General features: G+C 44.7%; 69 protein-coding genes, 2 tRNA genes and 18 pseudogenes (2 of these 89 only partly in view). 35 read left to right on the forward strand and 54 right to left on the reverse strand.

Annotated elements, in window-relative coordinates; all coding sequences use genetic code 11:
• Together JCM11216_RS16705 and JCM11216_RS16710 are read right to left on the reverse strand one after the other, a co-directional pair.
• Positions 1-76: the 5' end (the start) of a hypothetical protein gene (locus JCM11216_RS16705; RefSeq protein WP_243675293.1), read on the reverse strand. Its footprint begins 332 nt before the window's first position; only the first 76 of its 408 coding nucleotides appear in the window; the start codon lies at positions 74-76; the stop codon falls past the left edge of the window.
• Positions 36-480: pseudogene (locus tag JCM11216_RS16710) on the reverse strand (ATP-binding cassette domain-containing protein). The gene JCM11216_RS16705 and the pseudogene JCM11216_RS16710 overlap by 41 nt, the downstream one beginning before the upstream one ends.
• 211 nt (positions 481-691) lie before the next feature.
• Between JCM11216_RS16710 and JCM11216_RS05495 the strand changes: the two are divergent.
• Positions 692-779, forward strand: a tRNA-Leu gene (locus tag JCM11216_RS05495).
• Positions 780-947: 168 nt separating this feature from the next.
• Here JCM11216_RS05495 and JCM11216_RS16715 read toward each other — a convergent pair.
• The 6 genes and pseudogenes from JCM11216_RS16715 to JCM11216_RS16735 all read right to left on the reverse strand — a co-directional run bounded on the left by JCM11216_RS16715 (position 948) and on the right by JCM11216_RS16735 (position 4,533).
• Positions 948-1,313 (reverse strand): hypothetical protein, encoded by a 366-nt coding sequence (locus JCM11216_RS16715; protein ID WP_243675294.1) that lies wholly within the window; start codon positions 1,311-1,313, stop codon positions 948-950.
• Between the two features lie 38 nt (positions 1,314-1,351).
• On the reverse strand, positions 1,352-1,561 hold the full coding sequence (locus JCM11216_RS16720) for a hypothetical protein (RefSeq protein ID WP_243675295.1): 210 nt from the start codon (positions 1,559-1,561) through the stop codon (positions 1,352-1,354).
• 4 nt (positions 1,562-1,565) lie between these two features.
• Positions 1,566-2,555 carry a hypothetical protein gene (locus tag JCM11216_RS16725; RefSeq protein ID WP_243675297.1) on the reverse strand — a complete coding sequence of 330 codons (990 nt, stop codon included), beginning with the start codon at positions 2,553-2,555 and terminating at the stop codon, positions 1,566-1,568.
• Positions 2,536-3,504, reverse strand: coding sequence for a S16 family serine protease (locus JCM11216_RS16730; protein ID WP_243675298.1), 969 nt, complete (start codon positions 3,502-3,504; stop codon positions 2,536-2,538). Before JCM11216_RS16730 ends, JCM11216_RS16725 begins: the two co-directional genes overlap by 20 nt.
• A gap of 84 nt (positions 3,505-3,588) precedes the next feature.
• Positions 3,589-4,369 (reverse strand): annotated as a pseudogene (argF, locus tag JCM11216_RS05510) (ornithine carbamoyltransferase).
• Between the two features lie 17 nt (positions 4,370-4,386).
• Positions 4,387-4,533 (reverse strand): hypothetical protein, encoded by a 147-nt coding sequence (locus tag JCM11216_RS16735; protein WP_243675300.1) that lies wholly within the window; start codon positions 4,531-4,533, stop codon positions 4,387-4,389.
• A 79-nt stretch (positions 4,534-4,612) separates the two neighbouring features.
• Here JCM11216_RS16735 and JCM11216_RS05515 point away from each other — a divergent pair.
• Positions 4,613-5,730, forward strand: a pseudogene (locus JCM11216_RS05515) (DNA topoisomerase IV subunit A).
• Between the two features lie 62 nt (positions 5,731-5,792).
• Positions 5,793-6,766, forward strand: a pseudogene (moaA, locus tag JCM11216_RS05520) (GTP 3',8-cyclase MoaA).
• Here the strand turns inward: moaA and JCM11216_RS05525 are convergent.
• Genes JCM11216_RS05525 through JCM11216_RS05535 form a run of 4 tightly spaced genes read right to left on the reverse strand, consistent with a single transcriptional unit; the run spans position 6,735 to position 8,510 of the window.
• Positions 6,735-7,088 carry a hypothetical protein gene (locus JCM11216_RS05525; protein ID WP_054853566.1) on the reverse strand — a complete coding sequence of 118 codons (354 nt, stop codon included), beginning with the start codon at positions 7,086-7,088 and terminating at the stop codon, positions 6,735-6,737. The pseudogene moaA and the gene JCM11216_RS05525 overlap by 32 nt on opposite strands.
• Complete coding sequence (locus JCM11216_RS16740) at positions 7,088-7,366, reverse strand: hypothetical protein (RefSeq protein ID WP_243675302.1); 279 nt, start codon at positions 7,364-7,366, stop codon at positions 7,088-7,090. The genes JCM11216_RS05525 and JCM11216_RS16740 overlap by 1 nt, the downstream gene beginning before the upstream one ends.
• Positions 7,363-7,605, reverse strand: coding sequence for a hypothetical protein (locus JCM11216_RS16745; protein WP_243675304.1), 243 nt, complete (start codon positions 7,603-7,605; stop codon positions 7,363-7,365). The genes JCM11216_RS16740 and JCM11216_RS16745 overlap by 4 nt, the downstream gene beginning before the upstream one ends.
• 26 nt (positions 7,606-7,631) lie before the next feature.
• A complete protein-coding gene (locus tag JCM11216_RS05535; RefSeq protein WP_054853567.1) occupies positions 7,632-8,510 on the reverse strand; it encodes an NAD+ synthase in 879 nt (292 codons plus the stop codon).
• A gap of 180 nt (positions 8,511-8,690) precedes the next feature.
• Here JCM11216_RS05535 and JCM11216_RS16750 point away from each other — a divergent pair, with 180 nt between their 5' ends.
• Both JCM11216_RS16750 and JCM11216_RS16755 read left to right on the forward strand, forming a co-directional pair.
• Positions 8,691-9,230, forward strand: coding sequence for a carbon-nitrogen hydrolase family protein (locus JCM11216_RS16750; protein ID WP_243675424.1), 540 nt, complete (start codon positions 8,691-8,693; stop codon positions 9,228-9,230).
• Between the two features lie 28 nt (positions 9,231-9,258).
• Entirely contained in the window at positions 9,259-9,504 is a 246-nt protein-coding gene (locus JCM11216_RS16755; protein WP_243675305.1) for a hypothetical protein, read from the forward strand.
• A gap of 59 nt (positions 9,505-9,563) precedes the next feature.
• On the opposite strand, the pseudogene JCM11216_RS05545 reads toward JCM11216_RS16755, so the two are convergent.
• Positions 9,564-10,814: pseudogene (locus JCM11216_RS05545) on the reverse strand (NADP-dependent isocitrate dehydrogenase).
• Between the two features lie 139 nt (positions 10,815-10,953).
• Between JCM11216_RS05545 and dph5 the strand changes: the two are divergent.
• Positions 10,954-11,709, forward strand: coding sequence for a diphthine synthase (dph5, locus tag JCM11216_RS05550; RefSeq protein ID WP_243675306.1), 756 nt, complete (start codon positions 10,954-10,956; stop codon positions 11,707-11,709).
• Between the two features lie 68 nt (positions 11,710-11,777).
• On the opposite strand, the gene JCM11216_RS05555 is transcribed toward dph5, so the two are convergent.
• Positions 11,778-11,972: a DUF504 domain-containing protein gene (locus JCM11216_RS05555; RefSeq protein WP_243675308.1), complete on the reverse strand. Its 195-nt coding sequence runs from the start codon at positions 11,970-11,972 to the stop codon at positions 11,778-11,780.
• Positions 11,973-12,184: 212 nt separating this feature from the next.
• Between JCM11216_RS05555 and JCM11216_RS05560 the strand changes: the two are divergent.
• Positions 12,185-13,115, forward strand: a pseudogene (locus tag JCM11216_RS05560) (D-glycerate dehydrogenase).
• A gap of 71 nt (positions 13,116-13,186) precedes the next feature.
• A complete protein-coding gene (locus tag JCM11216_RS05565) occupies positions 13,187-13,765 on the forward strand; it encodes a CoA pyrophosphatase (protein ID WP_243675310.1) in 579 nt (192 codons plus the stop codon).
• A gap of 8 nt (positions 13,766-13,773) precedes the next feature.
• Here the strand turns inward: JCM11216_RS05565 and JCM11216_RS16760 are convergent, their stop codons facing one another.
• Both JCM11216_RS16760 and JCM11216_RS16765 read right to left on the reverse strand, forming a co-directional pair.
• Positions 13,774-14,040, reverse strand: a complete 267-nt coding sequence (locus tag JCM11216_RS16760; protein WP_243675312.1) for a hypothetical protein — start codon at positions 14,038-14,040, stop codon at positions 13,774-13,776.
• A gap of 58 nt (positions 14,041-14,098) precedes the next feature.
• Positions 14,099-14,527, reverse strand: a complete 429-nt coding sequence (locus JCM11216_RS16765) for a cyclase family protein (RefSeq protein ID WP_243675314.1) — start codon at positions 14,525-14,527, stop codon at positions 14,099-14,101.
• Between the two features lie 170 nt (positions 14,528-14,697).
• Here JCM11216_RS16765 and JCM11216_RS05575 point away from each other — a divergent pair.
• A pseudogene (locus JCM11216_RS05575) lies at positions 14,698-15,758 on the forward strand (glucose 1-dehydrogenase).
• Here the strand turns inward: JCM11216_RS05575 and JCM11216_RS05580 are convergent.
• Positions 15,753-16,207: pseudogene (locus tag JCM11216_RS05580) on the reverse strand (nucleoside-diphosphate kinase). The pseudogenes JCM11216_RS05575 and JCM11216_RS05580 sit on opposite strands and share 6 nt — an antisense overlap.
• Positions 16,208-16,399: 192 nt before the next feature.
• On the opposite strand from JCM11216_RS05580, the pseudogene hemL reads away from it, so the two are divergent.
• A pseudogene (gene hemL / locus JCM11216_RS05585) lies at positions 16,400-17,695 on the forward strand (glutamate-1-semialdehyde 2,1-aminomutase).
• Here hemL and JCM11216_RS16770 read toward each other — a convergent pair.
• From JCM11216_RS16770 to JCM11216_RS16780, 3 genes are read right to left on the reverse strand one after another with little or no spacing between them, the layout of a single operon-like run.
• Positions 17,692-18,240: a hypothetical protein gene (locus JCM11216_RS16770; protein ID WP_243675315.1), complete on the reverse strand. Its 549-nt coding sequence runs from the start codon at positions 18,238-18,240 to the stop codon at positions 17,692-17,694. The pseudogene hemL and the gene JCM11216_RS16770 overlap by 4 nt on opposite strands.
• A complete protein-coding gene (locus tag JCM11216_RS16775; RefSeq protein ID WP_243675317.1) occupies positions 18,240-18,545 on the reverse strand; it encodes a hypothetical protein in 306 nt (101 codons plus the stop codon). The genes JCM11216_RS16770 and JCM11216_RS16775 overlap by 1 nt, the downstream gene beginning before the upstream one ends.
• Positions 18,521-18,877 carry a hypothetical protein gene (locus JCM11216_RS16780; protein WP_243675318.1) on the reverse strand — a complete coding sequence of 119 codons (357 nt, stop codon included), beginning with the start codon at positions 18,875-18,877 and terminating at the stop codon, positions 18,521-18,523. The genes JCM11216_RS16775 and JCM11216_RS16780 overlap by 25 nt, the downstream gene beginning before the upstream one ends.
• Before the next feature lie 129 nt (positions 18,878-19,006).
• Between JCM11216_RS16780 and JCM11216_RS16785 the strand changes: the two genes are divergently transcribed.
• The 11 genes and pseudogenes from JCM11216_RS16785 (at position 19,007) to JCM11216_RS05625 (ending at position 23,759) form a co-directional block, all read left to right on the forward strand.
• Positions 19,007-19,354 carry a hypothetical protein gene (locus JCM11216_RS16785; RefSeq protein WP_243675320.1) on the forward strand — a complete coding sequence of 116 codons (348 nt, stop codon included), beginning with the start codon at positions 19,007-19,009 and terminating at the stop codon, positions 19,352-19,354.
• Positions 19,355-19,615: 261 nt separating this feature from the next.
• Positions 19,616-19,895, forward strand: a pseudogene (locus JCM11216_RS16790) (peptidase dimerization domain-containing protein); the annotation flags it as partial.
• 30 nt (positions 19,896-19,925) lie between these two features.
• A complete protein-coding gene (locus JCM11216_RS16795; RefSeq protein ID WP_243675426.1) occupies positions 19,926-20,255 on the forward strand; it encodes a M20/M25/M40 family metallo-hydrolase in 330 nt (109 codons plus the stop codon).
• Positions 20,256-20,292: 37 nt separating this feature from the next.
• Positions 20,293-21,090 (forward strand): THUMP domain-containing protein, encoded by a 798-nt coding sequence (locus tag JCM11216_RS05600; RefSeq protein WP_243675321.1) that lies wholly within the window; start codon positions 20,293-20,295, stop codon positions 21,088-21,090.
• A complete protein-coding gene (locus tag JCM11216_RS16800; protein ID WP_243675322.1) occupies positions 21,087-21,275 on the forward strand; it encodes a hypothetical protein in 189 nt (62 codons plus the stop codon). Before JCM11216_RS05600 ends, JCM11216_RS16800 begins: the two co-directional genes overlap by 4 nt.
• Entirely contained in the window at positions 21,256-21,549 is a 294-nt protein-coding gene (locus tag JCM11216_RS16805; protein WP_243675324.1) for a hypothetical protein, read from the forward strand. Before JCM11216_RS16800 ends, JCM11216_RS16805 begins: the two co-directional genes overlap by 20 nt.
• Before the next feature lie 8 nt (positions 21,550-21,557).
• Complete coding sequence (locus JCM11216_RS16810; protein ID WP_243675326.1) at positions 21,558-21,791, forward strand: hypothetical protein; 234 nt, start codon at positions 21,558-21,560, stop codon at positions 21,789-21,791.
• Between the two features lie 37 nt (positions 21,792-21,828).
• Positions 21,829-22,406, forward strand: a pseudogene (locus JCM11216_RS05610) (50S ribosomal protein L15e).
• A 17-nt stretch (positions 22,407-22,423) separates the two neighbouring features.
• Entirely contained in the window at positions 22,424-22,831 is a 408-nt protein-coding gene (locus tag JCM11216_RS05615) for an RNA-binding domain-containing protein (protein ID WP_054853569.1), read from the forward strand.
• A 9-nt stretch (positions 22,832-22,840) separates the two neighbouring features.
• Positions 22,841-23,338, forward strand: a complete 498-nt coding sequence (locus tag JCM11216_RS05620) for an RNase P subunit p30 family protein (protein ID WP_243675328.1) — start codon at positions 22,841-22,843, stop codon at positions 23,336-23,338.
• 94 nt (positions 23,339-23,432) lie between these two features.
• Positions 23,433-23,759 (forward strand): hypothetical protein, encoded by a 327-nt coding sequence (locus JCM11216_RS05625; protein WP_054853570.1) that lies wholly within the window; start codon positions 23,433-23,435, stop codon positions 23,757-23,759.
• A 96-nt stretch (positions 23,760-23,855) separates the two neighbouring features.
• Here the strand turns inward: JCM11216_RS05625 and JCM11216_RS05630 are convergent, their stop codons facing one another.
• The 13 genes and pseudogenes from JCM11216_RS05630 to JCM11216_RS16835 form a co-directional block, all read right to left on the reverse strand.
• The gene (locus tag JCM11216_RS05630) at positions 23,856-24,350 is read right to left on the reverse strand and encodes a flavin reductase family protein (protein WP_054853629.1); all 495 of its coding nucleotides are present in this window, start codon (positions 24,348-24,350) and stop codon (positions 23,856-23,858) included.
• 47 nt (positions 24,351-24,397) lie between these two features.
• Positions 24,398-25,416 (reverse strand): annotated as a pseudogene (locus tag JCM11216_RS05635) (ABC transporter ATP-binding protein).
• 75 nt (positions 25,417-25,491) lie between these two features.
• A pseudogene (locus tag JCM11216_RS05640) lies at positions 25,492-26,471 on the reverse strand (ABC transporter ATP-binding protein).
• A gap of 5 nt (positions 26,472-26,476) precedes the next feature.
• Positions 26,477-27,121, reverse strand: coding sequence for an ABC transporter permease (locus JCM11216_RS16815; protein ID WP_243675329.1), 645 nt, complete (start codon positions 27,119-27,121; stop codon positions 26,477-26,479).
• 64 nt (positions 27,122-27,185) lie between these two features.
• Positions 27,186-27,902 carry a hypothetical protein gene (locus tag JCM11216_RS16820; protein WP_243675331.1) on the reverse strand — a complete coding sequence of 239 codons (717 nt, stop codon included), beginning with the start codon at positions 27,900-27,902 and terminating at the stop codon, positions 27,186-27,188.
• Positions 27,903-27,906: 4 nt separating this feature from the next.
• Entirely contained in the window at positions 27,907-29,025 is a 1,119-nt protein-coding gene (locus JCM11216_RS05650) for an ABC transporter permease (RefSeq protein ID WP_054853571.1), read from the reverse strand.
• A gap of 119 nt (positions 29,026-29,144) precedes the next feature.
• A complete protein-coding gene (locus JCM11216_RS16825) occupies positions 29,145-30,641 on the reverse strand; it encodes a hypothetical protein (RefSeq protein WP_243675333.1) in 1,497 nt (498 codons plus the stop codon).
• Between the two features lie 807 nt (positions 30,642-31,448).
• The gene (locus JCM11216_RS16830; RefSeq protein ID WP_243675335.1) at positions 31,449-31,799 is read right to left on the reverse strand and encodes a hypothetical protein; all 351 of its coding nucleotides are present in this window, start codon (positions 31,797-31,799) and stop codon (positions 31,449-31,451) included.
• Positions 31,800-31,855: 56 nt separating this feature from the next.
• Positions 31,856-32,344 carry a hypothetical protein gene (locus JCM11216_RS05660; protein ID WP_054853572.1) on the reverse strand — a complete coding sequence of 163 codons (489 nt, stop codon included), beginning with the start codon at positions 32,342-32,344 and terminating at the stop codon, positions 31,856-31,858.
• A gap of 18 nt (positions 32,345-32,362) precedes the next feature.
• Entirely contained in the window at positions 32,363-32,524 is a 162-nt protein-coding gene (locus JCM11216_RS05665; RefSeq protein ID WP_243675428.1) for a 50S ribosomal protein L39e, read from the reverse strand.
• Positions 32,524-32,844, reverse strand: coding sequence for a DNA-binding protein (locus JCM11216_RS05670; protein WP_054853573.1), 321 nt, complete (start codon positions 32,842-32,844; stop codon positions 32,524-32,526). The genes JCM11216_RS05665 and JCM11216_RS05670 overlap by 1 nt, the downstream gene beginning before the upstream one ends.
• Before the next feature lie 133 nt (positions 32,845-32,977).
• On the reverse strand, positions 32,978-33,442 hold the full coding sequence (locus tag JCM11216_RS05675; protein ID WP_243675337.1) for a 30S ribosomal protein S19e: 465 nt from the start codon (positions 33,440-33,442) through the stop codon (positions 32,978-32,980).
• A gap of 75 nt (positions 33,443-33,517) precedes the next feature.
• Positions 33,518-33,700, reverse strand: coding sequence for a hypothetical protein (locus JCM11216_RS16835; RefSeq protein WP_243675339.1), 183 nt, complete (start codon positions 33,698-33,700; stop codon positions 33,518-33,520).
• Positions 33,701-33,831: 131 nt separating this feature from the next.
• On the opposite strand from JCM11216_RS16835, the pseudogene JCM11216_RS16840 reads away from it, so the two are divergent.
• From JCM11216_RS16840 to JCM11216_RS05715, 10 genes and pseudogenes are all read left to right on the forward strand, one after another.
• Positions 33,832-34,168 (forward strand): annotated as a pseudogene (locus JCM11216_RS16840) (transcription factor S).
• A gap of 74 nt (positions 34,169-34,242) precedes the next feature.
• Positions 34,243-34,997: pseudogene (gene pcn / locus JCM11216_RS05685) on the forward strand (proliferating cell nuclear antigen (pcna)).
• 84 nt (positions 34,998-35,081) lie between these two features.
• Positions 35,082-35,672 (forward strand): DNA primase small subunit, encoded by a 591-nt coding sequence (locus JCM11216_RS05690; RefSeq protein ID WP_054853574.1) that lies wholly within the window; start codon positions 35,082-35,084, stop codon positions 35,670-35,672.
• 141 nt (positions 35,673-35,813) lie between these two features.
• A complete protein-coding gene (locus JCM11216_RS16845; protein WP_243675341.1) occupies positions 35,814-35,957 on the forward strand; it encodes a hypothetical protein in 144 nt (47 codons plus the stop codon).
• 162 nt (positions 35,958-36,119) lie between these two features.
• Positions 36,120-36,653: a hypothetical protein gene (locus JCM11216_RS05695; protein WP_054853631.1), complete on the forward strand. Its 534-nt coding sequence runs from the start codon at positions 36,120-36,122 to the stop codon at positions 36,651-36,653.
• Positions 36,654-36,681: 28 nt separating this feature from the next.
• A complete protein-coding gene (locus JCM11216_RS05700) occupies positions 36,682-36,966 on the forward strand; it encodes a 50S ribosomal protein L44e (RefSeq protein ID WP_054853575.1) in 285 nt (94 codons plus the stop codon).
• Positions 36,967-36,973: 7 nt separating this feature from the next.
• Entirely contained in the window at positions 36,974-37,183 is a 210-nt protein-coding gene (locus JCM11216_RS05705) for a 30S ribosomal protein S27e (protein WP_243675343.1), read from the forward strand.
• A gap of 45 nt (positions 37,184-37,228) precedes the next feature.
• Positions 37,229-37,561, forward strand: coding sequence for a hypothetical protein (locus JCM11216_RS16850; RefSeq protein WP_243675344.1), 333 nt, complete (start codon positions 37,229-37,231; stop codon positions 37,559-37,561).
• Between the two features lie 134 nt (positions 37,562-37,695).
• Positions 37,696-38,078: pseudogene (locus tag JCM11216_RS16855) on the forward strand (hypothetical protein).
• Positions 38,079-38,101: 23 nt separating this feature from the next.
• Entirely contained in the window at positions 38,102-38,332 is a 231-nt protein-coding gene (locus JCM11216_RS05715) for an RNA-protein complex protein Nop10 (RefSeq protein ID WP_054853577.1), read from the forward strand.
• A 1-nt stretch (position 38,333) separates the two neighbouring features.
• Here the strand turns inward: JCM11216_RS05715 and JCM11216_RS16860 are convergent, their stop codons facing one another.
• Together JCM11216_RS16860 and JCM11216_RS05720 are read right to left on the reverse strand one after the other, a co-directional pair.
• Positions 38,334-38,804, reverse strand: a complete 471-nt coding sequence (locus tag JCM11216_RS16860) for a hypothetical protein (RefSeq protein WP_243675346.1) — start codon at positions 38,802-38,804, stop codon at positions 38,334-38,336.
• Complete coding sequence (locus tag JCM11216_RS05720; protein WP_243675347.1) at positions 38,792-40,723, reverse strand: peptide transporter; 1,932 nt, start codon at positions 40,721-40,723, stop codon at positions 38,792-38,794. The genes JCM11216_RS16860 and JCM11216_RS05720 overlap by 13 nt, the downstream gene beginning before the upstream one ends.
• Positions 40,724-40,809: 86 nt before the next feature.
• Between JCM11216_RS05720 and JCM11216_RS05725 the strand changes: the two genes are divergently transcribed.
• The gene (locus JCM11216_RS05725; RefSeq protein ID WP_054853578.1) at positions 40,810-41,622 is read left to right on the forward strand and encodes an aldose 1-epimerase; all 813 of its coding nucleotides are present in this window, start codon (positions 40,810-40,812) and stop codon (positions 41,620-41,622) included.
• Between the two features lie 39 nt (positions 41,623-41,661).
• Positions 41,662-41,742 (forward strand) — tRNA-Arg (locus JCM11216_RS05730).
• A gap of 193 nt (positions 41,743-41,935) precedes the next feature.
• On the opposite strand, the gene JCM11216_RS05735 is transcribed toward JCM11216_RS05730, so the two are convergent.
• The 13 genes and pseudogenes from JCM11216_RS05735 to JCM11216_RS05775 form a co-directional block, all read right to left on the reverse strand.
• On the reverse strand, positions 41,936-42,418 hold the full coding sequence (locus JCM11216_RS05735; RefSeq protein WP_054853579.1) for a PaREP1 family protein: 483 nt from the start codon (positions 42,416-42,418) through the stop codon (positions 41,936-41,938).
• 44 nt (positions 42,419-42,462) lie between these two features.
• On the reverse strand, positions 42,463-42,687 hold the full coding sequence (locus tag JCM11216_RS16865; RefSeq protein ID WP_243675349.1) for a hypothetical protein: 225 nt from the start codon (positions 42,685-42,687) through the stop codon (positions 42,463-42,465).
• Between the two features lie 170 nt (positions 42,688-42,857).
• Positions 42,858-43,331, reverse strand: a pseudogene (locus JCM11216_RS05745) (PaREP1 family protein).
• Between the two features lie 312 nt (positions 43,332-43,643).
• Positions 43,644-44,438 carry a TSUP family transporter gene (locus tag JCM11216_RS05750; RefSeq protein ID WP_243675350.1) on the reverse strand — a complete coding sequence of 265 codons (795 nt, stop codon included), beginning with the start codon at positions 44,436-44,438 and terminating at the stop codon, positions 43,644-43,646.
• The gene (locus JCM11216_RS05755; RefSeq protein ID WP_054853580.1) at positions 44,398-45,822 is read right to left on the reverse strand and encodes a TSUP family transporter; all 1,425 of its coding nucleotides are present in this window, start codon (positions 45,820-45,822) and stop codon (positions 44,398-44,400) included. The genes JCM11216_RS05750 and JCM11216_RS05755 overlap by 41 nt, the downstream gene beginning before the upstream one ends.
• A 213-nt stretch (positions 45,823-46,035) precedes the next feature.
• Positions 46,036-46,212 (reverse strand): hypothetical protein, encoded by a 177-nt coding sequence (locus tag JCM11216_RS16870; RefSeq protein ID WP_243675352.1) that lies wholly within the window; start codon positions 46,210-46,212, stop codon positions 46,036-46,038.
• A gap of 28 nt (positions 46,213-46,240) precedes the next feature.
• Entirely contained in the window at positions 46,241-46,732 is a 492-nt protein-coding gene (locus JCM11216_RS16875) for a hypothetical protein (RefSeq protein WP_243675354.1), read from the reverse strand.
• Between the two features lie 44 nt (positions 46,733-46,776).
• On the reverse strand, positions 46,777-47,301 hold the full coding sequence (locus JCM11216_RS16880) for an HAD family hydrolase (RefSeq protein WP_243675356.1): 525 nt from the start codon (positions 47,299-47,301) through the stop codon (positions 46,777-46,779).
• A gap of 119 nt (positions 47,302-47,420) precedes the next feature.
• Positions 47,421-48,236: an HAD-IC family P-type ATPase gene (locus JCM11216_RS16885; protein ID WP_243675429.1), complete on the reverse strand. Its 816-nt coding sequence runs from the start codon at positions 48,234-48,236 to the stop codon at positions 47,421-47,423.
• Positions 48,237-48,274: 38 nt separating this feature from the next.
• The gene (locus JCM11216_RS16890) at positions 48,275-48,472 is read right to left on the reverse strand and encodes a cation-transporting P-type ATPase (RefSeq protein WP_243675430.1); all 198 of its coding nucleotides are present in this window, start codon (positions 48,470-48,472) and stop codon (positions 48,275-48,277) included.
• Positions 48,473-48,682: 210 nt separating this feature from the next.
• Entirely contained in the window at positions 48,683-49,396 is a 714-nt protein-coding gene (locus JCM11216_RS05765) for a hypothetical protein (protein WP_054853581.1), read from the reverse strand.
• Between the two features lie 72 nt (positions 49,397-49,468).
• The gene (locus JCM11216_RS05770) at positions 49,469-49,870 is read right to left on the reverse strand and encodes a hypothetical protein (protein WP_054853582.1); all 402 of its coding nucleotides are present in this window, start codon (positions 49,868-49,870) and stop codon (positions 49,469-49,471) included.
• Complete coding sequence (locus JCM11216_RS05775; protein WP_054853583.1) at positions 49,867-50,097, reverse strand: hypothetical protein; 231 nt, start codon at positions 50,095-50,097, stop codon at positions 49,867-49,869. Before JCM11216_RS05775 ends, JCM11216_RS05770 begins: the two co-directional genes overlap by 4 nt.
• An 84-nt stretch (positions 50,098-50,181) precedes the next feature.
• Here JCM11216_RS05775 and JCM11216_RS05780 point away from each other — a divergent pair, with 84 nt between their 5' ends.
• Both JCM11216_RS05780 and JCM11216_RS05785 read left to right on the forward strand, forming a co-directional pair.
• Positions 50,182-50,526 carry a hypothetical protein gene (locus tag JCM11216_RS05780; protein WP_054853584.1) on the forward strand — a complete coding sequence of 115 codons (345 nt, stop codon included), beginning with the start codon at positions 50,182-50,184 and terminating at the stop codon, positions 50,524-50,526.
• Positions 50,510-50,869 (forward strand): hypothetical protein, encoded by a 360-nt coding sequence (locus JCM11216_RS05785; RefSeq protein WP_054853585.1) that lies wholly within the window; start codon positions 50,510-50,512, stop codon positions 50,867-50,869. Before JCM11216_RS05780 ends, JCM11216_RS05785 begins: the two co-directional genes overlap by 17 nt.
• 114 nt (positions 50,870-50,983) lie before the next feature.
• Here JCM11216_RS05785 and JCM11216_RS16895 read toward each other — a convergent pair whose 3' ends face one another.
• From JCM11216_RS16895 to JCM11216_RS05815, 6 genes and pseudogenes are all read right to left on the reverse strand, one after another.
• Positions 50,984-51,835: a hypothetical protein gene (locus tag JCM11216_RS16895; protein ID WP_243675357.1), complete on the reverse strand. Its 852-nt coding sequence runs from the start codon at positions 51,833-51,835 to the stop codon at positions 50,984-50,986.
• A complete protein-coding gene (locus JCM11216_RS16900) occupies positions 51,832-52,251 on the reverse strand; it encodes a hypothetical protein (RefSeq protein WP_243675431.1) in 420 nt (139 codons plus the stop codon). Before JCM11216_RS16900 ends, JCM11216_RS16895 begins: the two co-directional genes overlap by 4 nt.
• Before the next feature lie 5 nt (positions 52,252-52,256).
• Positions 52,257-52,828 (reverse strand): annotated as a pseudogene (locus JCM11216_RS05795) (SAM-dependent methyltransferase).
• 129 nt (positions 52,829-52,957) lie between these two features.
• On the reverse strand, positions 52,958-53,752 hold the full coding sequence (locus JCM11216_RS05805; protein WP_054853588.1) for a hypothetical protein: 795 nt from the start codon (positions 53,750-53,752) through the stop codon (positions 52,958-52,960).
• Between the two features lie 94 nt (positions 53,753-53,846).
• Positions 53,847-54,428, reverse strand: coding sequence for a hypothetical protein (locus tag JCM11216_RS05810; protein WP_054853589.1), 582 nt, complete (start codon positions 54,426-54,428; stop codon positions 53,847-53,849).
• 56 nt (positions 54,429-54,484) lie between these two features.
• A protein-coding gene (locus JCM11216_RS05815) for a hypothetical protein (RefSeq protein WP_243675358.1) crosses the window boundary here: on the reverse strand, positions 54,485-54,734 show its 3' portion. It continues 50 nt past the right edge of the window; the window shows 250 of its 300 coding nt (coding positions 51-300); its start codon lies beyond the right edge, outside the window; the stop codon is at positions 54,485-54,487.

Here is a 54,734-nt window from a genome sequence, read left to right on the forward strand (position 1 = left end):
GATCGTGGGATGCGAGGATTACGGTCTTCCTACCCCTAAGACCCCCTAATGAAATTGAGTATGCTGTGCTTCGCATCAATGTCTATGCCGCTTGTTGGTTCATCAAGCAGCAGAACGTCTGGGTCATGCATTAACACCCTGGCGATCTCGAGCCTCCTCATCATGCCCGTGCTATACGTGGCAACCCAATCATTAGCCCTTCCACCAAGCCCCAATTCCTCGAGTAACTCCTTAGCCCTTTCCCTAGCCTCCCCGAGTGATAGGCCGTATAATGTGCCGAAGAAGACCAGGTTATCCATCGCCGTCAATCTCCAGTAAACACCGCGGTCCATGGGTGTCATAAACCCAACCCTCCTCTTAGCCCTGACACTCATTGCGTCATAACCATAAACAAGGACCCTACCACCATCAGGGGGCAAGTATGCCAGCCGCAAGCCTGAGCATTGTCGTCTTACCTGCGCCATTAGGGCCAACAAGCACCACAATCCTGCCCTCGGGAATCTCGAGGTAAACATCCTCAACGGCCACAATACGCCCAAACCTCTTAGTAACGTGGTCGTAAAGAACTGCGGACACGAAGCCGTTATCGGAAACAACATTAATAACACTTTCTCTCCATAACAAAACACCATAATGAAGAAAAACCACAGAAAAACACTTAAAGCCAAAACCGCAAGATGATAATCGGCGGGGGGGTGCCCGAGCCAGGTCAAAGGGGGGGACGGGTTGAGGTCCCGTTGGCGAAGGCCTGCGTGGGTTCAAATCCCACCCCCGCACCAGGAATTGATGAGGTTTTAAGTGCCGTGATGTTGCCTACTTAAAGTTAATATTATATGCCAGGAACATGTATACTAAGTATGGTTGGTCAGAAATGGCTATAATAGATCAGGTTACTTGGAATATTAATGTGGTTGGATTGCTCTTATCTACGTATTTCATTAATAGCATTAATCGTTTATTTTTGGTAATAGATTAATCCTGTTCTGGAGTCTCATGTATATTCTCACCCAATCTATATTAAATATTATGAAGGCTAATGCCGTGAATATTACTGCCATGGTAATTTGGAAAATAGGCAAACCTATGCCTGGTTTTAGTAATTTATACAGTGATGAGAAGAGTATGATTTCTATTGGTATTTCTACGGAGCTCTTTATTAACTTACCAATGAATACATACGTGTTAAGCATAAGTGGGTTTATCGATGCAGCCCCAGTACCTATGTATAGGTAGTCATCAAGGGGGGGTAATCCAGGCAATGCGGCTAATATTATTAGCAATATCCATAGTGGTGCTTTGTCGGCTAAGAGCATTATTAATTTCACGGCGCTGGTCTTCCTTAGGGTCCTCTTTAATGCGTAGCTAGGGCATAGGATACGTTCTTGGAAATTGAGGCACCCAATGCCGTTATAATTATTACCAAGACCGTGTACTGCATTGGTGGTCTAATGCTCAGTAACGTTAATGATGCATATACCGTATAGGCTTCACCGAAGAATGGTAATGCATTGCCTATGAAGCTTATGAGGAAGTCCATCGCTAGTAATGGGATTATGTTCATCTAATCAGGGCTTAGGTGGGGGGGTTATTTTTAGGCTTTTTATCGAGAATATGGCTATGCCCACGGCAAGCACTATTAACGTGATGCCCACTGCTAGGGGTACCACACTATAGCCTACTGATTGATTAAGTGATAGATTCAATGATGTATTGGCGGTATTATTCATTATTTCTATTGGCATTATGCTTGATATCGTGAATGAGGCATTACATGAATTTGTTGATGAGGCGAGTTCATAAAGGGCTTGTGAGTATGAGGCTGCCAGTTCATAGAGTTGAAGTGCGGCTTCTAAATCGTATATATTACCGGTTGAGTTGTACCTTGTTAGGTAGTAATTACCGAAGTCTATGTATGAAATTGCGAGCATTGGGAATAGGTTACAAGTATTCTCTGCCTCATACGTATTAAATATTGCCAACTCCCTCACATAATTCGTGACATTGATTAGATAGCCAGCGTTCATCTCCCCCCCATTTATCACTGGGGGGGTAAATAATAGGTGCAGTATGGCGTCATTGCTCGATATAACATCGAGACTCTGCGCAAGCGTTAATGGATAAAGACCATCTTGGTAATTATTCTGGGCCTCCTGAACCTCCTGCGTTATTGAATTCATGTCCTGAAGAATGCCCGATGCGCCTATGGCATTTGAAAGTGAGAGCGTGTATTCAGTTATTGATTGGGCATACACTAGGTACATGTTTGTTAATTCCTCAAGGTAGTCCCTCGATATTGGTGCTCCACCCTTTACCGCATTCAATACCGCCAACCAATCACTAAGGGTCTCTATCCTAGCCTTTGCATAGGCGAGGTTAGTTATTGCGTCGCCGATGTCATTGCTCATCAGGTCTTGCGACGCGGCATTTAATGACTGTTGGGCGTCAAAGACCCTGTCATAAATGCCGATTATTAGGTCTATGTTTGCGGTTGTCACATTGTATTGCTGCAGTGTGTTTTCGTAGTTTTGCAGTTCATTATTTAATTGATTGAGCAAGTTCTCTAATTGCGGGGGCTGTGTAGTTCTGCATCTCGTCCTGGTAATAATTAATTAGTCCCTGGAATCCAAGGCTTGCGGCTGTGTAGTACATGCCCTGGCTTGCATAATTAATAGCTCTCTTAATGTAGCTACTAACGTTAGGGTCTGTGGAATTTATGGCGCCTGTGCTTATTATCCTGTCGTATATCCTCATCCATAGGAATTTCGTGACGTTGATGTACGCCGTGGTCTTTAGCGCCTGAGCCTGTATTAATGGTATTGACATATTCACACCCGTGAAGTAGTAAATGGCTTGCCTAACATCCATCACAGGTATAACGTTAACTCCGAGACTCCTTCCATAGCTTATTAGGTTAATTACCTGTCCGCTACTGGTCTGGTATATCTGCTGCCCGTATGGTATTAACACGACTTCATAACCCTCCTGAGCGGCTGCCTTAATCTTAGCAGGTAAGCCACCCACGGGTCCTATTAAGCCATCCGGTAGTATCATCCCGGTCATTACCACGTCAGGGTTTAAGGTATGGTTTGTTATTAGCGCCCACATTGCGACGGTCATGTAACCGCTTGCTGATGGACCACCGATCTCTAGGGTTGTCGGTTCAACATTTACTAGGAAATTATACTCATTAAATGGTTGGTTTGCTAGGTATGTGGCAACCAATGCGGCTATCTGTGATGATGATGGGAATGTACCACTTTCAACCGTTGGTAATGGACTTGACGCAATGTATACATAGCCCGAGCCCGGCTTTATTGCCGTTACTGTTATGTTAATGACGGCGCCGCTGTCGTTTGATGAAACGGCTAACGCATGTATTGTAATGGACCTAACATATATAATAACTTGTTGCCACTCATTAGCTAAGGCAAGTATTAATGTGCCTAATACTAAGATTAAGGTAAACAAAACTACAGCGCCTAATAGTTTATTGGGTCTCACCATACAAGGCGTTGTTAATCCCTTGAAATTAATAAAACTTACACACTTTAATGGTTTGATTTGGATCAATTGTTGATAATAAGTTCCTCATGCTAGTAACGCCACTAATACGGCCTTAGCCGTATGCAATCTATTCTCCGCCTGATCCCAAACAATGCTTTGCGGGCCATCAATTACATCATCAGTAACCTCCTCACCCTGTGAGCAGGTAGGCAGTGCATGAATACTGCCTGAGGACCCGCCTTTCTCATTAACTCGGCATTAACTTGGTACGGCCTAAATACCTTCCTCCTCTCCTCGGCCTCGGCTCCATGCCCATGCTAACCCAGACATCGGTATACACGGCATCAACTCCCCTGACATCCTCGGTATTGTCACTAATTACTATGTTGGCGCCCGTCTTCCTTACATCCTCGTTCAATGACTCGGCGAATTTGGTCGGCCAGTACCTCCTTGGTGAAATTATCCTAACCTCCCAACCAAGCTTGGCTCCAATTATCATTAAGGAATGTGCGATGTTATTATCACCATCACCGACAAAGGCCACCCTTAACCCCTCGAGTTTACCCTTAACCTCCCATAAGGTTAATGCATCAGCCAACGCCTGCAGTGGGTGTTCTTTATCGCTTAGGGCATTTATTACGGGCGCCACTGCATACCTAGCCATCTCTATTAATGACTCGTGCTTATACACCCTAGCCGCTATGGCGTCCACGAACCTATCAACGACTCTTGCCGTGTCGGCTATGGTCTCTCCACGACCAAGCTGAAGCTCCTGTGGGTTTGAGTAGATTACGTGCATCCCTAGCTGCGTCGCAGCCACGTCGAGGCTTACCCTAGTCCTTGTACTCGGCTTCTCAAAGATCATGAGTAGCGTCCTGCCTCTCAGTACGTCGCTATACCGCTCCCCCCCTGGTGGTACCGGGATTTAAGGTCCCGGGACAGGCTCAGTAAGTACTTTATCTCGTCTGTTGTGTAATCCATGAGTGTTATGAAGTCCCTACCCCCCCTGAGTGCCCTTATGTTGGTCACGTGATTAATTACGGATTAGGGTATTAAAGCGTGACCTCACGGCGCTAAGTTTTTAATAGCGAGTGCTTTGTCATTGGTCGTGGCTAGGAGTAGAAATGAGGTACTTAAGGTTCTTGAGGATTGGGGCAATTCGGTAACAAATACGGTACTTAATAATGAGGAGCCAATTCTTGAAATACCATCAAGAACGTTAAGTAACACTATTTGGGACCCAAAGAGGAAGATGCTGATCCTTGGGCCTGAAAAGCTGAGGAGGAGGTTTCTTGACCTTAAGGAGTCCAAGAGGTTCATGCAGACAATGCTCATGCTTAAGTTGATTGTTCAGGCCATAAGGGAGGGTGTTTACCCGACAATAAGGGACCTTTACTACAATGGTAAGCACACCATGGAGTTCAAGGCAGACATTGTAAACAAGGTCATTAGGGAAAACACGTGGGATGAGCAGTCGGAGTCCAACGCGGTCATTGAGGATATTGAGGTGGCCACCGGAATCCTCAGGGAGGAGATGGGGGGGGCTTTCGGCTGATGTTAAGGGTAAGGTCGTGGGGGGGCCAATAATCGTTAGGTCAAAGGCTTTGAGATAGACGCCACAAAGCTAGGCGATACCGCACTGAGTTTACCGCCAAATCCCGATGATCTCGATATTGTTAAGGTTGAGGCTAATTACGTGCTTGTTATTGAGAAGGACGCAATATTCCAGAGGCTCAACAGGGAGGGCTTCTGGAATAAGGAGAGTTGTCTACTAATTACGGCTAAGGGTATGCCGGACAGAGCCACGAGAAGGTTTGTTAGGAGACTTAACGAGGAGTATAAATTACCAGTCTTCGTATTAACTGACGGTGATCCATATGGGTGGTACATATACAGTGTTTACAAGAGTGGCTCAATAAAGCTTAGTTACGAAAGCGATAGATTAGCAACCCCCCCGAGGCTAAGTTTGTGGGTGTTACAGCGACGGACATTCGTACTTACAAAATCAGTGATGAGTATGTCATAAAGGCTACGGATAGGGACCTAAAGAGGGCCCAGGAACTTATTAGGTATCCCTGGTTCCAAAGTGATCACTGGAAGAAGGAGATTGAGCTCTTCCTTAGGACTAAGAAGAAGGTTGAGATTGAGGCCTTATCAACCCACGGCCTTAAGTTCCTCCATGATTACCTCACCGACAAGATTCATGGTAATAAATTCATTGATTAAGATTAAGCATAATTAATGCAGGAATAATGATTTTAAATGCGCAATTAGGTTGCATCATCATAATGCTAATTGATAATTACGGGAGACCCTGGTTGAAGCTTAGGATTGTGGTCAACAGCGTATGTAATTACAGATGCATCTTTTGTCACTTTGAGGGACAGGGCAAGTTTTTGAGTAGGGAGTTAAGTGCCGAGGACATTGGTTTTGTAGCCTCTGTGGCTAAGGAATTGGGTGTTGATGATTTTAAGATAACAGGTGGTGAGCCGTTGCTACGTAGGGATATTGTCAAGGTTGTGGATGAAATAAATAAGGTTGGTCCTAAGGACCTCTCATTAACAACTAATGGTTATTTACTTGATGTCTATGCTGAGGAATTACTTAATCATGGGTTACGTAGATTAAACATATCTCTTCATTCATTAGATCGTGGAAAGTATAGGTTCATAACTGGAGTTGATGCCTTAGATAAGGTTCTTGAGAACATTGACTATGTGGGTGGGCTGGGTTTTAAGCAAATAAAGCTGAACGTGGTTGTGCTAAGGGGGGGCTTAACACGGACGAGATACCAATGATGATAAGGTTTGCCGCTAAGTACGGCTTCGTTCTTCAGCTAATAGAGTTAATGCCCATGGGCGATGGCTTCCCAGTATTTGCCAGGTACTACGATGACCTGAGCGACATAATTAATTGGTTGAATAGGCACGGTAAGTTACTAGGGACGAGGAAGGATCTTCATAATAGGCCCATTTACGAAGTCGATGGAGTTAGGGTTGAGATAGTTAAGAACTATAATAACCCAACATTCTGTGCAGGTTGCACCACAATGAGGTTGACAAGTGATGGTAGGTTAAAGACCTGCCTATATAAGGAGCCCGTTGTTGACCTATGGCCGTACATAAAGGCGAGGGATAGGGATGGATTGATGAAGGCTATGATGTATGCAAACTCATTAAGAAAGCCTAATTTCGTAGAGGGCGCATCTGGTGATTTGAGTAGGATAAGGATTAGGGTTCGTGTTGGGAGCCTTGTTTATTGATATTACGTCTTATTACATATTTAATGCCTTTATAATTACTTGTGAGGGTCACCGTTATTTCAATTGGATTTAGGGTCCTTACAAACTCATTTACTAACTCGTTAATTAGGTCCTCGTGATAAATGACCCTGTCCTTAAATCCATCTAAATATTCCCTGAGGCTGTTCAATTCTATATAGATACAACCATCATCATTGCATGCTGGCTTATACTCCACCTCAATGACGTAATTATCAATGCTACGATCCACCGGGCATATTGCTGAAAAGGATGTCTCAAGATGTACATAATCAACAGGTCCTGCCTTTATTGTCCTCATCATTAAATGGACATGGCACTTTCAATGTTTATACATATTAACCTCTCATTACACAATCTCCTAATTACTGCCCTTAATTTATCTAATTCACTCTCACTAATCCACACCTTAACAATTTCCCTATCACCGGAGATAAAGGTTACAGACCAGGTGTTGAATCTCGGTATTGAGGATATCGGTATTAGCCTCATGTTGATTACCCTTACGGTGTTAATCACGGGCCTTACCCTAACCCTGGTTATCTCGTATATTGGTAATTCAATTCTCTCAGAACCTTTCAATGCAATAAGTTTATCAGGATACATGATAACCTCATTCCTCTTAATAACCCCCCCTTAGCGGCAATCATTATTAGTGCTATAAATATTGGCGGTAAGGACGTGAGCGCCGCGTCAATGATTGACTGTGTTAATACGTAAATCACTACGGCGCCTATGAGCATAAGCGTTATCACAATGCCCGCGTATAAATTAATGATGTATGCCGGATCCTCAATGACATGCCATAAGGGTTTACTCATTTTTAAATAATGATTGACCAGAATTATTAAGGCTTATTCCATGAGCCACTCACTCCAGTCTTATTCACGGGCATCCTCCAGTCAATTCCCAAGGTCCTCATGGAAATCCTAGGCACTATTGGCGACCTCCTCTTGTGCTCAGTATTCAATACCCTACGCCACACGGTCTGCACAAGCTCAATGGGCTTACCCGTGGCCTCAGCCGCCTGCTCAACGCTCATCCTATAATCAACGAGCGCGTGTAGAATCACATCAACGTCCTCATACTTAACGCCGAGCTCACCCTCAGCTGTTTGACCCTCCCAGAGCCTTGGGCTTGATGGCTTAAAGGCTATGTTATCGGGTAAACCGAGGTACTTACCCAGGTACCTGACTTGGGTCTTGTAGAGGTCGCCTATTGGTAGTATGTCAACGCCGCCATCGCCATACTTAGTGAAGTACCCAATCAATAACTCACTCTTATCCCCCCCAGTGCCTGCCACAACCTTATTGAATCTATTGGCGAAGTAATAGAGTAGTGTCATCCTGATCCTTGGGAGGAGATTGCCAACGGCTATCTTATCACCCTCATCAAACTCAGGTATTGACTCAGCAAAGGCATTTCTAATCCTGCCAATATCTATGTAGTAGTACTTAATGCCCAGGGTCTCTGCGACATACTTAGCATCCCTAATGTCCTCAGGAGGCGTGGTCTTATACGGCAGTATCAAACCAATGACGCTATCCCTACCCAAGGCTCTAACGAGTAGGTATGCCGTAACACTGGAGTCAACACCACCGCTAAGCCCAATGACAGCGCCTGTTGCTCCCGCATCCTTAACATACGACCTAATGAAGTCTATGATCCTCTGAGTCACGTATTCATAGTCAATACGTATTAGGTTCTCAAGGGTTATCTTAGGCACATGTAACTGATAATCATGGACTTTTATTGCTTACCCAATTTGCAAAATGGGGTTTGTATTTTTAATTCCCCCCCACATGCACCACTAATTAATGCTTAGAATACACCTGCTACAGTACAGTAGCAAACTTGGCGATGTGGAATTCAACCTAAACAGGCTGATTAAGGCGATGGAAACGCTCTGCGTAGCGATGGAGCCGACCTAGTAGTAACCCCCCCCGAGCTTTACCTACCAGGCTATATGTCTAAGGACTTATTCTTTCAAATTGCTGAGCCAATAAGTGGTAGGACTATTACGAGGCTCGTAATGGAAGCCAGGAGGAGGAATTGCCACGTTATAGTTGGATTTGCAGAGAGGAATGAGGATACTCACGTACTCTATAACACGGCGGTCGCGTGGGGCCTGATGGGGGTATTAGCCGTTTATAGGAAGAGGCACTTACCATCGTATGGTGTGTTTGATGAGTATAGGTACTTCGGTATTGGTAAGGGCGATATACCGGTAATTAACATTAACGGTCATAAGGTAGGCATTGCAATATGCTATGATGCATTCTATCCAGAGGTTTCGAGGACTATGATGCTGAAGGGCGCCGAGGTGCACGTATACATAAGTGCTGCGCCGGACATGTCGAGGCTTCACTTCGAGACATTCATGGTGGCGAGGGCCCTTGAAAACGTGGCATACACCGTTTATGTAAACACCGTGGGGGCAATATGACGGGCTTGGGTTCTTCGGGGGCAGTCACGTGGTTAACCCACTGGGTAACGTGCTCATTAAGGCTAGGTATTATGAGGAGGATGTTAAGACCGTGGAGATCGACCCAAGCGACATTATTAATTATAGGAGCCATAGGCCAATACTTAAGGACCTTGACCCAAGTGATGTTGACCTTGTGGTTAAGGCACTTAATGAGTATGTAAATCCGAAGCCGCCGATCATTAAACCTAGGGAGAAGGAAACGCAGCAATTGGCGATTGCAGATAATCAGTAATTTTAAAGTTAGAATTAATGATGAATTGGGTTTTTAATTAAATCACGGCATTGAGTTTATCATTTCAATTGATCAATTATCTCTATCAATGCATCACCAAACTCCTTAGTACCCAGTGGCTGAACGCCCATAAACCTAGCCAGGTCCTGCGTGACCTTCTTCTGGTTAATGGCCTCTGTTATCGCCCTATCAATTAAGTCCGCAGCCTCCCTCCAACCCATGAACCTAAGCATTAACTCACCACCCCCCTGATTATACCCGTTGGGTTAGCCACGTTCTTACCGGCGTACTTAGGCGCTGTGCCGTGTACGGCCTCGAACATGCCGCCAGTATCGCCGACGTTCGCGCCGCCAAGCACTCCAATATCGCCTATGAGCTCCGGCGGCATCGCTTATGTAGTCGCCGTTTAGGTTTGGTGCAAGTATTACGTCATAGTTCTCGGGCCTCGTGATTATCTGCTGGAACATGTTATCGGCTATCCTATCATTAACGAGTAACTTGCCCGACGGTACCTTACCACCATAGAGCTTATTCACCTCCTCCTCAGTAACTATGTAGTCCCTGAACTCCTTAAGTGCGACCTCGTAAGCCCACTCCCTGAAGGCGCCCTCCGTGTACTTCATTATGTTGCCCTTGTGCATTATTGTTACGGACCTCCTCTTATTCTCAATGGCAAACCTAAGTGCGAACCTTGTTATCCTCTGGGTCTTATACTTACTAATTGGTTTTATGCCTATCCCAGTGTCATCCTCAAGCTCTATTTTCAACTCATCCTTAAGGAACTTCCTCAACTTAGCGGCCTCCGGACTATCCCAACTCCACTCAATGCCTCTGTATAGGTCATCGGTGTTCTCCCTAATGATTACCATATCAACCCTCTCAGGGTGCTTGAGTGGTGATTCGAGGCCAGGCATGTACTTAACAGGCCTGACATTGGCATATGCATCCAGGATCATCCTAATGGCAACATTTATTGACCTCCAACCACCACCAATCGGGGGGGTCTCCAGTGGCCCCTTAAGGACAACCCTATACTTCGTGATTAGGTTTATGGTTTCCTCAGGGAACCTATTGCCATATATCTTCTCAGCCTCCTCGCCTGCATAGACCTTAACCCACTTGATCTCCCTTGAGCTTCCATAGGCCTTCTCAACAGCCTTATTGATCACCTTAATGGCAACATTGGTGATCTCAGGCCCTATTCCATCACCCTCGATGTAGAGTATTATTGGTTTCTTAGGTACGTTCCAAATACCACCCTGAACAACGATTGGTTCTCCATCCTCTGGTATCTTAACTCTAGATGCCATCTATTTTTACATAACTACTACGCTTTTAAATTTTTCAATAATCGAAGAAATAATGAGGGGGGGGTAAGAAAATGCCGACGCTGTACATCGTAGGTCTTGGTCTAAGCCTGGTAATATTACGACCGAGGCCTTAGGTATTATGCGGACTGCCGATTCAGTATTCCTAGAGGTCTATACGTCAAAGGGACCTGCCGAGTTTATTAATTACCTAAGGGGAATTAGGAGTGATTTTGTTCTTGTTTCAAGGGAAGACTTGGAAGATAGAAATGGCGAGGTATTAATGAGGGAATTGGAGAAGGGACGTGATGCAGCCCTCTTAGTTATTGGTGATCCCATGATAGCTACAACACATGCGGCCATTGCTGTTATTGCCAAAAAACGAGGCTTCAAGGTTAAGGTTATTAATTCCGTGAGTATAGTTTGCGCATTAATTAGTCAACTCGGTCTATCGCCATATAAACTAGGTCCCTTGGCAACCATAACGTATCCAAGAATGGGAGTGTTGAGTATGAGGGCTTATGAGGTACTTAATGAGAATCTCAGTCGTGGGCTTCACACAATATTACTACTTGATATTAAGGATGGTGGTGGCTTCATGAATGTTCAAGAAGCCGTGGAACTCCTTAAGAAGATGGAAAATATTGGTAAGTTGGGTATTGTGAGCAATGATTTGATGGTGATCTATGCCGCCAGGGTTGGTTGGGATAACCAAGGTATTAAGATATCAACGGTAAATGACGTACCCGATATGGGTGACACGCCGCATACAATAGTTATTCCTGGCCTACTTAACCCAGTGGAGCAGGATTACCTCGTTAATATTCTAGGTGCCAATGAGGAATTGGTACGTAGACATACGGCATTTATCAGCAGATTCATTAATAAGTCTCCCTAGTCACGGTCTAGTGCGGCACATTTCTTCGGAATATCACTGTACCATTCTTATGCCTAATCTCCACAACCCTATGGTAGTATGTACGTCTCCCTACCACTATTATTGATGTATGTAAACCCATCTCTGCTTATTGAAATGATCCTTGATAGGTCTACAACCTCTTCATTATTTGGTGAACCCCCCCTTGATACAAAAATAACGACATAATTATCGATTTGATTAGTCCACTTGAGTTTATTCAGGATTTCCCTGATGGTTACCATCTAATTCTCGGAAGGATTAGTCGCAGACATTATTTAATACTGACTATAATTATGACACCGTGAAACCGAAAATATTAATTAATAAGCTGCATTACCGCATCGCAATGGTTGGGCCCTGTATTTTCATAAGTCGGAGTAACTTACCCTCCATAATATACTCAGAGCTCAATAAATTGCCTGTGGAGATCAGGATGTGGAAGGAGACAGGGCCCATGTGGAGTAGACAAGCATCACCGCCGAGGGAAGTTTGGGTTGATGTGTTTAAAAACTGTGTGGGCGCCATCGTGACCCTGGGAGATCCCATTGATAGATCACTCATTAATGAGGCTGATAAACTATTCATAATTAGTACATATAGTGTCGGCGTTGATCACATTGACGTAAAGGCAGCCACCGAGAAGGGGGGGATTTATGTAACGCATACGCCTGAGGTCCTTGTTGAGGCCGTGGCTGACCTAGCCATGGGCCTATTAATAGCCCTCGCCCGTAAAATAGTTCTAGGTGATAGACTCATTAGGGTAGGCGGTATATATGATAGGTGGGGGGGTTGGTTGCTTGGTAGTGAGGTCTATGGCGCTACCTTGGGTATAATAGGACTGGGTAATATAGGCACTGCACTGGCCAGGAGGGCAAAGGCGTTTAATATGAAGGTGATTTATTGGTCGAGGACCAGGAAACCTCAGATAGAGTTTGCCCTGGGCATTGAGTATAGGCCGTTGGAGTCCGTACTTACTGAGTCCGATTTTGTCGTAATAACGGTGGCCGCAACCCCCCGAGACTAGGCACCTAATTAATGAGGAGCGGTTAAGGCTTATGAAGAAGACCGCTTACTTAATAAACGTGGCTAGGGGGGGCGATATCGTAGATACCAACGCACTTGTGAAGGCACTTAGGGAGGGCTGGATAGCAGGTGCTGCGCTGGACGTGTTTGAGGAGGAACCGTTACCCAATACTCACGAGTTAACAAGGTTTGATAATGTCGTGTTAACCCCACACATAGGTTCTGCGACCTACGAGACTAGGGAGAGGATGGCAGAGGTCGCGGTTAGGAACCTAATAAACATATTGATGGGCAAGAGACCACTTTATCTGGCTAACCCCCCCGAGGTTCTCTCGATTAGGCCACTTCAAGCCTTAATATGATCTATGGTGAATAGTGTTTATTAGTTGGGTATAAGTAATTGGAGGTATAATATTATATGAGGTCATATAATGTGACAAAATTAAGGAGGGTCGTAAAGAGTAACACGCCAACACCGGATAATGAGCATTTGTGGGCTGCGGTTGCGGTTATTTACAACCCGTGCCTAGACGCATTCCTTATTGGTAAGAGGACCGAGAATCCTAACGATCCCTGGAGCGGCGACGCGGCATTCCCCGGCGGCAGGTTTAATCCAACTAAGGATAAGGACTTGGTTGAAACAGCGATTAGGGAGACCAGAGAGGAGGTGGGACTTGACCTTACTAATGATGCTATAATACTTGGTGTTTTGGACCCGTTTTCGCCAAGTAACGCACCCAATATTAATGTTGTCCCTGTTATCTTCTTACTAAGGGACTGCAATCCTAAATTAACGATAAATAAGGCAGAGCTATCAAAGGTTTTTTGGCTGGGTATTGGTGATGTTACGAAGCATGTTAAGTTAAATGTTAATATAAAGGGTCTTTCAAGACCTGCAATAGTAGTGGGTGATGTAACAATATGGGGGGGTATGACATATAGGATACTACGTAAGTTATTAAGAGAGGCCTTCGGCATAGACCTACCAAAGGACCCAAGAGATCCTGACTAAGTTATCGTCTATCTAGGCTCGCATAGCATTGCTAGTCGTAATGGCGAACCCTCTGCGCCCCCCCTAATCTTGAGTGGCATGAATATAAATAGGCCCTCGCCATTCCTGCAGGTGCTTAATGCGATATCTAGGTTAGTGACGCCCTCGATTACGTACACGCCATTTGACAATAGTTTATAATGAACATAGGCAACATCATCTTTAGGAACTCTGGGTGGGTATGGGTAGCCCTCCTTACCCGGCCAACCGGCTATGCTGAGTGCTTCAGTACCCACAGCCCTAATTCCCTTAGTGACTAGGTAATCCGCCCCTGACCTGTCCAGGTACGGCCAATTATAGAGGAATTCTTCCGTACCCCCAAGTCCTTGAGAAACCTGTGTATAGCATCACTGCATAGTCACGTTGTATCTTATCATCAAACCTCTTTAAATCATCCTCAGTAATGGCCTCACCATGCCTTTTATAACTCAGGTCGAGTATTACGCCATACGTCATGAAGTCAGTTAATGATAACGACTCTGCCGTTAAGCCATTTGGTACAAAGTGTCGTGGTAAATCTATGTGCGTGCCACTATGTAATCCAGCGGATATCTTAGATAGTGTAGATTCACCATAGTTCTTTCCGACCTTCACATACTCATGCGTAAAAGGTGGGTCACCAGGGTAAGTGGGCATTCCATTATAAAGTTCATGTGTTAGGTCTATTACTACGATTCTCTTGGTCATTAGTTGATTAGTTAACTCCTTTAATATCTGTGACATACCATGTTTATTATATGTTTGCATTTAATACGCCTTTCCTTTAATGGGTAAATAACATATATAGTTGTTAAACCCCCCCTTAAAACACTTAAACATGATCTAATGAATATTAATGAATTGAAAACGCTACACATATCTGGTTTATTAGGGGGTTATCTTCATGATCCCTGATGAAGGCTATTACGGTAATCCCATTGGTGAAGGACTCATTAGCATTAAGGGATATGCCAAAGCCATCACCTAAGCGTGGCCAGGTTTTACTAAGTCCAATTGAGGTTGGTGTTTGCGGCACTGATAAGGACATTATTGAGGGTAAATACGGCGCACCACCACCCGGTGAGGAGTACCTCATTCTTGGTCATGAGGCGGTTGCCGAGGTTGTGGAGCTTGGTGATGGCGTGGATAATGTGGGTGTCGGCGACATAGTCGTACCAACAGTGAGGAGACCCACGACATGCACCCTACCAATAAACGAACTGGACTACTGCCCAAGGGGTACGTATGCGGAGCATGGCATATGGTACCTACATGGCTTCGCTGCCGAATTCGCAGTAACCGACTCCCAATACCTGGTTAGGGTTCCTAAGGAGGTGGTGGACGTCGCCGTACTCACGGAGCCCCCCCTGAGCATTGTTGAGAAGGGTGTTGATTTGGCATTAAGGCTTGGTAAGGCTAGGTTTGAGTCCTGGAATCCAAGGAGGGTTCTAATAATGGGTGCGGGGGCCCATCGGCATGCTGGCATTAATGGTCATGAGACTTAGGGGCTTCACTGATGTAACCGTAACAGCCACGAGACCTTACGATAGCCTTAAGGCGAAACTCGTTAGGGAGATAGGTGCGACCTATGTCAATACAAATGTTGACCAGGTAAGTGAGGACTTCGACATAGTGATTGAGGCCACGGGATCAACGAGCGCCGCATATGAGGCGCTAAGGCATTTGGGGGCTGACGGTGTGGCGGTGTTACTGGGGGATATACCTGGATAGTAGGAATGTTAACATTGGGCCGTTACTTGATGACTGGAGGAGGAATAAGCTGATAATTGGTGCAACGAACGCCAGTATAAGGGCCTTTGAGATGGGTGTCTCAGACCTGGTTAAGGCTAGGTTTGAGTTCGGTGGTTGGATTAGGAAATTAATAACGAAGGAAGTAACTCTTGATGAGTATGAATATGCGTATAATTGGGGCCACGAGGATATAAAGTCTGTAATTCAAATAAGAAGTTTATGAGTAGCTTACGAATTCATTCTCACGGAAGAAGAACCTTATCTCCCTCTCAGCCTCCTTAGGGCTGTCGCTGGCATGTACCAGGTTAAATAATGCCCTCTTCTCTATATTCGCCAAGTCTGGGCTATCCACTGAGTAGTCTCCCCCCTAATCGTGCCTGGTGGTGATGAATACGGTGTAGTCGATCCTATTATCTTCCTAACAACCTCAACAGCCCTATTGCCCTCGAGAACCATTACCACTATTGGGCCCATTGACAAGTAATCGGCCAGCCAACCCCCCCTAATTATCTTCCCAATCTCCACTGGATCATCAGTGCCCAGGTCAACCTTCGGGTCCTTCCCAACCTCAGAATAAGACTTCAAGGTCTTACTACCAACTGATCTTAGCCAATTCTCATCGCTTGGGTAGAACCTGGCAGCCTCCTCCTTACTAAGTCTGATCATTTTCATGGCGATAATCCTCAGGCCGGCCCTCTCGAACCTACTTATGATCTCTCCAATCAACCCCCCCTTTTAACCGCGTCAGGCTTAATTATTACCAGGGTCCTCTCAATCATGTTGTGGATTGACGGCGCTCACGCCCTTTAAAGTTTTATGATTATGAAGATAAAGCTTAATGATATAGCCACTTTTAAGGCCTTGATGAGTGAGTCCAGTAGGTTGTATGAGGAGGCACAGATGGTACTAGTTGGTGGTGTTAATAGCCCGGTCAGGGCGGCAATTAGGCCATACCCGTTCTTCGTGAGAGAGGGTAAGGGTCCATACCTATTCACGGTGGATGGCCAGCGATTAATAGATTACGTACTTGGTTATGGGCCATTAATCCTCGGCCATGCGCCTGAGCCTGTCGTTAAACGAATTGTGGATTATGTAAGTAGGGGGGGTTGGCTTTATGGAGCACCAACGGAAATTGAGGTTGCCCTGGCTAAGAAGATAGTGAGTCACTTCGCAAGTATTAGGAAGGTTAGGTTCGTTAATAGTGGTGGTGAGGCTGTGGCCACCGCAATTAGGCTCGCCCGTGGCTACACTAAGCGTAGGAAGATATTGAAGTTTGAGGGTTGCTACCACGGCGCTGTTGACTATGTATTGGTCAAGGCAGGCAGCGCGGCGGCGCACTTCGGCGCGCCATCATCTGCCGGCGTCCCTGATGATGTGGCTAAGTTAACGCTTGTGGCTAGGTACAACGACCTTGATAGTGTGGAGAGGATTATGAGGAGTGAGGGTAATGACGTTGCGGCGATAATAGTTGAACCCGTAATGGCTAATTACGGAGTGATACCGCCTAGGGATGGCTTTCTGAAGGGGGGGCTTAGGGAGATTGCGGACAAGTACGGAGCCTTACTCATCCTTGACGAAGTGGTCACTGGCTATAGGCTTGGCCTTGGTGGTGCCCAGAGGTATTACGGCGTCAGTGCAGACATAACCACGCTGGGGAAGATAATTGGTGGCGGATTTCCAGTGGGCGCTGTGGGTGCCCGTGGTGAGATAATGGACTTACTGTCACCGAGGGGGGGTCCCGTCTTTAACGCCGGCACATTTAACGGCCACCCAATATCTATGATTGCTGGATTAGCCACTATAGAGGTTCTCGAGACCACAAACGCGTATGACATAGCCATAAGCGCATCACGTAAACTGGCGGAGGGGGCTTGACGACATACTTAGCAGGTTGGGTATTGACCACGTCATTAATTGGGCACCAACAATGCTCCAGGTGTTCTTCACTAGGGGGGGCGAGGTTATTGACCACGAAACAGCCAGTAAATCGGACGCTAAGCTATACTTAAGGCTCCATGAGGAGTTACTAAGGCGCGGAGTCTTCATAGCCCCCCCAGTCAATTTGAGGCGGTGTTCACAAGCTCAAGCCATACAAGCGACGTTATAGAGGAGACACTTAGGCAGGTTGAGGACTCCGCCAAGGCCCTAAGGCAGATCTAATTCTCGTTATTTCCCAGGATCTCCATCAAATAAGTCTTTAACTTCCTTACAGCGTCCTCATTACCTGCCTCCGCAAGTCTCCTCATGTTCTCCAGGTAGTTATGCATGATCTTCTTAATTAACGACCTACTCATGGCATCAATAACGGCCTCCACATCCTCACCACTTCTTAACGCATTCACGGCCTCCCTAACCTCCTCCTTCCTGATCTCCTCAATAAACCTCATAACATCCTTAATGGCCTCATCAGCATCACTACGCATGATAAGCCTCATTATTCTCTCAGCCTCGTAATCAATTTCCGACAACTCACCCATTACCTTGCTCTTACCATTAACGTAATTCAGGTACGGCTCTCTCAAATCCTCAAGTTTAATAACCTTCACATGCCCATTGCCCTGGACATTGACGACACTCGGCGTTGAAACATCAATTATTAACTTTGGTAATGAATCACCTATGGGATCATCGAGGTTAATTAATGGTGACTGAACCGATATTGCGGCGATTAGGGCATTGTATTTACCGCTTGTCAATTCACTCATTAATGAATCAAGCCTAATAGCCTTATTGAGTTACCAAATTCATACCTAAGCTTATCCGTTGTCCTATTTATTACCGTTATATTCCTATAACCATTCCGTAGAAGCTCCCTAACCACGCCCCCCCTCGCAACCTCACCACCGCCAACAATAAGTACATTGCTATTCCTATCAATACTTCCCATTATATAATCAGATAGGAACTTAACGAAGGATATTTCGTTAAGATCATGCCTACGCCTAAAGCCCTCTCCAAACCTAATTGCTGACTCAAACAATATTCTCAGTCTCGGTGATGGCTTACCCATGGCATAAGCCTCTTGACCTGGGACAAGACCTCCCTCTCTCCCAGAAACATTGAGTCCAGGCCCGCCGTAACAAGTAATAGGTGCTTAATCGCGTCTATATCATAAAGTAACCTAGGCTTAATCCCAGCTTTCTTATAAATTAACTCAATCAGTTCTTTCTCATCTTCATTACCATCCAGGTAAAACTCAATCCTATTGCAAGTCTCCAATGCAATGATTGAATCATACGATTTATACAGCCTTGTTAATTCCTCATTTGTGAAATAAGCCTTAGCTAATGTGTTTATGTCATAATCCCGGTACGTCATAACCAATGACTTAATCCTGCCCATTCAATAATCATTAAGTATCGATTACAGACGCATTTTAAGCATTGTTCCAGGTAGTAATGTAAAATAACTACGCTATGGGTTAAACCGGACATAAAATTAAATAATAATATAGTAATAGACGTATTACCTATGAGACCAAACATGGATATAAATGATATAATTAAGTACGTAGATGGGCAAAGAGAATTCGTAATTGATTTATACAGGGGCTTCATACCAATAAAGGCCCTGGCCCCCGAGAATGGTGGTGACGGGGGGGAGTGGGATAGGGCTAATTACCTATTGGATGTGGTTAGGAGGTACTTCGATGAGGTTAGAGTGATAGAAGCCCCAGATAACAGGGTTAGTAGGGGGGGTTCAAGGCCGAACATAGTAGCCTTGATAAAAGGGCTTGATAAATCAAGGACCTACTGGGTCATTGCTCACATGGATACTGTACCCGAGGGTGATAGGTCATTGTGGAGTTATGAGCTTTAATGTCACGGTAATTGGCGACACCATCTATGGTAGGGGTGTTGAGGATAATGGGCAGGGAATCGTCATGGGGGGGATTACGTTGGTAAGGTGCTGAGGGAGCTCGGCATAACTCCACCGGTTAATTACGGCGTAATACTGGCCAGTGATGAGGAGGTCGGTAGTAAGTACGGTATTCAATACGTAATCAATAAAGAACCAAACCTAATAAGTGATAGGGACCTCGTGTTAGTCCCCCCCGACGCAGGTAATGCAGATGGTACAATGATAGAGGTCGCCGAGAAGGGGATACTCTGGGTTAAGGTTACTGTTTATGGGAAGCAGGCACACGCATCACTACCTGAACTAGGCCTTAATGCCTACAGACTTGGTAGTGAGTTAACCCTTGAGATAGATAGAAAGTTACATGAGATGTTTAATTATGAGGACCCGTTGTTCATACCCCCCCAGGTCAACCTTCGAACCAACGAAGGTAGAGCTAAATGTTGGTAATGTGAATACAATACCTGGTAAGCACGTATTCTACATAGACTGTAGAATACTACCTAAGTACAGCATTGATGAGGTCCTCAGGGTGATTAAGGATACGGCGAATAATTACTGCAATGCTCACGGTTGTAGGGTTGATGTTGAGATTGTTAGTAGGGAGGACCCCGTACAACCAACAAGTGCGGATAGTGAAATCGTTAGGAGATTGGCTAAGGCAATAAGGATTGTGAAAGGCTTAGAACCTAAGTTGCTCGGTATCGGTGGTGGAACATATGCGCGTTACCTGAGAGCTAGGGGCATACCCGTGGCTGTCTGGATGACGTCCAAGGAAACGGCCCATGCACCTGATGAGCACGTATTCCTCAGTGACATCGTTAGCGATATAAAGACGGTAGTTGCATCATTACTTACGTAGCCATAATGACTTATGCCTTTTAAATACATAAGTTCTCATGCAATCATTAGGTAAAATGAGGGTTTTAGTAACGTTTGAGCCATATGCAAGGAGTATAAGCCCGTATGACTTGCTATCCAGGATTAACTGCGGCCAAGTCGTTGAGTGGGGCCGTAACAAATGCGTAATTGACCTAAGCAATTGCGGTTCAAATGCCCTGGCGGTTCTTAGGGATATTAATTATGTGGCGCATGTATCAATTGTTGACCAAGTAATCAACAGGGACTTGAACACGTTACTTACGGTAGCCAGAGAGGTACTCTCAAGCCTCATTAGTAATAGGGATGGTACTTTTAAGGTCATTGTTAAGAGGATGGATAAGAAGTACCCAATGACTAGTGTTGAACTTGCGAAGAAGCTTGGTGAGTACCTATCTCAATTCGCCAGGGCTGACCTGGAGGATCCCGATTACGTAATATACGTTGAGGTTAGGGAGGACTCCTTCATTGTGGCTCACTCGACGAGGGACTTATTCCGTAAGAGGAGGGAGGCAATACCAATGGACTGGGTGGATAGAGTGATTGGTATTGTTGAGGGTCCCAAGGAGGTTTATGAGGCCATGGACCTGATACAGCTTAGTCATGCCCTTGGGATTGAGGTCAGGTTGATAACTAGCCCATTGCTTGTTGATAGGGCGTTGAGGGCTTTGAGGCTTAATTCCCTGCCTAGGGTTAGGGTTGTGGGTGTTGAGGAGGCGTTGAATGACGTTGACATACCCATTGTGTTGTCGATGCATGCCAACAACAATGAGAGGAAGTTGATTGAGGTGAGTAGGGAGGCGTTTAGTAGGGGTTGAGGATTGGCTTGATACTTGGTAATGAGTATGATGATGTTAGCCTAGCCCTGAGGAGCAGGGCTATGTATGAGGTTAGGCTTGGCCCTATGATTGGTCATCCTATGAGGACCACCATAGCGTTGGCCTATGCCATTAGTGTTATATACACAACGTGGCTAATGAGTAGTGATGCTTCCAGAGGTTAGTATTGGTCGTGGAAGGTTTAAGGCGCTACCCAATAAGTATGCATTACTATTTATGATTTGGTATTCGAAGGGCTCATCAATGGGCCTCTACAGGTTATTGCTCATAACTTACCTGGCGTCCCATGTCGTTAGGTACGTGTTCGAGAATCCACCCATCATTAGTAAGTCTGTTCTGAAGGACCTAGGTGAATTAATTAATGGAGGTTTAATTGAGTTAATGACTTTAATGGTAGGTCGATTATTAGGGTCACGGATAGGGGGGGTAGAAGGCTAATCGGTGAGTTGTATGGTTTAGGGAATGAGTATGTACTGGTTGGTGACTACTTAGTAGTTAGGTTGAGGGATTTATTCAATGAGTTGGCTAGACTCGTTAATGCGTACCAGGACATGGATACTGCCGTGCTCCTCTCAATAGCGCTTAAGGAAGCATCACTCAGGGAGGGTGGTGTCGAGGGTAATGTATTGAGGGACTTGGCCTTCGAGTTGAGGAGACCGTGCGAGAACGCGCTTGGCTAGCATAATGTTTTTAATACCCACCCGCAACCTGGTCTTGATGGCGAAGGGACTTTACCACTATTTAGCCGAGACGTGGGCTGGGGGGGCTAAGGACGGCTGGATTTGGGATGTGGTAATGAAGCAGAGGTTGATAGAGTGGCGTAGGGAACCATCATCGTTAGGGTTGAGAAGCCCACGAGGATTAACAAGGCTAGGCAGTATGGTTATAAGGCTAAGCAGGGGGGGATAATAGTCGTTAGGGTCAGGCTCAGGAGGGGCCCATTTAACAGGAGAAGACCTAATAGTGGGAGGAGACCGAAGAGGATGGGTGTCTATGGAATAACAACCAGCAAGAGCCTTCAATTAATCGCTGAGGAAAGGGCTGCCAAGAAGCACCCGAATATGGAGGTTCTTGGTTCGTACTGGGTTGGTGAGGATGGAACATACGTGTGGTTCGAGGTAATACTCGTGGACCCAAGCCACCCAGCCATCAGGAGTGATCCAGACTTTGCCTGGCTTGTTGGTAAGGAGGATAGGGAGGAGCGTAGGAGGAGAAGGTTGAGGGAGAGGCAGAGGAGGTTGATTGAGAGATTAAGGAAGAGAGCTGAGCAGTCTCAGAAATCTCAATCCCAGTAATAATGGTCCTCACTTCTATGGTGATTACCCAACTAGACCTTGAGGTTAATATACACGCTACCGAGGATTTGGACAGAATCATTAATTACCTAGTTAGGTTATTAACGGATAAGGCGCCGATAGTGGTTGAGGTGCTTTATGGACATTATGGCAATCCAATATATAGGGTTAAATCATCCATTAGGGATAAGGACTTGGCTATGAGTGTTACTAGGTCCATATGTTCATCATTGGTGGATAGGGATCATCTATTAAGGACTATTGGGAATAGAATTGATAGTTCCGGGAATATCTTCCTTAGGTTTGATAAGCAGGAGTTTGTGGGAGGTCGTATTATACTTAGTGATGCGGATGATGTTATTAGGGTTAGGCTTAGGATTACAGGCGTTGATGTTGTACAGTTTATTAATGAGGTTTGTAAGTGAGAACCTATAATGTTCGTGGAACTGCACCTTAGCTCTACGGATAGGAAGCTGATTAGGCTTCTCAAGGCACTTGGTTATGGCATAGCGGCGCTGGTGGTTGGTGGTAATGACGTTGAGGAAATACCCACCTTTAGGAAGCTCGTAATTACGCAGAGGAGTGCCTGGAAGATAAGGATGTTTAAGGACTTCGACCTGGTGTCGGTGATCCCGTGGAGTAGGTTCGTACTTAATAAGTTAATAAATGACGACAGGATTGACGTAATAACGATTAATGAGGTTAATAGGAAGGTCTTGCCATCTAAGGACCAGGCCAGGGTTATGGCTAGGGAGGGTAAGGCATTGGAGATTGTTATAAATCCAATAGTGAGTATTGGCGAGAGTGGGCTTGCGTTTCTGAGGGATTTTATTAATGAGTATTCAACAATCGATGGCCTTAGGATAATAGTATCGCAGGGCATAGGCAAGGTATCTGATGTTAGAAACCCCCCAGGGACGTTGTGGAATTAGTGGAGGTATTAACCAATATCAATGCTAGGCCGCTAGTTAGTGAAAACCCGTATGAAGTGATTGCCGATGCTTTGTATAGAAGAGGTGTTTGTTTATGAGGTATGTGGTGATTGATGTTTATCCGAGAGAGTACATTGAGAGGATAATCCCCCCCGAGTTAAATAGCTGGTTTAGATCCTTTGCGGGTAGGGACGCCATCGGCGTTGAACTAAAGATTGTTGCGAAGTATGGTGGTAAGGGTAGGTTAATTATTCAGGTACCTAATAACTTACTTAAGTATTTGAGATCGGCAATTATCATGGCAGGTAGGGAAAGCGATGTGGCCGTCATTACGGTTAAGGTGACGGGTACGATGAGGAAGGCCCTGGCAATAGCATCCTCAATGCCCTATTTATTCAATGAGTTTCTTGAGCATGTTTGATCAGCTCGTCGTGAGGTCCTCACGGCTCAGTTTTGATACCCATCATCACCAGCGATATGTGTAATTCCCAGACTTAAATTGCTTTAATAACATTCACTACAACGGTGTTGCCTGCCTAATGCTGTAATAACCCCCCCTATTATAGTATATCAATGGCGATTTATTACTCATTACCTGGGCATCAACAACCTCCCCAATAAATATCGTGTGGTCACCACCTGGATACTTAGCAACCACTTTACAATCAAGATATGCAATTGCACCCTCAATTATTGGTGAACCAGTCCTTGCAGTCCTAATTCTCAATCCCTTAAACCTCTCCTCCCTCGGCGCTGTGGCGAATCTGACGGCTAAGTCCCTCATATCATCAGGTAGTATGTTAACGGCATATACATTTGACTTGTCAATGGCCTCATGACTAGCTAACCTCTTATCAATTGCTATAAGCACTAATGGTGGATCAAGCGATAATGACGTGAAGGAGTTAACTGTTAATCCGTAATACTCATTATTATACACAGTGGTCACTATCGTGACGCCGGTCGGGTAATTCCTCATTATTACCTTAAGCAATTCTCCTGATATGGACATTACGGCATTAAGTATATTGATATTAAAATGCTTTGTGCCTCTAGTCATTACCTTTTGACGTAGAGCCAGCACTTAACGAATACGCCAGGCCTCGCCTCAACAACTGGTGGCTCCTGCTTCTTGCAAATATCCATTGCAAATGGGCATCTTGGGTGGAACCTACAACCAGGTGGTGGATTAGCTAGGTTAGGTGGTTCGCCGGGAGCTACCTTCCTCTCCCTCAGCCTATTGCTTGGGTCTGGGTCCGGTATTGCCTCAATAAGTGATTGAGCATAGGATGAAGCGGGTTCTTAACCACATCCCTGAATGGGCCATACTCAGCGAATTGACCTGCATACATTATCAGTATGTAGTCACTGAAGTACTTCGCGGTTGATATGTCGTGGGTTATGTACATGAACGCCATCTTGTGCCTCTGCTGGATATCCTTAAGTATTGTCAGTATCTCAACCCTTATTGAGGCATCGAGCATTGATACGGGCTCATCAGCAACTATGAAGTCCGGATTCGTTATTATGGCCCTAGCAATCGCAATCCTCTGTCTCTGTCCACCACTGAGCATGTGTGGGTACTTATTGATGAAGTCCTCGGGTGGCGTTAACTTAACCTCCTCGAGAGCCTTGTATATTCTTTCTTCCCTCTCCTCCCTGGATACTCCCTGGACCATGAGTGGCTCCTCGAGTATGAAGTGAATACTGTGGAATGGATTGAGGCTTGAGTATGGGTCTTGAAACACCATGCTAACCCTCCTTCTGAATCCTATCTTCTTCAACTCCTCCTCCTTCATGTGCGTTATATCCTTACCATCAAAGTAAATCTCGCCAGATATGGGTTCGAGGAGCCTAATGAGTGTCCTGCCCAGCGTAGTCTTTCCACTACCCGACTCACCAACGATAGCCAGTGTGATGCCCCCCCTATCAATGCTTAGGCTAATATCATCCACGGCCTTAACATACCTTGGCTTTGCGAATAGGCCAGGCTTTATTGTATAGTACGTCCTCAATCTATGGGCAACGACAAGACTATCCTTCCTAACCCACGGCGCATCTTCAAATACCTCAGGCATATAGTGATTATGCCCTTTCAGGAATTGTTTAAAAATCTAACCTATATTTGCATTTATAATTTATTTGCATATAAATTATTTATATAACCAACAGGCCACGAGATGCTTCCTACTAGCCTTACCCTTGATTTCCACTATTGGCGGCTCCTTGGCATCGCAAAGACCCTTTAGGTAATCCCTATCCCTATAGAATGGGCATCTTGGGTGGAACCTACAACCAGGTGGTGGATTAACCAGGCTTGGTACCTCACCGGGTATGAATGATAGTGTTTTGTCGATCCTTAACGTGGGTACGCTAGATATTAAGCCCTGGGTATATGGGTGGCTTGGGTTTCCGTAAATATCCTCAGCGCCACCTATTTCCACCATTTTCCCCGCATACATTATGGCGACAGAGTCCGCGAGCTCGCTTGCCAGTGCTAGATCATGAGTTATGAACATGTACGACAGTTTGTACTCCCACTTAAGCTTCTTGAGTAGGTTCATTATGTTTGCCTGCGTTATCACGTCAAGGGCTGATGTTGGTTCATCGAGAATAACCACCTTGGGATGGGCCATTATGGCCATGGCTATTATAACCCTCTGCTTCATGCCGCCACTGAGTTGGTGTGGGTACCTATATACAATGTCCCTGGGTAGCCAACGGATTCTAAGGCATCCATGGCCATCTTCAAAGCCTCATCCTTATTGGTTCCCTGCAATAGCAATGGTTCAATCATCTGATCGCCAATCCTTATCACAGGGTTTAGGGCGTTCATTGATGCTTGAGGCACCATGGCGATCTTCTTCCACCTAATCTCCCTCCTAAACTCCTCCTCAGATATGTGGAGGACCTCCTTACCATCAAGGTAAACCTCACCATCAACAAGCGACACATTCCTCTCCCAAACCCTAACAAGCAACTTAGCTAGTGTTGACTTACCACTGCCAGACTCACCCACGACGGCTAAGGTCTCCCCCTCGTTTAACTCGAAGGATACATCATCAATGGCTTTAACAATGCCCTTAGTAGTTGCGTAATAAAGCCTTGCATTTTTAACCTCAAGCAATGCCATGCTCATCACCCATACCTAAGCCTTGGATTGACCACGGGTTCCGAGGCCATTGCAGTTAATATAAATACTACTGCCACGAAGGCAACGAGCAGCCCTGGTGGTATAACCCACCACCAGTAACCAGATGTTAATGCACCGAATATATCGGCGTAGTACAGGAGCATGCCCCACGTTGGGTACTCAGAGCCTGCCAGGCCAAGGAAGTTTATGGACGCCAGAGTCAGTATTGCACCGGGCACGTTAGTAACGAGTAAGTATAGTATGTACGGAATTATCTGGGGTAATATGTGGTTCCTCAATATCCACATCCTGCTCGCTCCTGCAATCACTGCTGATTCTATGTATTGAGCACTCCTTATCTGCATGATCATTGCCCTAATAATCCTAGCCGATGCGCCCCCCCAGGACACGATTGCTAAGAACACCACAGCATCCCAAATACTCCAGCCAAATAGGACCGAGAAAACGATTAGCAATGGGAAGGCTGGCAATAATATCACGAAGTCCGTAAGCCTCATTAATGCCTCATCAACAAACCCACCGTAGAATCCAGCCACAATACCAATTATTACCGCTATAACCACTATTATCAATGCAGAGAGGAGGCCAATGGCGAGGTCTATTGGGAAGCCCGCCAAAAGCCCGAGCATAGGTCATGGCCCTCATTATCGGTGCCCATCAAACCATATACCTGCCCCCCCTGAAATACAATCTTTAGGTCATTCCTATTAATAACAGTAGAATCTGCGAAAAAACATAAAATACCAGGACGAATTGATACGGTCCCTTCAATGGTACTAATTTACCGTCATCAACCGTGTAAAATAAGTATGGGGTTGCAGATGACCCAGTAGGCACTATACTACTCATGTGATACTCATCATTATAGAATAAGTTAACCTGACTTACGACCTCTGAGGTAATCCCAAGAGCGGTTACCCTACTATTAATGGGTAATGGACCGAGCATGATTTTACTTCCATCGGGTCTATAAACTGTTATTGACAACACCGGAGGTTGGGACATACTATATATGGCTGGGTTGTTAACTACGATGAATATTTCATTCCATGGTTTATCATACTCATAATTAACGCTAAATGTCACTGTAATATAAGTAATACCGTTTTGCCGTTGCACATTGAATGCGTAATTATTTACATAGATCTGCTGCGAATACACAGGACCTATTATTGAATCAATCCAAGCAGGTGGTGCATATTGCGGATTCAGTTCCCAATATTTCGGATTATTCCAAACACTTGCGAAGTTTGGTGGTAAGACTATGAGTGCATATATTGATACAACAACTAGGATTATGAATAATGCAGCAGCCACCTTACCTACGCTTGATGAGAAGAACTCCTTAACAATTTCACTGGGCGTCATTCCAAGGATCCTAAACTCACGCTGCTTCTTGGCCACATCCATCACCTCACTCCCTGAGCCTTGGGTCGAGTATTATATATACTATTTCCATTATAAATATTATCACAATATAAAGCAATGTTGATGCATACGTTAATGCAACAACCACGGGTAAATCAGGCGTTGGCGATTCAACAATAGCTATATTATACACATAACCAAGACCCCCCCACCATTGAAACACCATCTCCGTGACCAGGAAACCACCGAATATTATGAATGGTATTGTTATGAAGATACTCGTTAATATAGATGGAGCGGCTGGCCTTAGTATGTACCTATTCACAACATGGCTCTCGGGTAACCCCCCCTTAATTTTTGCGAAGGTCACGAAATCCTCCTGGGAAATGTTAAGTACGACAGTCCTTGCGAAGTATGCCCAACTACCAATGTTAATTATTAGTACTGTTATTAAGGGTAGTGTAAGGTGCCATAGCAGGTCAAGGACCGCCTGTGGTATTGTGAATACCTTGGCTGGGTCTGTTAGCCATAGCTCATAGTACTTAGGGCTTACTATACCACCTGTTGGGAAGTAGATTGGTGAGTGGATCTGTGCTAGATAGAATGAGAATACTATTAGCATGACAATGCCAAGCCACCACTGAGGTATACCATTAGCTAATGCCGCATAATACATAACGGCTTTATCTGACTTAGAACCGTACTTAAGGGCTGACCTGAGCCCTATTTCAATCCCTATAAAGGCACTTAGCAATATCCCTAATGTGTCGAGAAGTATAGTACCTGGTAATGCTGATAATATTATATCAACAACCTTTCCACCACCAACATTGCCGTACTCACTTGGGAAGTATGAATAACCCCCCCAGTTAAAGACAACCATGTTATACATTATGTAGAGGGTCCTAATCGCAGGCGGTTCATTAAGACCATAGGCATTCTCTAATTCAGTCATTATCTGAGTTTGCAATTGCTGTATCTGCGTTGAGTTATAGTGACCGTGCATCATTAAAGTCCTAATTATTGACTTCGTCTCCATTAATATCTCATCCTTAAGTATTTGTGACGCAGGACCCGCCAGGGCAAAAGATATTACAAAAAGTACTATAAATAACAAAATAACTAATGTCGCTGCTCTAATGGCCAGCGTCCTCGCAAGACCCATCGAGCCTAGAAAAACTTTTGGCGTTATTTAAGTCTTACTAACATTATGTAGGTAAATCTAAAATAAATAAAGTAAGTATAAGAAATTATTTTAAAGGAATATTATATTTACAAACTTATTTATCTTCTTCTTCTAATAACTAACCAAACACCGACTGCAATTATTATTACAATTATTACAACTATTATAGCAATTAATAGCGTTGTACTCATCGTAACAGCATGCGTGGTTACAGTCGGAGTCACAGTTGTTGGTGGAGGCGGCGACACTGTTAATGATGTTACGTACTGAGTAGGTATCTGAACTACATTGGTGAATGCGTAGAGTAATAGTTCGTAGGTACCCGGAGTCAATGTCGCAGTTACATTGCTTGGTATAGTCACTGTTAATACGCCGGGTGTTGTCGATGATGCAAAGGTCTCATAAATAATCTGTCCAGTGGCCGGGTTGATCAAGTATACGTACGCCTCTGGGTTACCGACAGCGCTTACTGTTACGTTCAGTACATTTGTGGTGTTAGTGTATATCGATGATGGTGATACCGCGGTTATACTCGGTATTAGATTGGTTGGCACCGACGTGACACCCAACTTAACAAAGACCTGGTTGTACCAATACGTATAGTTATATGGATAGCCACTCCAACTAACGAGCGTTGCTGATTGTGGCGTTGCCGTGGTTATGCTCTTGAGTATGTACGGACCATTACTAATCCAGAAGTTGCCATAGGTGTTGTAGAAGTTAAGGGCATCCTCATAGTCCTGTATGGCAGTTGCGGTTGCGTTTGGACCTAAGAAGTTATAACCGTTGATTATAGCCCACGAGCCATTATCCCATATGTACCCAGTACTAATCCAGTTCTGAAGCACACTTGCCAGGTACTGATTGAACTGCAAAGTCCTGAAGTCAGCCTGTGGTATACCTAGTGACTGAGCTTCACCACTCGTGAACGCGTACTTACCCTGTTGATAAGCATAGAACTCAAGGGCGAGGTCGACCCATGGATTTGCAAATGTGGGGGGGAAGCCAGGCGCGTAGTAGGCTGCCACGAAGTTGGGGGGGTCTGGGAACCAGTAGTTACCGTAAATCACTACCGTGCCATTCGGGAAGAACTGCATACCAACGATTGAGCTTACTGTTGGTGCTATTATGCCACCAACGTCACTTGCAGTTGCTTGGTTATGACCTAAGTCTGGCGCGCCGGTTGTCGTTGTTGCTGCTAGGTCAAACCACGTGTAGTAGTAGAAGATTATGTCGGCCATGCTTATTGGCTGGCCATCCTGCCAGTACTGGCCTAGCCAGGTGCCGTTGAAGTATAGGTAGACGATGGACTTGGCGTACTGTCCAGGCCCAACGTCCTGCCACTTCTCAGCAGTTGCATTCCAAATAACGGCATTGGGCGGTACTGGGAATATTGCTGAGCCATTCGGGCTAATTATCGCATTCCAAGCACCCCCCCTAAGTGGCATTGGTTCACCAGTGAATGGGTTGTAGTAAGCAAATGGGTCGCTTGTGAACTCCTGAATAACATCCATTGAGTAGGCATCTGGTGGTAAGAACCAGGCAATGTTGTTCCATGGGAACTCGCTTACGTGGAACATACCGACATTGAGCACATTGGTGAACCGTTGAGTATGCGAACTTAATGCCTAGTGGCCATTCGAGACCGAAGATGCTGGGCATCCAGTTGGTTAGGTTCTGTATTGGGTATGGGAATGTGGCTGCGACGAGCCATACCCTAACGGCCTGCTGGAAGCAGTCATAGAGGGCAGTCTTCGAGTAACCCTCGAATTGCTGGAGTGATGTGAAGTTACCCGTGGCAGCCCACATGGTTAATGTATCAATTGTTGAGTTGGCGTACTGCCAGTAGCCAGTTACGCCCCCCCAGCCAGGCATGTCTCCAGTCCATGATGCACAGAATGAAGCACCGGCGTAGGTGTCCCAGGGCTCTGGGGGGGTTATGGTCCAGGCCTCAGTGTATATTTGCCACTCCATCTGTGCTGGGTTCGAGCCATAAACCATCGTTAAAGCCTCTGATAAGTCGCCGTATATTGGCTTAACTGTAAAACCAAGGTTTTGAAGTTCCGACATGAAGAACTGCCCAATGGCGTATCTGAATGGGTCGTCCTTCCTAATGAAGAATATTATCGTGACAGGCTGCGGTGTAGTGCTATTGGGTGGTATGTAGTACCACTGGTGGTTGATGTATAGTATTCTGCCAACCCATGGGTTGTACATGCCGTCAAAGTTTGCCGTCGTGTTTATCGCCTGGAATAGGGCAAAGATTGACTGATTAACATACGTCGGGTTATAATGAATATTTGCCTGGACAATCATTGGTTGGATCAAAAGCTGGCTATCTATTGCGAAGGGCCCGGGCCAGTCATACATGGGCGTTGCATAGCCTGAGAAGACCTGGGTTATTATTGCATGTCTATCGATAGGTAGTTCATTAGGAACCTGAACTGCCAGTAGGCGAATGGGTTAAACGTGGTGTTGCTTGGGTATGGATTGAAGAGTAGGTCGTAAGCTGAGGTTACCGCTGGGCTGACCATCTGTATACCCGGCGTTGTGCTTAACTGCGACAATATATTGGGCGGTAATGCAAATGGGTTTAGGTAAATATCTATCCTACCTGATGTGAAGTATTGAACAGCCTCGGTTGGTGTGACTTCGTATAGGTTTACGGTTGACGGCATTGTTTGCTGAGCATTAACTATGAGACTCACCATTAGTAGGGCTGTTATTAGCACTGCTGCTGTTAGTATGAACACCTTGTTTTTTATTCCCCCCCTTGTTTGGGCATACCATGTTTTCCTGAATTAAGTTTTTAAGCTTTTCCATGTATATTAATTATTGATTCTATAAATCCAATTATTAATAATGCAATTACTATTATAAATAATATTGCGAGTATTATTGTTAATACATTAATTATTTCAGGCCTATAAATACCAATTACCATAATTTCCCCATTACCTACCGATGTTAGATTGAGCATGGTTATTGTCGTGAAGCTCAGTTCCTTTGATTGATAGGGACCTAGATCAGTTACGTTATAAAGTGTTACTGTTATATTTGTCTCAGGTATCCATTTAGCCACTGTTATGTTTATGTCCAGGTTACTATCATTAGTTTCCAAAATGAGAAATACTGTTTCTGATGGATTTATTGTGAATGAGCCATTAATAGGTGGTCCTTTGTAATAATAATTAACGCTAAATGGATTTATGATTAAGTATATGGCAAGTATAACCGTAACTGCACCAATAATGTACGCGGTAACTATAAATCTGTTTCTGAAAATTTCACGAAGCATTGACAAGCACTTTTAATACTATACCTTAAGTTTTGTTCTTCTCCATAGCCTCCTGGCTGGGTTTGTTAAGACTTTTCTATCGGTCTTTGCGGTTACCCAAATTGGCGGCGCTCTGTTTGACTTACCTGCCGCCGCAAGCCTTAACTTCTTACCCAATGGCTTATTCCTGGCCATACCCATCACCTATACCTTATCCTGAACTCCCTATGGGTCTGTTTATAAATTGTTTCCAGTATCTTCTTGAGGTCTTCATCGGTTATGGGAACCTTAATCCTGCCAGACTGGGCCAGGGCAATTAACTGCTGCTCAAGGGCGTCAACGAGTTCTGGCTTAACTACCCTTAGATTATCAAGTCTTTCGCGTGCCTCAGGCGTCAGTATTGCCCGGAGAACCGCCCTCCTTTGTGCAGCTAATTCCTGCCTCTTTTTCTCCTCCTCAATTTGCTTCTGGAGTTCCTGGATTTTCCTCTGTCTGATGGCTTCAAGTTCATCCTCACTCATTTCCTGATCACCCCCCCCGTCTCCTCATAATTATCATCAATAGACATGACACACCAGAAACAGTGAACCTATTTATTAACCTTAAACCTTTATGAGGCTATCAATTAATTTTACTCAGTAGTCGTATTAGGCGTTAAGTACTTAGCCAATTCAGGCTTTGCTTAGCCATCTCCTTAAGTATGTTTAGGGCTATTTTATCAAGTAGTGACCTTCCCTGGGGCGTTATAACCCTACCCTCCTTAGTCTTCGTTACAAGACCGGCAGCCTCGAGTTGATGGAGGATGTTCCTAATTATTGCGCCACCGGCCTTCCTCGTCCTCTCGCTCCTGACAGCACTACCAACCTTAGCCCTATAGCTAAATGCCATTCTCAAGCTGCCAAGTCCTACGGGGGGGCCATTTAGGTAAATTTTTCTTAAAACGGCGGCGGCCCTTATGTACCACCAATCCTCCTGCATTGGAGGCCTATCCTTATTCGGCCCGGTCTTAACAAATAATGCCCAGTCTGGCGGCTTTACCTGGGGGGGTACATTCTCTCTTAAGTACTTAGCTAGTTCCCTAATCAATAGGTCCGCTGGCACATCCTTAACGCTTACCAAGGCCGATCAGGAATACGGGGGGGTAGTTAGGGTTAATAAGCATTTACTTGGCGTGATCACTTAATCTTAACGGTGCTAATTATTTAAGTAAAGATTCAATGCGGTGCATGCATCATTGGGTTTATGGTATTCTCCGTAGTGGTGACCGATGGTATCGATGCCGGCATCACCGTTGCATCTAAATTCATAGCCGTGGGCGCACAGTGTCCCAGGCACGGGCCGGCATTGGCGCGGTGGCAATGCAATAATGTAACTCATCTGGAGATTCCACATGGTTTAATAAGCCCTGAGTTTTATAAGTGGTTGACTACCGCTTGTTTCTAAACGTATAGGTTTGTTGGTTAATGGTTAGAAGGATTAATAAATAGGTTGTTTTGTGGATTTGTGCAATGGCCATCAAATTCTGCCCGAGATGTAAAAGTATAATGGTTCTAACAAAGAAGGATGGGAAAGCCGTTTGGAGGTGCCCGAAGTGTGGTTATGAGGAGGAGGCTAATGTTAATGGTGCGAAGCTTGTTGAGAGGACCGCACCGGCCAGGAGATGATAGGCCAATAGTGCTTACCAAGTCCGGTGAGGAGGCGCTACCCAAGGTTAGGAAGACCTGCCCAAAGTGCGGTTACGAGGAGGCGTACTTCTGGGTTCAACAGACCAGGGCAGCCGATGAGCCACCAACCAGGTTCTACAAATGCGTTAGGTGTGGGTACGTTTGGCGTGAGTACGAGTAAAACCGTAATTACTGGGTAATACTGTTTCTACTGAGGATGTAGAGTTTATATTTAAGTGGCGGTTAGGTAATTTGATGTCTGAGGTAAAGATAACATATCCAGATGCGAGGGAGTTTTCGCAAATAATAGATGCAGTATCTGCGTTAATAGAGGAGGCGAGTTTTAACTTGGCTAGTGATGGTCTTAAGTTAAGGGCCTTGGACCCATCTAGGACTGCGATGATTGATTTATTAATACCCAGGGAGGCCTTTGAGGAGTTCCCTGAGAGCCTTAGTGAGGAGGTTAGGATTGGCGTGAACTTCGACGACTTCAAGAAGTTGCTGAGGAGGATTAAGAAGGGTGATAAACTGGGCATGGAGGTTAGCGAGGGTAAGCTTAGGGTTAGGCTTGTTGGTAAGGCCTCAAGGACGATGACATTGCCATTAATTGATATTGGCGCTGAGGAATTACCAACGCCAAAGGTTGTGTATACAGTACTCGCCAAGGTATCCAGTGATGCACTAAATGAGGCGCTTAAGGATGCGACGTAATCGCCGATGCGGTTAAATTTGATGCTAAGGATGATGGTTTATACGTGTCTGCAAGCAGTGATAAGGGTGATGTTGAGGTTAAGTTTGAGAAGGAGGGTGAGGTGATGTTTGAGTATGATCTCAAGGAACCTGCAACGGCTAAGTACAGCCTTGATTACCTGGTGGACACGGTGTCAAAGGCATATAGGATTAGTGATATAGTCACTATTGAGTTTGCCACGCAGAAGCCCATTGCACTTACGTTTGAGATACCAATGGGTGGTAAGTTAACGTATTACATAGCGCCAATGATTGAGTAATTTAATGCCATAAATAATTAAATAATACGTTTTTACGCTGTAAAAATGATTTTAATGTGGAAATTAATGATGTAGGTGTTTCATATGCCGGGCTTCATTGATTTAGTTAAGGTGTTATTTAGGAATTACTATAGGGGGGGTGTTGATCTATCTGAAATTAATGATTTGGAAAGAAGGGAGTTTGGTTTTCAATTCTTCGATAAGGAGGGGGGGATGGTTAGGCACATGGCCTTTAAGAATAGTGATGAATTGAGGCATTACCTGGTGAGTAATGTTCCATCCCACGTATACTACTCATCAGCCCTTTACAATGACCCGGCCAACCAGGACATGGATGCTAAGTTGGTTGGTGCCGACTTAATCTTCGATATAGACGGCGACCACCTACCTACGCAGAATTGTCAGGGCGTTGAGCTTATGACCCTTGAGTGCCTCAGTGACGCCACTGAGGAGGTTAACAAACTCGTTGATTCACTAATCGAGGATTTTGGGCTTTCCGATTCATCGATTAAGATCTTCTTCAGCGGTCATAGGGGTTATCACGTACATATTGAATTGCCCGATGTTCGGGATTTAACGGATGAGGAGAGGAGGGAGATAATCGATTACCTGCTCCTGCGTGGCTTTGATATTGAGCGTTTAATTAGGGGGCAATACCGTCCTCATAGATGCTAGGTTAAGGGGTATTGGCGGTAGGTTGGCATCGTTAATTCATGAATTAGATCCTGAATTACTTAATAGCTTAGTAACAGGAAGAAAATAGGCAAGTACTTAATTCGAAAGCTCGGTTCCTTAAATCACGTAGTTAGTGAACGCTTGTCCACACACATCGATGAGGTTGTGACCATGGATGTCCATCGACTAATTAGGCTGCCTAACTCACTGCATGGCAAGACTGGGCTCAGGGTCATCAGGGTTAGCCCAAGCGATTTGGAGAGGGGGGGGCTGATTTCATTGTAGATAAGGCAATACAGTTTAGGAGAGGTTCATTATCGCTGAGACTCACAAAGAAATTGCCTGTGAGGAGGGTCTTGGGTGAGGACATCAGTGGTGATGAGGGGGGGAGTGTTATTAAAGTGCCTACCTATGTCGGTATATACCTGGTAATGAGTGGTTGGGGGGGTGAGCCAGTTGATTAGTGATGTGCTTAGGAGGTTAATGGATTTCACAAAGCTTGAGGTGAGTACTGAGGAGATCCAGAGACCGCCGTTTGAGTCTTACGCTCAATTAGTACAGGAGTTAAATAGTAGGTTGTCAATGGGTGGTAATGTGCTTGATAAGGAATTGATCGAATCCGCGATGAGCATGGTTAGGGAGACGGTGGCCATCCTCGTTAGGAAGAGGATTGAGAAGATAATGAGGTACTACCAAGCTGGTAAGGAAGTACCGCAGGATGCATTACTCCCAGAGGAGAGGAGGTTTCTTATGCCATTACTGGAACTCAAGATTACTGAAGCACCTAGGAGTGAGGTTCAGGGATCGGCAATCGTATCGTTCAAGAAGGGGTTCCCAGTACTTTATAGTGTTCGTTTGGTGACCATCGGCCCATTTTCTCAATTTGATGTTGCGGTAATGCCTAGGAGTGATGCCGAGGAACTACTGCGTAGGGGGGGGTTGTTGATATTGTGCGTTAATTCAACGGAGGTAAAAATATAAAAGGGGGGGTCTTATCCTGTGGTACTTCGTGAAGTTTCCCAAGGTTGTGAGGGTTTATTGCCCAAGGTGTAATACGTACACGGAGCACACAGTGACTATTTACAGCCATGGAAAGAGGAGGGATTTGTCTGAGGGCCAGAGGAGATACTTGAGAAAGCTTAAGGGTTATGGCTCCAGCAGGAAGCCCAAGCAGAAGAGGTTTGCCAAGACTACGAAGAAGATTGTCGTTAAGCTTCAATGTAGGCAATGCGGCTATGTGTTGATGAGACCGATAGGTAGATTGAAGAAACTTGAGTTGGCTGAGACAAGGTGAGGTGGCCATGCCCACTAACTGGCGTTCGGTCCTTGTTCCAAGGCCAAGGTCAAGGTTCCTGAGGGTTAGGTGTAATAATTGCGGTAATGAGCAGGTGGTCTTTGATAGGCCGGCCATGGTTGTTAGGTGCTTGGTCTGCGGCAACGTTCTCATAGAGCCCACTGGCGGTAAGGGTAGGATTGTTGGGGGGGCAACGGTAGTGGCAACCTACGAATGAAAATAGTGAAAAGATATAAATTGAGTCTCATTCCTTTCATAGACGATGAGCAAGAGGGAAGAGAAGGTAGATGACATTAAGAAGAATGTATTAACGGTCAGGGTTGCAAGGAAGGAACTACCTGACATTGGTGAACTGGTTATTGGGACAGTATATAGGATATTGGAGCATGGGGCATACGTGCTTCTGGATGAGTATGGAGGTTTAGAGGCATATGCACCAATCAATGAGGTTGTTCAGTCCTGGTTTCACGACATTAAAGATTACTTAAGGCCTGGGCAAAAGACCGTGTTTAGAGTTATCAGGTTGATGCCAGGAGAAAACTCGTTGATGTTTCATTCAGGAAGGTTAGGGAGGAGGAGAAAAAAGAAAAACTGACCAGGTGGAAGAGAACACTCAGGGGTATTAAGCTACTTGAACTTGTTGCCAAGAAATTAAACATACCACTTGACAAGGCCCTTCAGGAGTTTGGATGGAAACTGGAGGATTACTACGGGGGGGACTTCTTATCGATCTTCGAGAACGTGGTTAAGTACGGCCCTGATGACCTTAGGAAATTAGGCCTTAGTGATGATGTTATTAATGCCATTATGGAGATTGCCAAGGAGAGGTTGAGGTTGAGCCCATGGAGATTTCTGGAATAATTAGGGTAATTAGTATTAAGCCTGACGGTGTTAAGCATGTTAGGGACGTACTGCTCAAGGCCATGGAATTAGCCAGAAAGGAGGGTGCCGAAAGCGTTAAGATATACACAATCGGTCCCCCCCCTAGGTATAGGATAGACATTGTTGGTAAGGATCCAAAGAAGCTCGAGCAGTTACTCAAGGACGTGGTTAACCTGGTCACCACCGAGATTAAGAAGAGGGGGGTGGTGAGGCAAGTTTCACAAGAATAAGTGAGTAGTTTTGGGTGTTGGTTATGGATTCAATAATGAGGAGATGCAGGAAGTGCGGTAGGTACACAATGAGGAAGGATAAGTGCCCATACTGCGGCGGCGAACTCGAGGTACCGCATCCACCCAAGTACTCACCTGATGATAAGTACGGTAGATATAGGTTGATTATGAAGATAATGAGCGGTAAGATTAGACTTAATCAGGATATTATAAATGCAATAATTTCAGGGCCAACCGGTCCTAAAACTCAGTAAGTTACTGTGTCAGTGTTTGATTACGTGCTAATGCCTCAAGAACACTATAATTAATCTTATAGATTATAACCCAACCATACGGCCTAGATACATAGACCAATTGAGCCCAGGGCGGTGGTTGCAGTAGGAGGTATGGAGGTGTTGATGGCCCATTATAACCAGGTGTAGGAAAATACTCTAATTTCAGGGTGTAGTTTGCTCCCGGCATAAGCACGGGTACACTTTCAAATGCCCAAAAGGCCGGTATACCATTAGACGTACACGTGGCCCATACGAAGTATGACGATTCAGTAACCTCTGAGTTAAACATTAGGTTGTAGAGTGTTACATTGTAAGCTGCGTAGTAATTCAACGTATCATTAGCATATGGTACATAAATATAACTGTTTAATATACCTGGTAAATTAACTTGCCCGTACGATATGAAGTTACTAAATATGTAATTGTTAGTATAGCCGGCTATCCTAGCCATCCAATAACTCTTTGCAAGTCGCCACCCGCCGGATACTCAGGTATGAGAATGCATAATTCCGGGTATAATGATTCTGCCCCCCCATAATAGTTGTTGTAGTAACTTGATGCGTTTACGATTATCATTGTGTATGGCTCAAAGATTAATATGTACTGGGGATCATGAAGTTCATTTAGTTTCTCCAGAACGCCCGTATAATTATATGGGTTAGACATGAAGAAGCTACCTATTAAGGCTATCTGCGTGCTGTTTACGGTTGAATTATCAGCCAAGCTGGTCCTATTTCCTATTATTGAGATCCAGTACCCATAATCCCACCATGAAAGCACGGTTGCGTTTGTGGGCGTGTTATAGGATAACCATCGAAGTGCATCTAACCAGTCGGGTGTTGGTATTGGCGGCGATACTGTACTAACTATTTGCTGAGGCATTATGGACATTGATAGGGCAGGCTGTATATTGACTACCAGGGCAATGGCTAGTACGACACCGAGCAGCGCCGCTATGGATAGGCCAACGAGGATGCGCCTATTTAGCGCAAGTTCCGTGAGCTTCACGAAGCCGTATGCCGTGGCAGGCACCCAGAATAGCCCGAGCAGCATGAATAGCCAGACCTCAGACGACGCGAAGTACGCAGCTGCCAAGGACCCAAGGCTAATTAGTATTGCTGGGAGTGATAGTGACATTATCGAGAGTAGTATTGTGTATATTACGAATGGTACTGTTATTGAGACATTATACATACTTTGTTGAAGAGGTGATGGGGGGGAGTGCTCAGCAACACTTTGCACAATGGCGCTCCTGGCGAGTGGTGATAATGCACCAAGGAACTTACCACCTATCGATGTGAAGCTTAGTCCGATTACGGCAACCACGAGCACGACTATGGCTATGAGGAAGTACCTGACCACTGGAACCATGATCCTCGGGTACCTTGGGTATAGCTTAATTAGGACGTAGGCTATTATTGAAAATAGCAATGCGGCATTTGCCACACCACCCATTCCGGATATTAATGTGTGGAAGCCGTACCTAGGCGTTATAGCTACAAAGGCCGAGAACCCAAGGTCAGTGAGTACGTAGGTTATGACTAGCTTATCAATGGTGAATGGTAAGTTTTGTCTCCTAGCTATCCTAATGAGCAGGTAAAGTAGTATTACTATTGTGAATAAGCCGTAGAAATTCCATAGGAATACGTAGGAACCCCCCCACACCCAAGTTGTTATCCCATTAAATATTGCCGAGAGTATGGCAAAGAGAATCCAATAATTATCCTTTCTAGTTAAGGACTCAATATAGAAGGCTATACCTAAGGTGGCTATGAATTGGAATATTGGCTCAGCCGCGAACCAACCGGCTGTACCCCCCCTCTGTAGAAACATCGTGGTAAATACGGACCATAAAGCCGCCAAAAGGCCAACGTACTTGCCACCAAGTCTATAGCCGAGGTAAAACATCGCTGGGACGACTGCCGCATTGGCTATTGCTGGGAGTAAAATAACTGATTGTAGTAGGTCAAAGCCGAAGTGCGATAATACCTTATACGCAAGTACACCGAGCCAGGAAACACCTGGCGATAGTATTATAGTCCAATTAACACCCCCCCATGGATACCAAAAATGCGTGAATAATGCGCCGTAGCCCTTATGAAGCCACCAGAGGAGCCCCCCCCTGATAGTTCCGTACTTAAGCATTTGCTCGGTCATGAAGAGCCTTATGTATGGGTCGAACTCGTTTATATACCAGCCATAGAGTAACACGGGGGGGTATAGCCTTAGGTAGTAGGCGAGTAATGTGAAGGAGGCTATGGCTGAGAGTATGGCAATCCACTGCGTAACCCTCACGTCAAGTGGTACGGTAGGCATTGCCTGGGTAGTAGTCTCCACCCTAGCCTTACCAGCGGTCTTCGCCTTACTCATTACGGCTTGATCAAATAATCAATTTAAAAGTATTTTTCACAGGCAGGGTACGAAAAATAAATTAGTATGCGGATGAGGCGTTGACTGTGGAGTGCGTCGAACTGGGTAATAATGTTTCCCAAGCCGTAATATGCAGGAGAGGTGCGTATTTACTCAAGTGGTCTGTCTTGGGTAAGGACGTGATACTGCCAGGTAATCCTGACAAACCGACGTGGAGTGGTATGGCGATAATGATACCATTCGCAAATAGGGTGAGAGGTGGGGGGGAGTACGAGTTTGAGGGTGTAAGGTATTACCTGCCCAGGAATGAGGAGGGCCACGCAATTCATGGGCTCGTCCTGAATGAGGAGTGGGACGTCATATCCATAGGTGAGGATAATGTAGCACTTAGGTATGTTCTTAATCACCCTGGTTACCCGACTGAATTAACATCAATAATCAAGTACGCACTTAATGATGACGGTCTTAATGTTGAGATTATTGTACGAAATACGGGACTCAGAAACGCACCGCTAGTTGTTGGTGCCCACCCATACTTCATAGTTGGTGATAATTGGAGGATGAGTGTCCAAGGAGATGTACGGATTTGCGAGTCGATTAACAAAATACCAACTGGTAGATTAATACCATTTAACTTAGGCGATGCTGTAAGGAGGGAGTTTGATGATTGCTTCTTAATAAGTGGCGATATAACGTTAGAATCCCAATACTCAATGATAAGGATAGTAAGGCGCAACATGCCCTATGTCCAAGTATTCACGGGAGTACCCAACGCAGTTGCCATAGAGCCAATGAGCGGTGCGCCGGATGCGTACCACAATGGTATGGGATTAACCATAATAAAACCAGGTGAGGAGGGGGGGAGGTACGGCTTCACGATAAGCGTCTTGAGGATCTAGACGAGAAAAACTAAAAAATCAATAATCTACACCATACTTGGCCCCGTAGCTCAGCATGGATAGAGCGGCGGCCTTCTAAGCCGTAGGTCGTGGGTTCAAATCCCACCGGGGGGGCCGCCAGTTCCTTGTTCTATTTCTTGATTGTTTCTATTCCGCCATTTATATGCTATAATAACGGGCTTCTCGTTAACCGAGTTAATTTTAATTGCCCGCACTACATGTACAATAATGGATGAAAGGTTTCTGCTCGTTGATTAGTAATGAAACCCTGCCCAACATGATAAAGAATCAAGATACTATATTACTACAGGGATTAGGTTTTATTTAGATTCTTCAAAAATTCTCTCAATTTCCCTATTAACTCAAACACAGCCTTCCTATGCGCCTCAAATTCCTTCCTATCCATGAATTTGTGGTGGAAGTTTGTGTGTAGTCTCTCGGCCATGCTGAAGTTCGTTAGGATTGATTTATCCTTAGTCTCCTTGTACAGCCTTCCAATTATTACGTCGTAGTCCCTGTGGCTGTAGTGCTCCCAATCCCTTTGTTCAGCTATGGCGTTGAGTAAAGCCGTAACCGCACCCCCCCAGTACTTCTCGCCGGCCTGAGCTAAATCACCCTTATTGTACAACTCATCGGCAGCCTTAAGATAATCCTCGCTCAACTTTAGGTAAACCTCAAACTTACGCGGTGGGTCAAGTCTCTCCGTCACTATGTCAATTATGAATTCCTCAATATCCCTACCACCAGCCAACTCCCTAAGTAGTTCCGCAATCGTCGGTGATAACACTAATGCCACAGGGATAAAATCGCTATGTTTATTTAATCCCTTTCTACATGATTTTACGGGCTCAGAATGAGTTCTCTCACCTCATCTATCATTTCCCTGACCTTATCCAACTCCTTCCTCACGAATTCTTCGTCGCACAGACCATCATAAAAGCAATCAATGTGTAGAAACTTCTCCCTAGCTGCGTACCTATCCCTTAGATAATCCAGGCCAAGCCTGCTCAAAGCGTCCCTTCTCTCCCTATACGTCCTGGCTTCAATACCCTTAGCTCTGAGCAAGGCCTCAATAGCCTTACTAACTGCTAACCACCCTTCTCGGCTGCATCCCTAAGTAGCATTGGGTCTCTAGACTTGGCGTACTCATTCAATTCAGCGATGGCTGCCTCCAGCGCCTTGGCGGCATCATTTAATGACTCACTCATACATACCATAAGGTAGTGACAGTCAATTTAAGTGTTTATGTTTAGGTATGTCTTCAGTTTATTAATTAATTTAATGGCATCCTCCCTATGGACATCAAAGGACGCCTTACCTAGTAAGCCATGGTAGAAATTTGCATGTAGAGTCTCAACACTTGAGAATAGCCTGGTGTATTCAGGATCATGGGTCACCTCTGTTAGGTAAGATGCTATTTCCCTAAGGTCCCTATGACTATAATGGGGCATTCCTAATTTCTCACCAACGATATTAAGCAGGGCCGTCACGGCACCTCAGTACTTCTCACTAGCCTGCACCAAATCGCCCTTAGCATAAAGCTCCTCGGCAACTCTAAGGTAATCTCCATGAAGCTTCAAGTACAGTTCAATCCTACGTGGAGGGTCGAGCCTCTCAGCTATTAGGTCAATGATAAACTCCTCAATATCCTTATCACCGGCCAGTGTCCTCAGTAGCTCCGTAATGGTTGGTGATAATGTTAATCCCATGTTGTTATGAATGCCACGCCTTCGGATTTAAGCCTTCCTTACGATGCACAGCATATACCCATTAGGTGGTTGTAATGCTTTTCACTCGCTTATGTACTTACGCAATGCAAATAATATCCCCAGCGTTACTATTAGTACCATGAATGATGTTATGTACTCAAGATTAATTGGTAATACGAAGATACCGCCCCCTCCTGAGCCCGGATAGGAGCATTCTGTATGCTAGGTATGAGAATATTGAGAGTAGTAGTACCTTTATTGTTGATCCCCTAGCCCTGGGCAGTATGTGCGTTGACATGTTTGCGCCAATTACTATGCTATTACCGATGCCATGGCCATGAACGGCTGTATATAGCCGAAGAACCAATAAAGCGTTCCGCTGGTCGCCGCCGTCACGCCAACTATTAAGTTACTGGTTGCTGAGGCCACCTTTATCGGCAACTCGGCAGCCCAGTAAAGGGCAAGCATGTTTATTGGCCCACCACCAATCCCGAGGAGACCCGATATCAACCCTCCAAAGAGCATCACTCCCCCCCACGCTTTCATTAAATTACTCCTTCTTACCCCCCCGTAATTGACGTAGACCTTCAATGCCTGGTCCAGGTAGGACCCAGCAATTACATAAGAATCTCTTATGCTTATTGGTAATGCGGTCATCACGTGTTGCCTAGGCCTTATTACGAGGGCCATTGCCATATACATGATGCCGCTGAATACTAGGTAAAGTACCCAGTTATAGCCTGAATTTATTATGTGATATGCCATTAATGACCCTACTATGGCCCCTGTCGTGCTTGCCGAGCACAGTGCTATGAAAACCTTAGTGTTTGGTAATCCCATTCTTAAGAACCTGGAACCAGCCATTATTGATGTGGATATTGCAGACACGAGACTAATACCTGCGGAGTACTGAATTGGTAGATTCAACAGTATCGTTAATAGTGGTGTTAATATAACGGCACCACCAAGCCCAAGCAAACCCCCGAGCAGGCCCGCTATTAATCCGCAGGTCGCTATTAATCCCAGGGTAATCAGGGCTTGGGCGATTACGTACATATTAACCGCCCTACTTATGGAGTATGAGTATAGGTAATACGAATATTGCAAGGAATAGGTTGACCAGGGTTATTGCCGCAAGTACCGTGTATAACGTATCCCTCTCCATTATAAACCTAATAAGGTTCAACGCAACCATGATTACTGGTATCGCTATTAATATAAGTAATCCCGTTAACATTAGACTCAGCCCATCAAGCCTTAGGTCGCCATTAATAACTTCCATTATTGTTATCATTGATGTATCAACACGACTACTCGGGTCAATGATTTTATTAAGTGGAATTCCCAACCCGCTACCATGCGCAAAGATAAGGATAAGACCTATGACCAGTAGGGCTATGCTTATGAAGACCCCCCCGTACTTTAAGAGATTACTTGTTATATTTATGAACTTAAGCTCAATCCTTCCCGGATTCTCAGGCTGTGCTTGGTAGATGCTTAACGTGATGTCCTGAGTCTCTTTGTATTTATATGTGAAGACGAAGTATAGGGAAATAATTATTATTGATGCGAATATCGCAGCAACTATGTTTCTCTCCATTGACGTTATTGGCAGTACGCCCTCCCTACCGAGGCCCCCCCTAAGGACCATCCTAAAGCCCAGGTAAGCCAGTATTGCGACGAAGACCCACCTCACCTGCCTATTGGTAACGTACATGAGCATCCTAGTGCCAATCCTTGAACCAAGTAGTACGCCAATTGCCGTGCATGCGGCTATGAATGGGCTTATGTAACCAAAGAACCAGTAAAGCGAGCCGCTTGTTGCCGCTGTTACTCCTATCATGAAGTTGCTTGTTGTTGTGCTCACCTTCATGGGCAGGTTCATTCCCCAATCCATGGCGAGGACCTTGAGTGCGCCACTACCAATACCCAACAAACCACTAATAAAGCCTGCGAAGAGCATAATCAACCAACCGAGCCACCAACGAACACCCCAGTACCTGTACCAAATCTTCAGTGCTGGGTCATAACACACACCATAGAGCCTAAACGCCTTCGTGGACCAGTCAGGATTCCTCGGTGGCGGCAATTCACAGGTACTTCTCTGTACCGTGGGGGGGACTATTGACGCCAGGAGCACCAAACCAAATATTACGTATATTATCCAGGTGAGGTGATGAGTATATACGTAGTTCGCAGTTAACGAGCCTATTATCGCGCCCGTGGTCGTCGCCGTTACTAGGCTAATGCCTATCCTATCATTAGCCAATCTCCTCCTAACGTAAACACTAGCTGAACCGGCCGATGTGGATATTGTCGATACTAATGCAGAACCTGTGGCATATATTATCGGTACGCTCAAGAATAATGTCAGTACCGGCGTCAGGACAACACCGCCGCCAAGTCCGGCCAGGGCACCGAGTAAACCAGCCACAATGCCGGCCAATATAAACTCTAGCATCCTGAGTAAATTAAATACGAGGCTCATCATTAGTCAAAAACTTGACTCCATGATATATAAATATTGTTACACAACACTGTACGTTAAACGGGAAATAATTTAATAATTATCTTGAAAATTATTGAATAATTTAATAATAATTGAATGCATTGATTAATAATTATTCATAAATAATTAATAATTAAGAGAATTGAATATAAATATGAACAGCTACTTTTATTTTTATATAACGTATTTACATCATTACCTAGAAATGCCAAATCTCCCAAGCATTAACTTCGCCCTATCATTAATTGTGAAGTTAACGAATAGGCAATAGAGCGTTATTGCCGCATATTCCTGCCAGGTTATTGGTGTTAATAAATGTCCCCCCCATGGCCCAGGTAGTCCTGTCAATGCTATGAATGCGACCACGACCATATCCACTACGGATGCTATTGTCAGCCATTTACCTGGTCTTGAAACCCAGAATGGGCCCCCTCTCCCTAACGATGAATGGCGTGAGTATGCCCATGTACATCATCGCCGTGAAGTAGTATGTATGTAGCACATGTATACTATTTATGTGGAAGTAGTCCAGGGCCAGGAATAATAAACCAAACATCTCAGCAACCGTGAATACCCCAAGCCCAACGCCAAGCTTCACGAGCTTAGCCACATCCCACTTCTCTGGCGTTGGTGATCCCTTAGCGTTGTCTGTGGATAGGGATATCGTGACGAAGTCTATTAGGAATAGGAAGAGGGTTACGTCGAGGGCTGAGACTGCGTATATTGGGTTATGCCAGAACAATGCCGATATTAGGAATGCCAGGGTTACGAATACGGCTATCTCAAAGGTCTTAACAATCTTATTCAATATCCACGTAACAATCCTCTGGAAGGTGGACCTACCAATCCTAACGAGCTCCACAATTCCGGCAAGGCCCTCCACAGTCAGCACAACGCTGGCCGCAGCCTTGGCGACATCGGTTGCGTTACTGACGGCTATACCAACCTCCGCCTGCTTAAGGCTGGCGAATCGTTGACGCCGTCGCCCGTCATGCCGGTTATCTGCTTAGCTGCCTGAAGGCTCTTAACAATGAAGTACTTATCCTCTGGGTAAATCTCGGCAAACACGTCAGCCTCCTCAGCAAGCTTAGCCGCCCTCTGTGGGTCCTTCTCCAGCAATTCCTTTAATTCCTTACCTGACACCACGTTCTCACCCAAGCCTATCATCTTAGCAATCTCCCTAGCAATGGGCTTGGCATCACCAGTCAGCATCTTAACCCTAACACCCAAGTTCCTAAGCTCCTGAATTAACTTGGGCGTATCCTCCCTGGGCATGTCATAGAGCGCCACTAAACCAACCATTTCCCAGTTATTGCCATCCTCGGACTTAGCCACACCAAGTGTCCTATAGCCACTTGCCGCGAAGGAGTTCATTACATTCTCAATATCCTCACCTAGCTTAACCTTACACAATTCCTCAGCTAAAGTCCTCACGGCCCCCCCCTTGGCTACCTTGAACATGCGACCACCGTTATTTCTATCAATTACTAGCGCTTCCGTGCGCCTAGTCGATGGGTCAAATGGCTTGAACTCCTTAATATCAAAGTCATTAATTGGAAGCTTCCTCTCCCTGGCAGCCCTTATGAAGGCAGATCTATTGGGTCCTGATTAGCCTCCTGACTCGCCAATGCACCGTAAAGCAGTACATCATCCTCAGAGTAACCCTTCATGGGTACTACGTGGGTTACTGTGAGCCTATTATACGTCAATGTACCCGTCTTATCCGCGCAGAGTACGGTCATGGATGCCGCATCCTCGACCGCGCTGAGCTTCGTTATTAAGGCGCCTCTCCTAGCCATTTCCTGGGCTCCAACTGCCATGGTTACAGTGAACATGGCGGGTAGCGCAACCGGTACTGCGAATACTACTAGCATTATTGCCAGGGGCAGTACATAGTCTGCCAGGAACATTAGACTATGTAGGTAGAAGTAGGTTAGTGGGAACATGACTATTACGAGTATTGAAACCATGATCAGTAGGGCTGAGACCACCCTGGATATTATCTCCTCCATATGGAGCTTAGGCCTAGCCGTCTGAACCAACTGCACTGTCCTGCCAAAGTACGTGTTGAGCCCCCCCGTCCTAACGACGACCGCGGTTGCCTCACCCCCCCTCCTCACTATTGAGCCGGAGTACATTACATCACCCCCCCTCTTCTTAGCCACTGGCATACTCTCCCCCCCAGTAAGTGCCGATTGATCAACCTCAACCTCCTCATTGGTTATTATCTTAGCATCCGCAGGCACTATGTCCCCTGCCCTAACCCTAATTACGTCGCCAGGAACTAACAACCTAGCCGGTAATGATTGCCAGGAGCCATTCCTAAGGACCCTAGCCATCACCTGAAGCCTCTGCTTAAGTAATTCAACAGCCCTCGCAGCGTGTTCCTCATGAATGAAACCTATTAATGCATTAACGACGAGTAATGCCGCGATTATGTAGCATCGATTAACCTAGCAGGGTCTATTGTTAAGCCAAGTATTATACAAATCACCATCGCTGCTTCGAGCATCCACGCCGTGAAGCCCGTGAACTTCTTAGCGAACTTCTTCGCTGGGTGCTCCTTCTTCTCGGGTACCTCATTATAGCCGTATTTCTTAACCCTCTCACTGACCTCGGTCTCACTGAGCAGTGCTTGTTAGTGCTTAACTCTCGTAAAACCTCTTCCACGGACATAGTCTCATAATTACGAGACTTTTCAGACGACATAATAAAGTTATGTTTTTGACGTAATGAGACCTTATAAACTTTATTCCACATTATGGAAATTAAATTAATATAAAATTCAATAACATTGATAATTAATAAATAATAATGAATAGAATTGCCTAGTAAAATTCACTTAACTTAACCTGACTATCGTATTAATCAATGACGCATCCCTAAGGAGACCAAGGTAATAGTAATCCTCGTTAGCCTCAATCACCACTAAATACTCACTTACCAGTAATCTCTTGAGTATCTCATTGACAATGAAGTACTGAGTGTATGACGGTCTCCTCAATTCATTATTAAGAACCCAACTCCTCAGTCCATTGTAGAAATCGGTAATTACCGCAACCATGTGCTTTGATAATTCATTCAGCGCCTTATCAACTTCCTTATTATCCCTTAATTCATCCCTAAATAACTTAATCACAGCGCTATTGTTCATCACCTCATCGTATGCCCAGGCAACGTGGTCAAGTACATGCCTACACACGAAGTAATTATTGAAGAATCTTAATGTCCTCATTACTAAATCAATGTAATTAATAAGCAATTGCTCCTTATTCTTAACCTTACCCATCCTCCTACCAAGGGTTAATGAACCATCCTCATGCATGTCTAAGTACTCCTTCACACGTGCCACTGAGGGGCCTATCAGTGCCAGGTCAATTATGTATGCACTAGGAATTATTGCACCTTTCTCTATCTTAATTAATTGATCCATTGGGACCAGGTGTATCTTAACGAAAATATCAGCCCTCTCTCTAATCAATGAGTTAGGTTCAAATAGCCTAACCTTAGTTATTGCATTCTCGATAATACTATTTACTATACTGGCATTATCCACAATAATATTTATGTAAAGTTCTTTATTAATGCTATTCCACAATTTACGTGAAACATAATGTAATGGATTAAGCTAGTATAGACCCACATAAGTACAGTCATCACTTACCCTCAATAATATGAGTACTGAACCATTAATAGTTCTAAGGATTTCTTCGGGTACATTATAATTTACGTATATTTGGTTTCCCATTGAATAATTAAGTAAGTTACAAGTAACTAAATTAAATAATTCATTTAACGCCTTTATAACGGCTCTCTCCTTAATTCCATAATTAGTTAATTTACTAATAAGGTTACTATTGGTTATCTTATCATAAGCCCATATTAAGTAGTTAAGTACATCACCACAAAGGAGGTACCCACGAAACATCATTAATAGCCTTAACTCATGATTAAGGTAGGTACTTAGTAATGTTAGGTACTCTTTCCTTACTCGTGATTTGCATGGCTTACCATCACTTAGTACTATCAATGCCCCCCCTTAATGATTAATTTACCTTCAGTATTAATCTTAATTTTAATAGCATTATTATTGAAATCGACAAACGCATTGATTGGTACTATATGAGCCTTGATGAATAACTCAGCATTTTCTTTAACCCTACTATTTGGACCATACACCTTGACTAGGCCTATGGCGTTCTTAACAAGTTCATTAAGTTCATTGGGCAGATTAAGCTCTATGCATTGTTTAATCATTATTGCCTAGTCTCATAATTGTGAGATTTAAAATTAATTCCACGTGAAATAAGCATTTTTAATTTGACTATTGGGAAATCCTAGATGATGCCTGGAATTAGTATTGACATTGTGCATCTGATGATTCTAAAACTAATACTTCATGCCGTTCGTGAGAATATGAGGGATGATGCGCCAAACCCATTATGGTTGTCATTAGCTGGGCATATTAGTAAGGCTACATTCTACAGGAAGGTCTCTGAGCTGGAGATTATGGGATTGCTTGAGAGGGTCAGTAGGAATAAGTACTTAATAAGCGTTGGTGGTTACCTAGCTCTTCTTTTTGCGTATTTCATGCATATTGGCGATATAGACCGGGATACTGCGCAGGCAGCGATTAACGCTATTAGGGGGGGTAATTGGGGGGGGTTTAGTGGGGGGGTTTGGTGATTATGAGATTGAGAGTTACGTAAGGCTACTCTACTTGAGTAGTAAGGGGGGGAGACTTAGTAATGAATTAATGGCGCTTTACCAGGAGTATCCCAGGAACGTTCTCTTCATATTACCCAGCAATCTTAAAATGGCAACCACTGATTCATTGTATGAAGAGTTAATTAATATGTATGGGGGGGATAGGAATACCGTTAATAACGCTAGGAGGGTTATTGCCAAGGCATTGATTGAGTACTTCCCCACCACGGTCATAAATGGATGTAGGGCTGTGGCGTTCATGAGCGATGGCGAAGCTAAGGTATTAGCCATGCAGTGCGGTAATGATTACATACTTAACTAAGCCGCCTATCATTTAGCAATCTCCTAATGACTCTACCAACCACGTCATACGTGTCCGGATGAATGTGCAGGTAATGGGCATATGCATTGTTTATTTGGAATCCATCAAATCCATTTACCCCCCCGCGCCCCCCCTCTCGTACTTAATGGCGAAGTCGTAATTCCCATGCAGGATTAATGAGGAGTAATGGAATTCGTGACCCATTATTACAGTGCCGGCATCACCAATAATGGAGTCCCTAATTATCCTGGCCTTTGCGTAGCCGTACCAAACAGGTCTTTTGCGCATTATCGTTACAGCGTCTATGGCGCCTACCATCTCGTACTCCTCATTATTGTAGACTATCGAGTTCGTCAGGTACATCAAACCACCGCACTCAGCATATAGGTACTTCCCTGAATCTATGAATCTACGTACATCAGCCCTAAGCGCCCTATTCCTCTCAAGGTATTCCCCATAAACCTCAGGAAAACCACCACCAATTAATAACAGGTCTACGTCGCCAAGTCCCTGATCAACCTCTGGGTCAATAAACTTAATATTATTCGTGAAGGACTGTATCCTCTCTATCATCTCTGGGTAATAGAATGTAAACACCCTCCCACTTAATATGCCTACCCTTAATTCGTTGCGAACAATGTTAGACGTCTCGGGACTTACGTCATCCCTTACGTTAAGAGGTTCTGAGTACTCCCTGGCTACCTTAATGACCTTGTTAACATCTATAAAATTCGACGCTTCATTAAATACATCAACTAAGCGTTGCCTATTGATCTCCTCAGCATGTATCAGCCCCCCCAGGTGCCTATACTGCATTATATCCTCAATGTCATCACTCCTTGGTACATAACCGAGGAACTCCAAGCCCTCACTCTCCACGGCAACCCTCAATTTATCAATCTGCCTCGGCGTAGTATTGGTAACTATGGCGCCCACGATCTTCACCTCACGATCAAAATCCCTCAACCCCCCCTAATTATCGCCCTCACAGTCCTATTAATCCTCTCCCCCCCATTAATGACAAACACAATGGGCGCCCTGAGCAGCTTAGCTATTTGGGCGGTGCTACCCACCTCACTGATACCATCAACGCTATCGTAAAGCCCTGATACACCTTCGATGATAGCGATGTCTGAGTTCAGGGAATACCTATAAAACCTCGTTACTACCTTATCACCCATCAGCACGTAGTCCAGGTTCCTACTTGGCGCATTCACAATTACTGAGTGGTAGCTTGGATCTATGTAGTCAGGACCAACCTTAAACATGGATACCTTAAGCCCTGCCTTAATTAAAGCGTAAGCCAATGCTAGGGTTACTGCGGTCTTACCATTCTTACCCTTATATGAAGCCACGACAAGCCTAGGCACTGTCACCTCCATGCCTATCACGCCTCAATATGAAGATGAGTGATGGGGGCCTTCACATCATCAATGTCAGAGCCATTATTGAGTCTATGAAACTCCTCGTCTGGGTATGTAACCCTACTAACTATTAAAACCTCGTGATCACCATCTAATTTACTAATTAATTCCTTAATCATCCTCGTGCCCATGAAGACGACCTTAACGTCAGCCTTAACATCGTAGTCAATGTCTGGATACGCCATCAACGCAACCACACCCCCCCTCAATTCAACCATGTACTTGGCTGCGGCTGCCGTAAAACTACTGACCCCCCCCGGCACTATTTCACAGGGAACACCATTACGTAGGGCATCCCTGCAAATCTCAATTCCCCTGCCAAATATTACTGGGTCACCATTCTTGAGGAAGACCACGTTAAGTCCTTTCCTGCTAATTCTATCGCCTTAATTACGTACTCCCTATGCGCATCGCCTCTTACATGTCCCATGAATATCTTCCTGGCATTCGGCGCATACATGCTTATTATCTCCTCATTAACTAAGGAACCGTAAAACACAACGTCAGCCCTCCTCAATACCTTAATAGCCTTCACGGTAATAAGCTCGGGATCCCAAGGACCTGCACCAACAACGTAAATCGGGATAATAATCACCTATTACTTAACCTATTGGTTTATGGTAATTAAATAATGGTTATTACACATGGCATGTAAAATCCCAGGTTATTCTAAAATACGAATCTTCCTCAATTCCTTAATTTCACGTAGTAAAACACAATCATGGCAATCACTTGGTATTCGCATACCCATGCATGATTTTCCGCAAAGCCTGCACATGTAAACATACATGTTACCATCAAGGCCTATATTAATCACGAATTTATCATTACCAATTAGGATTGATGATTTCGTAATTATACCGCCATCAATAATTAACCTATTAATTAAATAATGCATCGCTATGTTAATTATATCATTAAGTAGATCGTACCTAATTAATGACTTTAATTGATCTCTACGCTCGAGTATTATCATCATGACTGTTCTGGGGTCATCAATTACTCTCATAATACTGCCATCAATGCTTATCAACGCAGGTAACACATTTATTATCTTCATGACCCTTTGACAACAATAACTCCTTAGATGCCATTTTTGACATAGCTTATTAAAAATCATACCTTCATCGTCAACGCAATTGAGGGCCAGACACGTCAATAGGCCCTTAACCGTTGATACGTACATATTTCTCTCACTATTGACTTCACCAATACTTAATGACCTTATTAGCCCATATTGAATCATTTTCCTAGCCTTCTTGTAAACCGTTGAGATGGCAAACCTCGTATTCTTGGAAATCCTGTATAACGTCACTGGTTCGTTATAAATAATATAAGCCAATAGATCCTTGGTGGTATCGTCAATATCCATCTCGGACTGGAGACGCTGCCGTAGTAATCGAATAGTATTAACGTGATCATCACTAATTATAGGTCTATTCATCAACATAGTGTTCATCAGTTACGTATATATTCAGATGAATAAATATGATTTGATCAGTGCATAAAATGCATTAAATAAAATCCCTTATAAATAAAGGGCGTATCTCTATTTAAGGATTCTTCTTAGTATTTAATATGCACGTCATTACATCTACCGTGACATTAACATTATCGACAAACGAATTACTCACCTCAACTAAGTAGAGGCCCGGGTCAAACCTTTGGGACCACATCACGTTATTCACGTCAAAGTAACCAACGAGTATTACATCCTCTGCGTAATACGCATTATCACTTATGAGCTCGCCAACTCTCTTTATTAATAGGGTTACGTTGCCTAACTGCGTTAATACTGTAATTAATGAAACACCAATGAAGTCCCTGGGTACCATTATTGGGCAGTAAATAGATTCATGCCTACGTAATTGAAACCCAACCAATCTACATGAACTAATCATCGATAAAAACCGCCTAATATCCTCCATACCCAATGCAGCAAGCGGAGTTTCGGAAAGGACCTGGGCAATTAACCTGGCAACCTCCTTAGCCTGACCTAACGGTATGCGCCTCTTCCTCAATTCGCTTATGCACATTTTAACCTTATCAATTTGCTCATCGGTAACATTAATACCTCGATCTCTAAGCTCCTCCCTTAGTGTCTTAATGACCTCTTCCTCGTAGTTATGAAGCATAGGTAAGACCTTATAATGAAAATATTTCTATTTTTAATAAGACCAAGGTACTCTTCTTACTTCTCTTCAGGCAATATAGGTGGTGGTAAGTACTCCTCCTCCTTAGCAGATAACTCCTTAATCCTGCCTAGTCTCTCAGGCTTCAATAATTCATCGAAGACCTCCCTACCAACACTTTTCAACTGAGCAATAACCTCAAAGAGCTCCCTCTTAAAGGCCACAGGCGTCTCCTCAATGAAGCCCCTGGCGTCAATCCTAGCCCTTGGGAATTCCTTCAAGATCCTCTGGGCAACGTCGTCGGGGGGG

The sequence above is a fragment of the Vulcanisaeta distributa JCM 11216 genome (assembly GCF_001315985.1).
GTDB lineage: Archaea > Thermoproteota > Thermoprotei > Thermoproteales > Thermocladiaceae > Vulcanisaeta > Vulcanisaeta distributa_E.

What these genes read in the sequence shown, in the direction of transcription:
- JCM11216_RS16720 (WP_243675295.1), bottom strand. Translation starts at nt 1,561, where the DNA reads ATGAACATAATCCCATTACTAGCGATGGACTTCCTCATAAGCTTCATA.
- JCM11216_RS05600 (WP_243675321.1), top strand. Translation starts at nt 20,293, where the DNA reads ATGCAATCATTAGGTAAAATGAGGGTTTTAGTAACGTTTGAGCCATAT.
- JCM11216_RS05720 (WP_243675347.1), bottom strand. Translation starts at nt 40,723, where the DNA reads ATGAGTAAGGCGAAGACCGCTGGTAAGGCTAGGGTGGAGACTACTACC.
- JCM11216_RS05705 (WP_243675343.1), top strand. Translation starts at nt 36,974, where the DNA reads ATGCCCACTAACTGGCGTTCGGTCCTTGTTCCAAGGCCAAGGTCAAGG.
- JCM11216_RS16765 (WP_243675314.1), bottom strand. Translation starts at nt 14,527, where the DNA reads ATGTCACAGATATTAAAGGAGTTAACTAATCAACTAATGACCAAGAGA.
- JCM11216_RS05715 (WP_054853577.1), top strand. Translation starts at nt 38,102, where the DNA reads ATGGATTCAATAATGAGGAGATGCAGGAAGTGCGGTAGGTACACAATG.
- JCM11216_RS16820 (WP_243675331.1), bottom strand. Translation starts at nt 27,902, where the DNA reads ATGGATGTGGCCAAGAAGCAGCGTGAGTTTAGGATCCTTGGAATGACG.
- JCM11216_RS05665 (WP_243675428.1), bottom strand. Translation starts at nt 32,524, where the DNA reads ATGGGTATGGCCAGGAATAAGCCATTGGGTAAGAAGTTAAGGCTTGCG.
- JCM11216_RS05615 (WP_054853569.1), top strand. Translation starts at nt 22,424, where the DNA reads ATGGTGATTACCCAACTAGACCTTGAGGTTAATATACACGCTACCGAG.
- JCM11216_RS16770 (WP_243675315.1), bottom strand. Translation starts at nt 18,240, where the DNA reads ATGAGTGAATTGACAAGCGGTAAATACAATGCCCTAATCGCCGCAATA.
- JCM11216_RS16850 (WP_243675344.1), top strand. Translation starts at nt 37,229, where the DNA reads ATGAGCAAGAGGGAAGAGAAGGTAGATGACATTAAGAAGAATGTATTA.
- JCM11216_RS16730 (WP_243675298.1), bottom strand. Translation starts at nt 3,504, where the DNA reads ATGGTGAGACCCAATAAACTATTAGGCGCTGTAGTTTTGTTTACCTTA.
- JCM11216_RS05775 (WP_054853583.1), bottom strand. Translation starts at nt 50,097, where the DNA reads ATGATTAAACAATGCATAGAGCTTAATCTGCCCAATGAACTTAATGAA.
- dph5 (WP_243675306.1), top strand. Translation starts at nt 10,954, where the DNA reads ATGCGGACTGCCGATTCAGTATTCCTAGAGGTCTATACGTCAAAGGGA.
- JCM11216_RS16880 (WP_243675356.1), bottom strand. Translation starts at nt 47,301, where the DNA reads ATGTTCAAGGTAGCCAAGGGGGGGGCCGTGAGGACTTTAGCTGAGGAA.
- JCM11216_RS16745 (WP_243675304.1), bottom strand. Translation starts at nt 7,605, where the DNA reads ATGAGTAAACCCTTATGGCATGTCATTGAGGATCCGGCATACATCATT.
- JCM11216_RS05525 (WP_054853566.1), bottom strand. Translation starts at nt 7,088, where the DNA reads ATGATGAGGACAATAAAGGCAGGACCTGTTGATTATGTACATCTTGAG.
- JCM11216_RS16835 (WP_243675339.1), bottom strand. Translation starts at nt 33,700, where the DNA reads ATGAGTTACATTATTGCATTGCCACCGCGCCAATGCCGGCCCGTGCCT.
- JCM11216_RS05625 (WP_054853570.1), top strand. Translation starts at nt 23,433, where the DNA reads ATGAGGTATGTGGTGATTGATGTTTATCCGAGAGAGTACATTGAGAGG.
- JCM11216_RS05650 (WP_054853571.1), bottom strand. Translation starts at nt 29,025, where the DNA reads ATGGGTCTTGCGAGGACGCTGGCCATTAGAGCAGCGACATTAGTTATT.
- JCM11216_RS16785 (WP_243675320.1), top strand. Translation starts at nt 19,007, where the DNA reads ATGAGACCAAACATGGATATAAATGATATAATTAAGTACGTAGATGGG.
- JCM11216_RS05810 (WP_054853589.1), bottom strand. Translation starts at nt 54,428, where the DNA reads ATGCTTCATAACTACGAGGAAGAGGTCATTAAGACACTAAGGGAGGAG.
- JCM11216_RS16815 (WP_243675329.1), bottom strand. Translation starts at nt 27,121, where the DNA reads ATGCTCGGGCTTTTGGCGGGCTTCCCAATAGACCTCGCCATTGGCCTC.
- JCM11216_RS05555 (WP_243675308.1), bottom strand. Translation starts at nt 11,972, where the DNA reads ATGGTAACCATCAGGGAAATCCTGAATAAACTCAAGTGGACTAATCAA.
- JCM11216_RS16900 (WP_243675431.1), bottom strand. Translation starts at nt 52,251, where the DNA reads ATGGAGGTGACAGTGCCTAGGCTTGTCGTGGCTTCATATAAGGGTAAG.
- JCM11216_RS05670 (WP_054853573.1), bottom strand. Translation starts at nt 32,844, where the DNA reads ATGAGTGAGGATGAACTTGAAGCCATCAGACAGAGGAAAATCCAGGAA.
- JCM11216_RS05780 (WP_054853584.1), top strand. Translation starts at nt 50,182, where the DNA reads ATGATGCCTGGAATTAGTATTGACATTGTGCATCTGATGATTCTAAAA.
- JCM11216_RS05755 (WP_054853580.1), bottom strand. Translation starts at nt 45,822, where the DNA reads ATGATGAGCCTCGTATTTAATTTACTCAGGATGCTAGAGTTTATATTG.
- JCM11216_RS16775 (WP_243675317.1), bottom strand. Translation starts at nt 18,545, where the DNA reads ATGGGTAAGCCATCACCGAGACTGAGAATATTGTTTGAGTCAGCAATT.
- JCM11216_RS16870 (WP_243675352.1), bottom strand. Translation starts at nt 46,212, where the DNA reads ATGGTCGTGGTCGCATTCATAGCATTGACAGGACTACCTGGGCCATGG.
- JCM11216_RS16780 (WP_243675318.1), bottom strand. Translation starts at nt 18,877, where the DNA reads ATGGGCAGGATTAAGTCATTGGTTATGACGTACCGGGATTATGACATA.
- JCM11216_RS05660 (WP_054853572.1), bottom strand. Translation starts at nt 32,344, where the DNA reads ATGCTTCGTGAAATTTTCAGAAACAGATTTATAGTTACCGCGTACATT.
- JCM11216_RS05690 (WP_054853574.1), top strand. Translation starts at nt 35,082, where the DNA reads ATGCCGGGCTTCATTGATTTAGTTAAGGTGTTATTTAGGAATTACTAT.
- JCM11216_RS05805 (WP_054853588.1), bottom strand. Translation starts at nt 53,752, where the DNA reads ATGAACACTATGTTGATGAATAGACCTATAATTAGTGATGATCACGTT.
- JCM11216_RS05620 (WP_243675328.1), top strand. Translation starts at nt 22,841, where the DNA reads ATGTTCGTGGAACTGCACCTTAGCTCTACGGATAGGAAGCTGATTAGG.
- JCM11216_RS16715 (WP_243675294.1), bottom strand. Translation starts at nt 1,313, where the DNA reads ATGCTCTTAGCCGACAAAGCACCACTATGGATATTGCTAATAATATTA.
- JCM11216_RS05630 (WP_054853629.1), bottom strand. Translation starts at nt 24,350, where the DNA reads ATGTCCATATCAGGAGAATTGCTTAAGGTAATAATGAGGAATTACCCG.
- JCM11216_RS16860 (WP_243675346.1), bottom strand. Translation starts at nt 38,804, where the DNA reads ATGGCTAGGATAGCCGGCTATACTAACAATTACATATTTAGTAACTTC.